Here is a 57,671-nt window from a genome sequence, read left to right as displayed (position 1 = left end):
ACTAACGATCTTCTGGTTATTGGTTGCATTAACATCATTCGCGTTTTATGGCTCATTATTAAGCCCATTACCGCTTGATTCATATGAACAAAGTATTGTTTACCTAATGTTTGGTCCGGTCATTCTTTTATTAATTGAATATTTTGCAGGGAAAAAAGTTCAACAGCTAAAACCATATTTCTTCTGGTTTGCTCAAGTAACTTTATTCCTACTAATTTTGGTGGTTATACTAGATAGTGTTTTAAGCGGAAACATAAATCCATTGGTTTTATTTGTACCATTTTCAATATATTTGTACAGTACAATTATTAGGTCGAACGAATGGCAAATTAAAGTTTTCCTATATGCAGCAATGACTCTAATTCCGATTTTGCTGGCAACGAACATAGGTTATTATAATCTATTTGTACAGATGCCTTCACCATATATATGGTTAATATCTAGTGTTCTAATGGCAATTGGTTGGCTAGTTATTAAGCAAAAAAATTGGCGTGATCGAATTGGGTGGTATATAATTCCATTTTCACTGGTGGGGTTGTTTACAGTTGTAACGGAAAGGTACATGTTTTCACCAATCGAATTGATACCTATATTTGGATATGTTTTATTTAACTTATTGTTTTTACACAAGCGGAAACTCTCCGTCTTTTCGGTTATACCCTTAGCTCTGACACTACTAGTCTGGGAGCAGCAACGTCATATGTTTGATTCAATAGTGATTTACTTCATTTGTATGGCTAGTTTTTTAATCTTGCTTATTGTCGGGCGTTACTTATATGAAAAATTGTATTATCTGGAAAAAAATAATAGCTATGTAGATTGGTATTCGATCATAGCACTCTTTTATTTATTTTATTCAATTTCATTCGTGACTGAGCAGAACACTGTCTGGATTGAAATCGCGCCGATATTACTTATAAGCATCTGGTTCTTTTCTCAGGATAACCGACTAAATAATTTAATGCCTAAACTGACTTTCAAAACGTTAGGCGCTATTAGTATTATTCCGGCTTATTTCTTAGTGTTATCTGAATTCTATTCATGGATTCCTAATCTTATCAGAGCGGAATTGACAGTTTTACCTATATTATCCGTCACCATCTTCTTGAGCTTACGAACTTGGAATAACTATAGCAAGATTATGAAGTATGTAGAGTTAATTGTTCTACTTTTAGTTACAGCCTATTTAATAGTAGATGCTATTGAAAGTAATACAGTATGGGATGCTGTTTTAATGGGAAGTTTAGCCCTTCTATCTATCATTATCGGCATGCAATATAGGATAAAAATCTACTTTTTTGTAGGTATTGGTGTTTTATTATTTAATGTAATGTACCAAACGAAACCATATTGGGGTAATATGCCATGGTGGGCTTACTTGTTAATCGCAGGTTCTACACTGATAGGAATTGCAAGCTATCATGAATGGAGAAAACAGCGTCCGGATAAAGATAAGGCAGGCAGGCTAACTGAAAAAATCAAACGTTTTTTTTCATCTTTAAAGGAATGGGAATAGTTGTTTATCCAGGATAATATTATTGTTAAACTTTATGTTTTATCATCTAACAACTGAAACAGCTTAGCAGAATTCGCTAAGCTGTTTATTTAATCGTAATTTATTATTTTTTAAAATCCGTTGGAAAAGAGTGATTTTTTTCAAAAAGCTATAAACTTAATTAAAATTTTTAAATAAGGATAAAATAAGTGAAATAATAAATCAATTGATTTACAAAAGAGTTCATTCAAGGTTATAATCAAAACTGGAATTTTAAATCCGACAAACTTACTGGGGGTTATGTACATGAAAAAAGGATTTTGGATAATAGTGTTTGGGCTTATTTTAGTTTTAGCAGCTTGTGGAACAAATGAAGGTGAAGATTCTTCGTCAAACGCTAATGGGGAAAATAATGAAGAAACAGAAGAAACTCTTTATGAGCAAATTATAAATGAAGGGGTTATTTCAGTAGGAACAGAAGGTACTTATGCCCCATTCACTTTTCATAATGAAGAAGATGAACTAACTGGTTATGATGTAGAAGTGATGAGAGAAGTCGCAGATCGGATGGGCGTGGAAGTAGATTTCCAAGAAACGCAGTGGGATTCAATGTTTGCTGGCTTAAACTCGGCCCGTTTTGATGTAATTGCTAATCAAGTGGGTATTAATGCTGATCGTCTTGAAAACTATGATTTCTCAGTACCTTATACAGTTTCATCTGCTGTTATCGTAGTACCTGAGGATGATACAGAAATTACCTCGTTTGAGGATTTAGAAGGAAAGCAATCCGCACAATCATTAACAAGTAATTTTGCTGCTATCGCGGAAGAAAATGGTGCGGAACTAGTGCAAGTAGAAGGTTTAGCTCAATCTATTGAATTAATTAAACAAGGTCGTGTGGAAGTTACGGTAAATGACAGGTTAGCAGTGTTGGATTACATCAACCAACAACCAGATTCAGGTATTAAAATTGCTGCACGTGAAGAAGACGCATCAGAAACAGCTTTCGCATTTAGAAAAGGAAATGAAGAGTTGGTTGAAGCAGTTAATGAGCAACTTGAAGCAATGAAAGAAGATGGAACATTAGCAGAAATTTCAGAGAAATGGTTTGGCGAAGATGTTTCAAAGTAATATTCTATTGACAATATCGGCTGATATGGGAGGGTGGGAGTTGTTCCAAAACTCCCTTTGGCCAATGATCCAAGGAGGAATCAAATATACGATTCCTCTTACTTTAATTTCATTTGTTTTAGGTTTATCTATAGCCTTAATTATAGCAATTATGCGCCTTTCTAACCGTAAATATTTTACGTTTCCTGCTAGGGCTTTCGTTTCAGCAATCCGTGGGACTCCTTTACTCGTTCAACTTTCAATTATATTCTATGGATTGGGGAGTATCGGATTAACGATTGACCCATTTCCTAGTGCTATCATTGCTTTCTCCCTAAATGTAGGAGCATATGCATCGGAGATTATTCGAGCTTCTATTTTGTCAATTCCAAAGGGGCAGTGGGAAGCGTCACAAACGATTGGCATGAGCTATAGCCAAGCTTTGAGACGTATCATTTTACCTCAAGCTACTAGAGTGTCCATTCCCCCGCTATCCAATACATTTATTAGCTTAGTAAAAGATACTTCGCTAGCATCTTTAATTCTGGTCACTGAGTTATTTAGGAAGGCTCAAGAAATCGCAGCAAGGACCTATGACTTTATGTTGCTATATATAGAAGCGGCAATATTATATTGGATCATCTGTTTTGTGCTTTCAATCATTCAGGATAGAGTTGAGGCACGGTTAGAACGACATATTGCTCGATAGTGAAAGGAGGGGGAATGTAAGTGTTTTTATCAGTTAAAGGACTAACAAAAGCATTTGGAGAATTGGAAGTTTTAAAAGACATCAATCTAGATATTGAAGAGGGAAATATATTAGCGATAATTGGTCCATCCGGTTCTGGAAAAACAACACTTCTTCGGTGCTTAAATGTATTAGAGGTCCCAAACAAAGGGGAATTTACCTTTGATGATGGGTTTAAAGTTAACTTTGATAAGCCAATGAGGAAAAAAGAGATCACTGAACTTCGCCGTAAATCAGGGATGGTTTTTCAGTCATATAATTTGTTCCCTCATAAAACTGCATTGGAAAATGTAACCGAAGGACCTTTAATTGTTCAGAAGAGGCCAAAAAGCGAAGTGATAGAATTAGCTGAAAACATTCTAAATAAAGTTGGTTTGGGTGACAAAATGAATCTATATCCTCATCAGCTTTCAGGTGGACAGCAACAGAGAGTTGGGATAGCCAGAGCGCTAGCAATCAAGCCCCAACTAATGTTGTTTGATGAACCAACATCGGCACTCGATCCCGAATTAGTTGGTGAAGTACTAAAAGTTATTAAGGATTTAGCAAATGAGGGTTGGACAATGGCGATTGTAACTCATGAATTGAAATTTGCAGAGCAAGTTTCAGATCAAGTTATCTTTATGGATGAAGGTCAAATTGTAGAACAGGGTCCTCCTGAGGCAGTCTTAAGGTCGCCTCAAAAAGAGAGAACACAACAGTTTTTGAAACGAATATTGAACCCAGAATAAGTGTGTCGCTAATCTCATTTGTACGGATTAGCGACTATTGTTTATTTATACGATATCTATTATAAATGCCCTTGTAATGTTACTCAATAATGTTATAATATATAAACATTTAAAAACAAAAAAGACTGACTTTTCTTAATATTAAAACTAAATGAAAATAGAAGGTGGGACACACCATGAGATATGGTTTTTCACAGCGAGTTCGTTACATGAAGTCATCAGCTGTTCGTGATATTTTAAAAGTTGTAAACCAGGGTAATGTTATTTCTTTTGCTGGGGGTTTACCAGATGAAAGCTTATTTCCAGTAGAAGCTATCCGTCAGGCCTTCGATAAGGCTATTACATCTGGAAATAAAGTACTTCAATATGGAGAAACAGAAGGGGTAAGAGAACTTCGGGAGCGGTTATCTGTTAGAATGGCTCAAAAAGGTTTATACAGAAAGTCTGAGGACATCTTGGTTACGTCGGGTTCACAGCAAGCGATTGATCTGTTTGCTAAAATTATGTTCAATCCGGGTGATATTATTCTAACCGAGAACCCAACATACTTGGCAGCACTACAAGTCTTTGACTCTTATGAAACTACAATTGTTCCAGTTGATTCTGATGAAGATGGGATGATAGAAGAGGACTTGGAGGATAAAATAAACCGACTAAAACCAAAGTGTATTTATGTTGTGCCAACTTATTCCAATCCTGGAGGTAAGGTTTGGTCTTTGGAACGAAGAAAGAAGTTATTGGAGCTTGCCCAGAAATATCATGTTGTTATTTTTGAGGATGATCCATATGGTGATATCCAATTTGATAATCAAGTATCCCCTCCATCTATCGCTTCGATGGACAATAATCAATTTGTTATGTACACAAGTACTTTTTCAAAAACGGTTGTTCCAGCAATGAGGATAGGTTGGATTGTAGGACCTCATCAAATTATTCGTTTAATGGCACAAGCGAAGCAGGCAACTGATCTGCATACCAATTCAATTAGTCAGCATGCACTAATTCATTTATTGGATGATTTTGACCTTGATGGACATATTCAGATAATAAGAAAGACCTATTTAGGTAGAATGGAAGTAATGAGAGATATACTAGACAGCGTCAAAAGTGATCAATTATCTTATCAAATACCAAAGGGTGGGATGTTCTTCTGGGTTAATATGCCATCCTATGTGAATACGACAGATCTTTTAGCTACTGCTGTAAAAGAGGGTGTGGCTTACGTACCAGGTGCACCTTTTTATGTATCTAACCCACAGGAAAATACAATGAGGCTAAATTTCACAAATGCTCCTCCAGATCAAATTAAGATTGGCATGGAACGATTAGTTACTGTCATTAATGAGAAACAATTTGAAAGTATAGGTTAGCAAAAAAAGATCAACTGCAAATTGCAGTTGATCTTTTTTTGCTTTTTTTGCAATAGCTTTATTATTGGAATTTGTGATGGATTTTGTAGCATGTTCTTTGCAACAAGAAAATTAACATAGTTTTATTTGGACTCCAAGCAGCTGAAACTGCTCATAAGTTTCTAACCATTGAGTCTCTGTAGTTAAAAAAACGCCATCGTTTTCTGAAGGACTTCTTGGGTGAGGGGTCATGCAGCAGATAAACTAAGAATGGTGCTCTCATATGTATGAAGTAAACGAACCTCTAAATTAGTAACAAAAGCTTCCATCTGGATGGTTCTAACTTTGTAAGGCCATAAAAAACCGCTTTACTTTTTTCCGAATAGCCTTTTTAATAGTGAGGTCTTTTTAGGTTTTTCTTCTTTCGTTTCATTCTTTTCTTCTACAAAAATATCCTCTTTATCAATTGCATAATTAAGAGTTAACACAATACCAAAATCTGATTTTGCTTCCTTGTTTTTAACAGATGTATAGTTAATAGAGTGTTTAGAAGCCACTTTTTTATAAGGTTTAAAAAAACGTATGTTAACATTTCCGTTCAAAAGTAGTTTAGCTTCAGGGTTTGCTTTCATTGCCTGGTCAAGCTCAGAAATTCCTTTAGATTGAATTACTTGTGCTTTGGTTAGTACAAGAATAACCCGTTCTCTATATGTGCCTAAAAAAAGTTTTCGTTCAGCAGGATTGATTTCCTTAGTTCCATAGATACCCTCTTGTAAATAGTCATCAACGTTCTTTTTCAAATTTAACACTCCCTGATTAAATCGTAATTATTTTATTATTTCCATCTAAGTAATTATAATTTATCTTCACCATGGAAAAAAGAGATAACTTTTTTAAAAACAAAAGCATAGCCTGTCTAGTCGATTCATAGTATAGAGCAGACCAATTTTTTGGTTAGTAAATCTTCATCAGACACCTGACTTAAATGAAGGTTAAGAAACTTAATCTTAGTTAGTTTATACTACAATTGGAGATTGATTGTCGGTAGAGATCACTCTACCAAAGGAGCTGGTAAAGATCGGGTTAATGAAAGAATTCCGTCAATTTGTTTTAAAAGGAAGCGCGGCTGATATGGGGATTGGCTTGGTTTTAGGTGCAGCCTTTAGTGGACTTATTGATTCCTTTGTCTCTGATGTGCTTCTTCCACCAATAGGCTTGTTATTACACAAAATGAACTTCTCTAACCTCTTTATTGTTCTTGGCGGGACGCATTATAGTTCCTTGAAAGAGGCACAAGAAGCAGGAGCTGCTACCATAAATTATGGCTTGTTTATTACATCATTTATTAGGTTTATGCTTGTTGTTTTTGTTATATTCTTAATGATAAGACAGATGAATCGCTGGAAAAGACCGGATCAGCATCCTGTTGATTCGATGACAAAAAAGGAGTGCCGGTTTTGTCGTATGTCCATTCCCTCACAAGCTATCCGATGTCCAAACTGTTCATCCGATTTAGAAGAATTTCAAGATCAGAGGCAGAAACCTAAACATAAATCCAATCTACGATTGAAAATAAAATAAATCCATATCAAGCCTAGCGTATATATAACGCTAGGCTTGATATGTAATGGATAATAAAAACCCACAAACTGCTATGATCTTCTTACTAGAGATCACAATTTTTTTGTTGATATTTTTTTGAAAACGGAACAATACAAACTCCTAGGGATGAAGTTAAATAGGTTTATTTACAATTGTTATCATGACTATTGCTATCTGAATGTTTATGAGTAGAATTTTTTATGGAAATTTATGTTAACATATTTTTTAGACTATACCTTTTTAAAAAAACAAGCAAGTTTATAAAAATGGAGGGATGATTCTGGATAAGAGAAAACAGCCGAGGAAAAATGATAAAAGTAATATCATAGAACTTTTTTATTATTGGATACCTGTGATTATTTTATTTCCGTATAGTACTTATTGTATGGATAGTAAGAGGTATTGGAAGGTTAGTAAGTGGAATTCTTAGTAGCTTTTAGGTTACTTTCATCTTGTTGGTTTTCAATATGGTCTAAAACTTCGCAGCTCATTAGTAAACCCCCTCAACAAATATGTTGAGGGGGTTAGAATTCTTAACCTTCATCTACCGGATACACACCATTTTCATCATGTACTTCATTACCTGTCAATGGTGGGTTGAATACACAAACCATACTCATTCCATTTTTAGTACGTAGTAAGTGCTCATCATGCTTATCTAATACGTAAAGGTCATCTTTTTTTATAGGCCAAACTTTATTATCGCTAAGTGTGACAACTTCACCTTCACCTTCAGTAAGGAAAACGGACTCTAAGTGATTTTGATACCAAATATGTGTTTCTGTACCTGGCTTAATAGTTGTATAATTTACGGTATATCCCATTCCGTCTTTCTTAAGAAGTAGGCGTTTAGATACCCAGTTACCACCATCTACTTCATGTTTCGTTCCTTCTACGTCTTTTAGTGATACTACTTTCATTAATTAATTCCTCCTGTTTGCTTAAATAATTACTGCTTATTTTACGATATTTCCTATGTTTTATCCTAATTTAAATAGTTACAGGCTCTTTCACGATACTTCTAATGCTATTTTCTATTACTTCAAAGCCTTGCTTCAGACCTTGTTCATCAATAGTAAGAGGTGGGAACAATTTAAACACTTCATCTTTTGGTCCAGAGGTTTCCATGATTAAGCCATTTTCAAATGCTTTAGCAGCTATCTTATTAGAAAGTCCATCAACCTCTGATGCTATACCTACCATAAATCCACGGCCTCTTACTTCACCTTTTAGTTCTGGATAGGTGTCAACAAGTTTTTGAAGGAAGCTATAAATCATTTCTGATTTAACTTTAATTTCTTTTTCGAACGTATCATCTTTCCAAAAGTCTAAAGCTGCAGTTGCTGTTACAAATGCATGGTTGTTTCCACGGAAAGTACCATTATGCTCACCAGGAGCGAATTTATCAATATCTGGACGAATTAGTGTGACAGCAAATGGTAAGCCATAGCCACTTAATGATTTAGATAGGCAAACAATATCTGGCTTGATTCCTGCAGTTTCGAAGCTGAAGAACGTACCAGTACGACCTACACCAGCTTGAACATCGTCTACAATTAACAAGATTCCCCATCGTTTACAAATACTTTCTATTTTTTTCAACCATTCAGGGCTAGCAGCGTTAATTCCACCCTCACCTTGAACGGTTTCTAATATCATGGCTGCCGGTATAGCTACGCCACTACCACTATCTTCTAAAAAGCGTTCCAGATAGTCAAGTGAGTTTTGATCATCTACATAATTGTCATATGGAAAGGTAACCACGTTTTGTAATGGAATTCCTGCACCTTTACGTTTCATCGAGTTTCCAGTTACCGAAAGAGAACCAATAGTCATACCGTGAAATCCATTTGTGAAGCTAATAATATCTGTACGTCCTGTTACTTTACGAGCCAATTTAAGTGCACTTTCCACTGTGTTTGTCCCAGTCGGTCCAGGGAACATTATTTTATAATCAAGTTCACGAGGTTTCAGAATAACGTCGTTGAACTTATTTAAAAATTCAGCTTTAGCTGTTGATGCCATATCTAAAGAGTGAGTGATACCGTCGCTCGTAATATACTCAATTAGTTTTTCTTTCATTTTTGGATGATTATGGCCATAGTTAAGAGCGCCAGCACCAGCGAAAAAGTCTAAATATTCTTTCCCGGCTTTATCCCACATTTTGTAACCTTTAGCTTTTGTGAAAATGGTGGGAAAACTACGTACATAGCTGCGTACTTCTGATTCTAACGTATTAAAAATATTCATATCTTCGTTCACTTTTATTGTCCTCCTTAAGTTGATACATACCCTGAAAATGGTATGTCAATGATACGATTTATTTTGATTTTAAAAACAAAACAATTATTTTATCTATTTATTGGACCAACCCTAAAGTTAAGCTCTGGTTCGTGTCCGTCAGTTGGGAATAATTCTTCGCCAAAAAGATCACTAACATCACACTTAGTGTCATAATCACGTGCTAGGCGACGAAATAATGATTGAGATGCACTATTTGATGGGGTAACAGTCGCTTCTATGAAACGAACGTTTTCACAAGCTCTTCTGTGAACTAGTGCATTTAGAAGTTTCGATGCAATTCCTTTTCCTCGTTGAGAGGAATCAACACCAACTTGCCAAATAAAAATCACATCTTGGCGTTCTGGAGGGATAAAGGCGGTAACAAATCCTACTAATTTATCATCTTCTTTAGCTACAACACAAGTCTCCTTAAAGTACTCAGCCATCATAATATACTTATACGCTGAATTTTGATCAAGTGTTGAGTTATTAACTAATTCCCACATTGCTGCACCATCTTCTACCTTTGGCTTTTCAAAGTAAACCGTCTCAGTAGGGGCAGTTACAGTTGCTATTTGACTGTTAATGGTAAATTCTCCCTTCAATTACTTTTTACTTTTATCTTTCGCTCATGTGTACTTATATTATAATAGTGTTGCTTTGCAGAAAGCGCAAACCAGTTTAAATAGCATTAACAAGCATTAAACCTGCTCAGCGCTGATTAAGCGTAACAAGGTGGTAATGCTTAAAGAATGCTACTGTTTTGTTAATAATTCTAACAATATTAAAAAAAATGGTTATTTTGTATTTTGATTCCAGGGAGTCAAACAGTACGCCAATATTGAGTTTAGGAGCAATCTATGGTTGGCTAATATTGGATCTGAAAAAATGTAAAATAAATGTAAAAATTAGAGCAAGTGCCTATAAAAGCACTTGCTCTCTACTTATTCTGATTTTTGTTGTGCGCGCTGATCTGCTTTTTTCATCCGTTCTACTGCTTCTAAGTCTTCTGAATCTGCCAGTTCATATGAAAATTCAACATCTTCTGCTTTTTCAATTTTTACTTGACTCTTTTTATCCTTTTTATCCATGAATAGCCACCTTTCTTTTCCCTTTACTAATTTAAGAAGGGTTAATTAATCATTAATAGTATGTAAGTAATAATCGACGGGTATGCATATATAACTTTGTAGGTCATCTAGATAAATAGTTATTACCTGTAATCCAATATCTCCAAGGGTAGTGCTTTGCTTCACCTGAATTTTCAATGCCAATACGGGGTCCTGATGAAATACTAAAGGAAGAAAGTGGACTATCACTGATCCATAACGGCTTTTGGGTTAGTAAGTGTCCATAGTCGTTCATATTGATTCCTAAGGCTTTAGTAAGTTTACCTGGGCCGTTGGTTATCTGTTTTTCATTTTTTATATTTGGTCTTCTTGTTTCCATAAGTTCTTTATTGAAATAAGGTTCTATTGCTCGTATTAATACCGCTTCGGGGTTATCCTTTTCACCACTTACTACATTAAATAAACAATGGGTATGCATTGAATAAGTGTAGGTGAACCCAGGATTACCAAACATAATTTCTGTACGATTCGTCCGGCGATTATTAAAGCTGTGTGCAGCTTGGTCTTCTGGCCCTCTGTATGCTTCAGTTTCAACAATTATCCCAGCAGCTACTCCTTCATTTGTTTGTTTTATTAATAAACATCCAAGTAAGGCTTTCGCCAATTCTAATGTAGGCTGTCCAAAAAAAGAAATATCACATGGCTTCTGTTGGTCGATCCTCATTCCTTCCATTATTCTATTCTCCTCCCTGAATTCTCTTATACCTACTTCACCATTATATATAATTATTTTTTGAGCTTTCTTTCATTATATGCACAAAGTTAATGAGCAGATTAAAGAAAGCCAATGTTTGAAAACAAAAACAAGGTCACTAAGAAGTGACCTTGTTTTTGTTAATATATTGTTATTTAGCTGTTTCGGGTACAGACAAGCCTAAACCTTCTGCGATACGAGTTCCTAGCTCAGGATCAGCTTTGTAAAAATGACTGATTTGGCGAAGCTTGATTTCATCTTTTTCAACATCTTGCATGTGGTCAACAAAATTTTGAATTAAACGAGTACGCTCGTCAGCATTCATAAGACGGAATAGGTCTCCAGGTTGTGTATAGTGATCTTCACTATCATAAGCAACGCTATCAGCGAACCCAGTTACTTCAAACGGCTTGATATTATTTTCAGGTGTTTCTTTTGGTCCATCAAAGCTGTTTGGCTCGTAATTTACAGAGCTACCACCATTGCCATCAAATCTCATTGCACCATCACGTTGATAGTTATTTACTTCTGTCTTAGCACGGTTAATTGGAAGTGCCTCATGGTTAGCGCCAACACGGTAACGATGAGCATCAGAATAAGCAAATAAACGTCCTTGAAGCATTTTGTCTGGAGAAGCCTCAATCCCAGGAACAAAATGTCCTGGTGAGAATGCAGCTTGTTCCACTTCAGCGAAATAATTTTCTGGGTTTCTATCAAGCACCATGCGACCAACCTCGATTAATGGATAGTCCTTTTGTGACCAAACTTTAGTAACATCGAATGGATCGAAACGATAAGTATTTGCATCTTCTTCAGGCATAATTTGCACAGAAAGCTTCCATTCAGGGTAGTCACCATTTTCGATTGAATTGTAAAGGTCCTCTAAGTGATAATCTGCATTTTCACCAGCTAATTTAGCTGCTAAATCTACATCAAGGTTTTTAATGCCTTGTACTGTTTTAAAGTGGTATTTAACAAATACAGATTCGCCGTTGGCATTAACCCATTTGAATGTATGGCTTCCATATCCATTCATATGGCGTAATGTTGCTGGTATCCCGCGATCAGAATGTAGAATAGTAATTTGGTGTAGTGATTCTGGGGATAATGACCAGAAATCCCATATAGCATTTACATCTTTTCTATGCGTTTTTGGATTACGCTTTTGTGTATGGATAAAATCAGGAAACTTTATAGCATCACGGATAAAGAACACAGGTGTGTTATTACCAACTAGATCATAGTTACCTTCTTCTGTGTAGAACTTAACAGCAAAACCTCTTGGATCTCGCACTGTGTCAGCCGAACCAAGTTCACCTGCAACAGTAGAGAATCGAATAAACATCGGTGTTGTTTTGCCAACTTCTGATAGAAAGTCTGCTTTTGTATATTTTGATAGGTCATTTGTTACTTTGAAGTACCCATGAGCACCTGCGCCTTTAGCGTGAACGACACGTTCTGGAATTCTCTCGCGATTGAAATGTGCAAGCTTCTCTAGTAGGTGAACATCCTGAATTAATGTAGGTCCACGGTGGCCTGCTGTGATTGAATTTTGGTTATCACCAACAGGGGCTCCCGAAGCAGTTGTTAAGTATTTCTTTTCATTACTCACTATGTGAACACCTCTCCTTAAATCATTTTAGATAGAAATAATACATGTCTTATTATAATACAAACTTAATAAAAATCAATGTTTAATTAAAATAATTTTAATTAAGCCGACCTTTATAATTTGAGATATATGACTAATTGACTAGCTTTATTCATTTTGTCTAGATTTTTTTTTTCTTTTAACTACTACAACAATTGGATAAATCCTTATATCCTGTGACGTAACACCCAAATTATAGTATATTTATCAGTTGTAAAAGCCCTGAATGATTCGAGAATAAATTAACTATTCAAATTATTAATATAGAATTTTAAGTGAGAATAGTACTATATTTATAGATGTATGATAACTTTAGGAGGTTAGTACAAAAAGCGTAAATAAAGATACAGAGTATAGTGAAATCTTATTTATTAGTGTAATTATTCAATTATGAGATAATGTTGGAGATGAGGGGGATGACAATGGTACTTCATTTAGAAAATGTTTCATTGATTAGAGAAGGTAAGTGGATCTTAAAGGATATTAATTGGAAAATAAATAAAGGTGAAAATTGGGTTCTTTTAGGATTGAATGGTGCAGGAAAAACGGCGTTATTACATATGTTATGTGCTTATTACTTTCCCTCTAAAGGAAATGTAACCGTACTAAAGAAACGGTTTGGAAAAGATCCACTTGGGGAGGACCTTCGTAAAAGAATTGGAATCGTGTCCTCAACATTACAAGATAGAATATACGGGGAAGACAGCGCTTATCAAATAGTTTTAAGTGGAGCATTTGCGTCAATAGGGCTTTATCAGACTCCAACAAATGACATGAGGGAAAGAGCAAAACAGTTGTTGAAAGAATTAGGATGCTTTGACTATGCTAACAGAAGCTACCGAACCCTTTCTCAAGGGGAAAAACAACGTGTTTTAATAGGTAGAGCTTTAATGGCTAACCCGAAATTTTTAATCCTGGATGAGCCGACGATAGGTCTTGATTTTATCGCTCGCGAACAATTATTGGAGGCAATAGATCGTATAGCGAATTACCCTAATCCACCGTCAATACTTTATGTGACCCATCATATTGAAGAAATCTTACCTTGTTTTGACAAAACGCTTCTTCTAAAAGAAGGTGGTGTCTTTGCATCTGGGCGAACTAGCGAATTATTAACGAAATCCACGCTGACTAACTTTTTTGAAGTACCTGTAGATATTGAGTGGCACAGGGATCGTCCATTACTATCCAAAACAAGATTTTCCTAACGGTAACTACGTTAATTCAAGTTACTAATACAAACGTTAGCTAATAACTTTACCAAAATTTAAAAATGTCCAGCATAAACTGGACATTTTTAAAAGTAGATAATGTATATAATTTAGTGGATCGGGACTATTGAGTAGTAGTTGGCTCTTTCTTCGTTTGACCGTTTTGTACTAACCACCGATGTTGAACGATTTCTGTCACACCTAATAGTACTGATGTTAATACTGCACCCCAGAAGGTCACGTAAGTATTAACAAAAAAGATGGATACGTAGTAAACAATAATTATGGAAGCAACAAGATCCATAAAGGTACTAAACACTACAGTTTTTTCATTTAGAAGTAAAAGTTCCATTAAATGTCCGACAAAAGCTAGTAATACTCCAAGAATAATTGGTTGGTACCAATAGCCAAAGTCTACATTAGGAAATAACATCCATGCAATTATTATAGTTATTGGACAAACAACTAATTTGATTAGTAATCCTGTCATAATATATCGCTCCTTTTTAAAATATCATCCCCAAATAAACAATTAGTATGAAAAAAGTTAATATCGATTCTTTAGTAAAAGATGCAAATTTCAGTTGATGTTTAGATTACAAAACTGGAACTTAAGTTACTTCTATTTAGAACAAAGAGATTAATTTTGTTTTAAATTGTTTTTAATATTTCTTATTAGGGAATGTTAGTATTTCATCGATGGAAAGGAGTTGTTATTTTGCTACCCTACGTTGCCTTTACTATTGCTGCTCTTGTATCAATCTTATCGGCTATAAAGTTATCTACCTATGCTGATTTGATTAGTAAACAGACCAGATTTACAGGGTTTTTAGTAGGGACTATGCTATTGGCAGTAGCAACATCCTTGCCAGAGTTAACTACGACAGTGTCTGCGGCTGCTATTGGAAATGCGGATATCGCAATAGGGAATGGTCTAGGAAGTATTCTTTTCAACCTATTTATATTGTTTGCAATGGACTTGATTTTTTATAAAAAGCGAATATTTTTAGAAGGTACCCAAAATCAAATGTTTCCAGGTTTGCTTTGTGTGGTGTTACTTTTGGTAGTATTTTTTTCTCTGTGGTTTGATTCAAATGTAGAAGTACTAGGAATTGGATTAACAAGCATTATTATTTGCGCTACGTATGTCGGAGGATTATGGTTAATCTCTCGCAAACAAAAAGGGGAAACCAGTTCAGAAGAGACGCAAGAATCAAGCGAAAAACAGGCCGGTTCTTTGCGTAAGATAGTAATCCGGTTTGGACTATTTGCAATACTAATTCTTATTTCAGGAAGTGTATTATCAATTGCTGGTGATTCAATCGCTAGGAATACTGGTATTAGCTCAACCGCTATTGGAAGCTTCTTGGTTGCAGCCGCTTCGTCATTTCCTGATGCGGTCAGTGTTTTTGTTGCTTTAAAGGTTCTAAACATAAATTTGGCAATTGGGACTTTATTGGGAAGCAATTTATTTAATATCCTCGTTTTATGTATCGGTGATATTTTCTTTAGATCTGGAAGTATTTGGGTTGCAGCAGAGGATAAGCATATGTTAACAGCTGGTATCGGAGTGCTATTAACAAGTGCTGTAATCCTTATAGTAAGGCGAAAAACCGCCAGAACTCAATTATGGTACTTGGCGCCTTCTTTTTTAGTTATTACCAGTTATGTTTTATTTGTAATAGTCATCTGGTCTTTACCTTGATAGCACGGTAACTAGTGGTTGGAGGAATAATATGATCATTGCACTTAACCAAAAAGAAGAATATATTGCGAAGTTAATTCTTGAAATCCAACTACCTGCTTATCAGTTAGAAGCGGATTTGATAAACTTCAGTGGTATTCCAGCATTAAGGGATACAGTCCAAACAATTATGGATAGTGATGAGACATTTATGGGGTTTGAGAAGGCGGGCGAGTTGCTAGGGGTTGTATCTTATATTCAACATAGTGGGTATGTGGAGATATGTAGATTGATAGTAAAACCATCAAATTTTGGTCTAGGAGTTGGTCAATCGATGGTTAGGTATGTTCTAGACAGTGTTAAACCAGGTGAAAGAGTAATTGTTTCAACTGGAACGAAAAACTACCCGGCGAAGAATTTATACAATAAACTTGGTTTTAAAGAAACTGAGGAAAAAAAAGTATCCCCAGGTTTCACAATCACATCATTTAAGAAGGAGTAATATACAGGGGGCTATCGGACTAACTGTGGTTCTCTATTTTTTTGTGAGATTAGCTAAAGGTGAGAAATAATTTCAGATTATCAACAATAAAAAATGAAATATTATCAACACAACATCTAAAACTAACGTCACTTCCCTTCAATAATGAACAAGATACTTCCGATTAAAACTTTATAAGGAAATAATATATATTTTTTTACCCCTTCTTCATTAGTTGAATAGAATAGATTATCAACATTCAATTGGGGTGGTAAATATGATTACTTGGTTTAATTTTATTTTATTGGGATTAGCTACCTTTCGCTTAACAAGATTAGCAGTTTATGATGATATCACTAGATTTCTAAGGGCTCCTTTTCATGAAATTGAGGAAGAAGAGAATGAGGATGGTTCTGTAGATGAAATTTTGTATATAAAGGGAAAAGGAGTCCAAAAATTTATAGGAGAAATGTTAAGCTGTCAATGGTGCACAGGTATCTGGAGTGCAACCATCATTTTCGTTGGTTATACGCTGTTTCCTTTTATGTTTATTCCTTTAATAATTATCTTATCGCTAGCAGCAGTCGGATCCATCATTCAATTAGTAACAAATTACTTTTCGGTGGATTAAAGAGTAAACACCCTAGATTAGAGATAACTAGGGTGTTTTTGAAAGATATTATTCAGTAGCTTTCTTTTTTCTTCGTCTGCCAGTTCCACATCTGCAACCGGCTCTTCTTCTTTTTGGCTTTTTGGTTATTGTACTTGAATTAGAATCATTTTTATCAGACATGTTATCACCTCTTATATAAATAAAAGCAATTGGAAAGCTGTTGTATATTTGCTATACGGCTATACATCTTTATATGCAATTGCTTCTTCTGTGGTCAGGGCTATTGTCAAAGCTTTAAATAAATCCGCTAGTTAATCAATAATATAAGCAGGTAAGTTTGAAATCTATTGAATCAAACTAATAGTTTAAGAGATAATATAGATAACTACTTGAAAAGAGTAATCAATTAGATTCTTTAAGAAACACTTCATAACTAATAAGGATGGAATGGATGTCAAACTATAAAGGTGTTAAAAATAAATCATCAACAATTAAGTCTCTATCTTTAACAATTGGATTACTTGTTATAACAATGACACTAGTTTCTTTTTTAGCTCACGGTCAATTAACGATACCTACAAATAAACAAGAAACCCCAGAGTTATCACAAAAAGTAAAAGATTACAGTCCAATCGTAGAAAAACATCTTAGTGAAGCTGGAAAAGAAGAATACACTAGTGTGGTATTGGCATTAATGATGCAGGAATCCGGTGGCAGAGGTAATGATCCAATGCAAGCATCGGAAAGCTACTGTGGAGAAATAGGATGCATAGATAAGCCGGCATTATCAATAAAGCAAGGAGTAGCCTATTTTATTAAAGTGTTAGAAAAAACAAATGGTGATGTGAAATTGGCTTTACAATCGTATAATTTTGGGGAAGGGTTTATTCCCTATGTGAAAGAACGTGGTGGGCAATACACAGAAGAGTTAGCAATAGACTTTTCAGCTAAAATGTATGAGGAATTAAAACATAAAAACATATATAGTTGTATTCGTGAAGAATCGGCTCAACACAACGCATGCTACGGTGATATATTATATGTTGAAGCAGTATTAGCCTATTATCCAAATGCGGTGACCTATGTTGATGGCGATTCAGTACAAGTAACATTAGATAACTAAAGATTATCGAGTCAATTTTTTTTCGAGAGTTCTTATAAAAGGAAATAGCACAATAGATTATCGCTTTAAATAATTTATTCAACTGCGTCTGCTTTTCTAAACACCACAAAATGTAATATAGTTAAAATAGTATGGAGATACCTATAATATATACAAAATCAATTAGCATAGAGGAGATCAATAATGACAAAGAATGTTTATTTTAATCATGATGCAGGTGTAGATGATCTTGTATCCTTATTTTTACTTACACAAATGAAAGACATTAAATTAACTGGTGTATCTATTATTCCGGCTGATGGGTATTTAGAGCCAGGAACAAATGCTAGCAGGAAAATTCTTGACCGTTTTAATGCTTACGAAGTAGAAGTTGCTAAATCTAATTCTCGTGGTGAGAATCCTTTTCCTAGCGATTGGAGATTGCACACGTTTACCGTTGATGCACTACCTATATTGAACGAAAGTGGGAAGATGGAGACATCTGTAAGTGTGCTACCAGCACATCTACATATGATTGAAAAAATTAATAATACCAAGGAAAAAACAACACTCCTATTCACAGGGCCATTAACAGACCTTGCCCGTGCCTTGGATGAAGCTCCAGAGATAGAAGATAAAATAGAAAAATTAGTTTGGATGGGTGGTACATTTCAGGAAGTGGGAAATGTACAAGAACCTGAACATGATGGAACAGCCGAATGGAATGCATATTGGGACCCGTATGCTGTTCAAAGAGTTTGGGCAAGTGGATTAGAGATTGATATGGTTGCATTAGAAAGCACACAACAAGTTCCGTTAACTTTAGATGTAAGAAATAAATGGGCGTCAGAAAGAAAATTCGAGGGTGTAGATTTCCTTGGTCAGTGTTATGCTGCTGTTCCGCCTCTAGTACATATGGAAACAAATTCTACTTACTATCTATGGGATGTATTAACAACTGCAGCTGTTGGCAAACCTGAATTAGTTACATCCAAGCAAGTTAAGAGTACGGTTTGGACAGAAGTACCTAGCCAAGGGAAAACAGCAATTTCGGATGACGGGCGTTCAGTAAATGTTGTTTATGATGTACTAGCGGAAGACTTCTTTAATTATATAACGGATTTAGCAAAACAAATTAAATAGGTGGTGCCCTGGAATGAAGAAAGTGATTATTGATACTGATACAGCTGGCGATGACACCATTGCTATTTTAACTGCTCTTCACTTTTTTGATGTAGAAGGGATAATGATTACCGGTGGGAATGTACAATTCGAACAACAGGTGGAAAATGCGTTGTACACTGTCGAGGTTGCTGGTAAATCGGGTAAAGTTCCTGTTTACAAGGGACATCAGGGGCCGTTTTTACAGCTTGGACAATCTCAGCATCGTACTGTTGAAGATGTCCATGGTTCTGATGGAATGGGTGGAGCAAATTTTCAAAAGACTATTCAACGTCCTGAAACCATTCACGCTGTGGATTTTTTGATCGAGGCGGTTCATGCCAACCCTGGGGAAATAACGTTACTTGCCATCGCGCCATTAACAAATATAGCCATGGCGATTAAGAAGGATCCAACTATTATTTCTAAAATAGGAGACCTTTATATCATGGGTGGGACAAATAATCACTTAGGGAATATTACACCTGCTGCTGAATATAATTTTTATGTGGATCCAGAAGCTGCCAGAATTGTACTTAATTCGGGAATTCCAATAACAATGGTTGGATGGGAGATGTGCACCAAATACTCAATTATGACTGAAGAGGACCATGAGGATATTGAAATGCTTCAAACGAAAGGTTCAGATTTTTTTGTGGCTGTTAATAAGGTTGTGAAGCATTTCAATCAAAAAGTCCATAAATTAGATGGTACCACACATCCGGATACATTATTGATGGCGGTGGCAGCCAATGAATCGATTATGACAAGATGTGGTAATTACTACGTTGATGTTGAAACTAAAGGTGAGTTCACCAGAGGTTATAGCGTGGTAGATATCAATAATCGTTTAGGGGAAAAGAAAAATGTACGAGTATGTGAAGAAGTTGACAGGGATGCATTCAAGAAAATACTCCTGGACGTATTAAAAGATATTAAATAATTTAAGGGATGGAGAATTCTGTGACTAGCCTTCTGGATAAATTAATTGAGATAACTGAAGAAGAAAGAATCATCCTACAACAAGGTCAAGAAGTCAGAAAAGACATTTATACATCCCAATCTAATTTTGTTATTGAAAGTGAAAAATTTTTAAATCAAGATAAAATGATTATGATAAGAAAGCATACACGCTTTGTCGATTTTCCTAAGCATAAGCATAACTATATAGAAATCAACTACGTATATCACGGCGAGCTTGAGCAAAAAGTAGGCACTGAGGGTATTGTTCTGAAACAAGGAGAGCTACTACTTTTAAATCAATACATTGAACATGAAATAAAGGCTTGTCAGCATGATGATATTGTTATTAACTTTATAATTCAACCACAATTCTTTGACTATATTTTTACATATTTAAGTGGTGACAATATAGAAAATAATATCGGTGATTTCTTAATTAATAGTCTATTTAATCAGACACAACGAGGACAGTTCTTATATTTTGCTGTTTCTGAGGTTAAGATCATTCAAGAATTAGTTCATAAAATTATTATGGAAATCATGGAACCTTCCTTGTTATCAGAGTCAACGGTTAAATTATATATGGGCTTGTTAATGATTGAATTGATAAAGCACTCAGACAAAATTGAAAAACAAGATCATAGCTTCATTCAACACCAATTAATAATGGAATCTTTAAAGTATATTGAGGAGCATTTCAAGGATGCTTCCTTATATGAATTAGCAGGTCAATTGAATCAACCGCATTATTGGTTAAGCAAAAATATTAAGAAGGTTACTAGCCGAACGTTTAAAGAGTTATTACAGGAAAAGCGTCTTCGAGAAGCGAAAGACTTGTTAAGAAGCACGGACATTTCAATAACCTCAATTGTTGAGCAAGTCGGTTACGATAATATTAGTTACTTTTATCGTATTTTTAAAACAAAATATGGGCTCACCCCAAAGAAATATCGAGAGCAGCTTATTAATCAGTAGAGATTAATAAGCTGCTCTTTTTTGATTAATTGCAAATAAGGACAATAAAAAGATAAATTGCGTTATGTTAAAAAGAGTAGATATCTATTAAAATAGTAACAGAAAACGCTTTCATTGAGAGGTGATAAGATGAACAAATGTAGTTTAGCAGTTGATATAGGTGCTTCTAGTGGTAGATTAATTGCTGGTTATCTGGAAGGCAATCAGCTAAAACTTGAAGAGGTTTATCGGTTTGAAAACAAGCTTATTAAACACAACAACCACTATTGTTGGGATATAAAGTCCTTGTTCCAAGAAATAAAGGATGGTATTCATCAATGTCTGGAAAAAGGACTTCAGCCTGAGAGCATTGGAATTGATACGTGGGCGGTTGACTTTGTTTTATTGGATGAATTTGATCAGCTACTTACCGATGCTATTGCTTATCGTGATTCAAGAACAGACGGAATGATGGAAGAAGTCTTTGAGATAATCAGTAAGGAAAGGTTATATCTAGAAACGGGCATTCAATTCCAAAAATTTAACACCATTTATCAGTTGTATTCTATTAAGAAAAGTAATCCTGAAATCTTGAACAAAACAAAGTCTTTTCTTATGATTCCGGATTATTTTAACTTTTTGTTAACTGGAAAAAAAGCAAACGAATACACCAATGCCACATCGACCCAATTAGTTAATGCTTTCACAAAAAAGTGGGATAAGGACTTATTGGATCAGTTAGGGATTAATAAAGAAATGTTCCAAGAGATTAAACCACCTAAGACAGAACTTGGAACATTAAGAGAAGAGCTCGTAGCTGAATTTGGATTTGATATGAAGGTATTACTACCAGCAACCCATGATACAGGTTCTGCGGTGGTTTCAGTTCCAGAGGAAGACGATACGATATACATCAGCTCAGGCACGTGGTCATTGATTGGTGTTGAAAATAGTTTTCCGATCTGTATTACAAAAGCATTGGACTATAATTTCACTAACGAAGGCGGCTTAGACTATCGTTATCGCTTTTTGAAAAACATCATGGGATTGTGGATGATTCAAGAGGTGAAAAGGAATTATGATGATCAATACAGCTTCGCTGAATTAGTCGACCTAGCAAATCAATCAACTGGATTTTGGTCCAAAGTAAATGTGGACCATGATCGTTTTCTGCTACCGGATAACATGATTGAAGAGATCCAAAAATATTGCGAGGAGACGGAGCAACAGATTCCTACTACGCCAGGTGAAGTAGCAAAATGTGTCTTTGATAGTTTGGCAGTTAGTTACCAAACAGCTATTAACCAAATTGAAGAAATCTATGAAAAAGAATTTAAAAAAATCAATGTCATTGGTGGAGGCTGTCAAAATGAAATGCTAAATCAACTGATTGCCGATACGACAAATAAAGAAGTATTAGCTGGACCTGTGGAAGCAACAGCGATTGGCAATATTGTTTCGCAATTAATGACGCTAGGTGAATTAACCGATATCAGTGAAGCCAGAAAGATGATTAAACACTCTTTTGAGATTAAACAATTTGTAAATAAGTAGAAATAGGAGGAACAATAATGTCAGTAAATGAAAATTACCAAAGAGCTAAAAAGGACTATGAAAAATGGGGTATAGATGTTGATCAAGTACTGGAAAAACTGAAAAGTGTTCCGATTTCGATTCACTGTTGGCAAGGGGATGACATTGGGGGATTTGAAACGAACCAACAAGAATTGTCAGGCGGAATTGATGTAACAGGAAACTATCCTGGAAAAGCAACAACACCTAAAGAGCTTAGAGGAGATTTAGAAAAAGCACTTTCACTTATCCCTGGCAAGCACCGTGTCAATCTACATGCGATTTATGGTGAAACAGCCGGAAAAGTAGTAGAAAGAGATCAATTAGAACCGAAACATTTCCAGAATTGGGTTAACTGGGCAAAGGAACATGGACTAGGATTAGATTTTAATCCAACTTTATTTTCACACCCGAAGGCAGATGATGGACTGACTTTATCACACCCGGATAAAGAAGTCAGAGACTTTTGGATCAGACACTGTATAGCTAGTCGTAAAATTGCAGCCTATTTTGGTGCAGAGTTAGGAACACCAGCACTTACAAATATCTGGATTCCAGACGGGTATAAAGATATTCCAAGTGATCGCTTGACTCCAAGAAAGAGATTAAAAGATTCACTAGATGAAATTTTTAAAGTGGAAATTGATGAAAAATATAATATCGATGCCGTAGAAAGTAAACTGTTTGGTATCGGGTCGGAAGCTTATGTAGTTGGGTCTCATGAGTTTTATATGGGCTACGCGCTTAAAAACAATAAACTGTGCTTACTAGATACTGGACACTACCACCCTACGGAAGTTGTATCCAATAAGATATCAGCTATGCTGCTTTATAGCGATAAACTAGCATTACACGTATCCAGACCAGTAAGATGGGATAGTGACCATGTTGTTATTCTTGATGATGAGCTACGTGAGATAGGATTAGAAATTGTTCGTAATGATGCGCTTGATAAAGTAATGATTGGTCTTGATTTTTTTGATGCAAGTATTAATCGTGTGGCGGCTTGGACAATCGGAACGCGCAATATGATTAAAGCGTTGTTATATGCGATGCTTGTACCAAATGATTATTTGAAACAGCTACAAGAAGAAGGTAACTTTACTGAGAGACTTGCTTTAATGGAAGAGTTTAAAACCTATCCATTCGGTGCTATTTGGGATTACTATTGCGAGCAAACGGGGGTGCCAGTAAGAGAAGCGTGGTTGGAAGATATACAAAGCTATGAAAAAGAAGTATTATCAAAACGATAAAGTAGGAAAGCCTAGTGATTTTATGATCACTAGGCTATTTTTTCGTCGAACAAGACATGGATAAGTCACATAAAGTACACAAATCAACATAAACAAAAATTGTTTTTTTGTTTATGTTGATTTGTTTGATGTTCAGTTGTAATATGGAGTTAGATAATTCAACACTTCACAAACTATTAAAAAATTATTTAATACCTGAGAGGGCGAAGAAAAATGAAAATCATTCAAGAGGTTCAAAATGATTTATTGGTGTTAGAGGCTCCGTTCGTCAAGGAAATGATGGATATAACATATAGCATGTGGAAGTTTGGGTGGGATGAACGTAATGGAGGAAACATAAGTTACCTGCTCAAGGAAGAGGAAGTTAGACATTACCTAGATACTGATCGGGTATTACGTACTGTTCCACTTGACTTTCCGGTAGTAGAACTTGCGAATAAATTCTTCATTGTTACAGGATCTGGGAAGTATTTTAAAAATGTAAGATCTAACCCTGCTGAATGTCTTGGTATTCTTCGTGTAAGTGGTGATGGAAATAGTGTTGAGCTGTTATGGGGACTAACTTGTGATGGAAAACCAACTAGTGAACTTTCTTCTCATTTTAGGAGTCATATCGTTCGCCTTGGTAAAGATCTGAATCACCGTGTGATTATGCATAATCACGCAACCAATATTATTGCCATGACTTTTACACATGAATTAGATGAGAAGAGTTTTTCAAAGACTTTATGGAAAATGTGTACCGAATGTATCGTGGTATTTCCTGAAGGGGTTGCTATATTACCTTGGATGGTTCCTGGTACAGATGAAATAGGAATGGAAACAGCTGATAAAATGAATGATTTTCGCTTGGTCGTTTGGCCACACCACGGTATTTTTGGTGCAGGTCAAACCATTGATGAGGCTTTTGGCTTAATTGAAACAGCTGAAAAGGCTGCACAGATTTATATGTTAATCAACGCCCATCATGGTGGGATGAAACAAGCAATAACGGATGAGCAACTTGTTGAATTAGCAAAAGCATTTGGTGTAGTACCAAATAAACATTTTATATAGGGTATAATTAAAAGAGGTAATGGTCTTCGGATCATTGCCTCTTTTTTTGTTTTCAATAATGTTACAATCAAAAAACAAACCTATAATCTTCTAAAAACAATATAAAAATAACTATTCAAAAATAAACAAAAGTATGTTATTCTTTATTTATCATGAATCGGGGAGGAAACAATATTGGTACAAAACAAATGGGGTAGTAATCAAACGGAAAATGAAACAGGTTTAGCTCAATTAGTCTATCGTTCTAACTTATTAGGATCAGATCGATCAGTTGCGAACTGGGGTGGTGGAAATACTTCCACCAAATCAATCGAAAAAGATTTTCGTGGTAATGACATCGAAGTAATGTGGGTCAAGGGTAGTGGTTCTGACCTTGCTACCATGAAAGCAAAAAACTTCACAGGATTAAAAATGGAAGACATCAGACCTTTGATGGAAAAAGACGATATGTCTGATGAAGATATGGTTAACTATTTAGCGCATTGTATGATAGATGCCAAACATCCGCGTTCTTCAATTGAAACATTGTTACATGCATTTTTACCTTTTAAGCATGTTGATCATACACATCCCGACGCGATTATTAGTATCGCTTGTGCGGACAATGGTAAACAAATTGCAGAAGAAATCTATGGGGATCGTTTTGTTTGGGTTCCATATATTCGTCCGGGATTTAAACTTTCTAAAATGATTGCAGAAGGTGTACAAAACCATCCTAACCCTGAATTAGTCATCATGGAAAAGCATGGCCTAGTGACGTGGGGAGAGACATCAGAAGAAAGCTATTATAAAACCATTTCTATTATTCAAGAAGCTGAAGATTATATAGAAGCAAAAGCAAAAGAGGCAACATTGTTTGGTGGAAATAAGTATGATTCGTTAGAGGAACAAGAAAGAAAAGAAATTCTGACTCAGGTCTTACCAGTTGTTCGTGGTCAAGTAAGTGACTCGAACAAAAAAATGCTGGTTACGTTTGACGACAGTGACGAAATCTTGTCGTTTGTAAATAGTAATGATGCAAACGAACTCGCCCAGGTCGGTGCCGCATGTCCAGATCACTTGGTACATACAAAGAGAGTACCTCTTTTAGTAGACTGGGATCCTAGTAGTAAAGATGTTGAGAGTTTAATAGAAAGTGTTAAAACGGCTATTACAACATTCAAAGAAGAGTATGTTGCTTATTTTGAGCGAAACAAGGCTGAGGGGGATAAGATGGTTGAGGCAGCTCCACGAGTGATTTTAATTCCAGGTGTGGGTATGCTTAACACAGGTAAAAACTGGACTGCTGCTAAAGTAAGTGAATCACTTTATCATCGTGCTGTTTCAGTTATGAGAGGATCGACTATTCTAGGCGACTTTGTTTCATTAAATGAAGAGGAATCGTTTGCCATTGAATACTGGCCGTTAGAGCTTTACAAGCTAAGTCTTGCTCCAGCTGAAGCTGACTTCTCTCGTCAGGTTGCTTTTGTAACTGGAGGAGCTGGTGGAATCGGTAGTGCCACGTGTATTCGTCTTGTTAGAGATGGTGCCCATGTTGTTGTAGCTGATATTAATTTAGAAGGCGCACAAGAACTAGCCGTGGAGATAAACGAAAAGTTCGGTGAAAGTCGTGCAATAGCAGTTAAGATGGATGTGACAAAGGAAGAAGAAGTAACTGCTGCTATAAATGAGACAGTTTTAACCTATGGCGGATTGGACATTATCGTAAATAATGCTGGTCTAGCTAGTTCAAGCCCTTTCGAGGAGACTACACTTGATAAATGGAATCTTAATATCAGTGTGTTAGTAACTGGTTACTTCTTGGTCGCTAGGGAAGCGTTCAAATTAATGAAAAAGCAAGAAATTGGCGGGAACATGGTATTCGTTGGATCGAAAAATTCGATTTACGCAGGAAAAAATGCTGCTGCATATAGCACAGCTAAAGCTGCAGAAGTTCATCTTGCTCGTACCGTTGCTGCTGATGGTGGTCAATATGGTATTCGCGTTAACTCGGTGCTTCCGGATGCAGTTATTCGTGGTTCGAAAATCTGGGATTCGGAGTGGAAGGAAGAAAGAGCTTCTTCTTATGGGATTGGTACCGACGACCTAGAAGAGCATTATCGTAAGCGTACAATTTTGAATGTGAATATTTTACCTCAGGACATCGCAGAATCCATTGCATTCTTAGCATCAGCCAAATCCGCAAAAACAACTGGATGTATGGTTACTGTAGATGGTGGAGTTGCAGCCGCATTCACTAGATAATTAAAGTCCAATTATGGGTAGGGAGTTGCTTAACTTCCTACCCATAATTATAATTAGTGTTAAAACGAGAGAGTTTATTTTAAGCTCTGACACAATGAAAGTAGGGGACGTAGTGCTTGTCGGTGAGAGACAACATAAAATAGTTGAAATTCTTAATGAACGCAAAAGTATTCGTGTATCAGAATTAAGTAACATATTCTCTGTAACTGAAGAAACTATTCGTAGAGATTTAGAAAAGTTAGAAAAGGACAAAAAGCTATCAAGGAGTCATGGTGGCGCTATTAGTGTGTCTCCAAGTGAATCGCTAGAACTTCCTTATTCAGAAAGAGAAATAACCAATGTGAAAGAGAAAAAGGAGATAGCTCTAGAAGCGGTAAAACAAGTAAATGAGGGTGATAAAATAATCCTGGATGCAAGTACAACTGCTTGGTATATGGCAAAAGCCTTGCCTAATATCCCGATTACTGTTTTGACTAATTCAATAAAAGTAGTGATGGAACTAAGTGCAAAAAAAGAAATTGCTGTTATATCAACTGGGGGGATTTTAGCTCCGGAATCGTTATCTTATGTAGGTCCGCTTGCAGAGTCGTCATTAGATAGTTATCACGTTAATAAAGCCTTTATCTCTTGTAAGGGGCTACATATAGAGCGTGGTATAAGTGAGTCAAACGAACAACAGGCACGTATTAAGAAGAAAATGATAGATATTACTGATTTGGTATATATAATGATTGATCATACAAAATTCGGGGTCCAAGCCTTCTCCAGATTAAGTAGCTTAGACAAAATTGATCATGTGATCACAGATAGCCAGATCAAACCTGGTATCATGCAACAGTTAGAAGAGAAGTCGCTTAATCTTATAAAAGTAAACTAATAAATTACAATACAGCCTATATACGAGTTTCAGGAAATTGTATAGTTATAAGACAACCAATTTTTATCCTTGGGAGGGTAGAAAATGAAAGTATCCATATTTATCACGTGTCTTGGGGATGTCTTTTATGTGAACGCTTGTAAAGCAACAGTTGAGTTATTAGAACGATTTGGTTGTGAGGTGGATTTTCCGGAAACACAAACTTGCTGTGGCCAACCTGCATACAACAGTGGTTATCGTGAAAAAACAAAAGCTACCGCAAAACACATGATTACTACTTTTGCTGATGCTGAGTATGTAGTCAGTCCATCTGGTTCATGCGCGTATATGTTTCATGAATACGAATCGATTTTTAAGGATGACCCTGTTTGGGAAGCTAAGGCAAAAGAGTTGAAGGAAAAAACATATGAGCTTACCCAATTTTTAACAGAAGTACTCGCAATTGAAGATACTGGTTCTGAATTTCATGCAAAAGCAACTTATCATACTTCCTGTCACATGACTCGACTGTTGGGAGTGAAAGATGCGCCTTTTAAACTATTAAGTCATGTTAAAGGATTGGAAATGGTAGATCTTCCAAATCGACATGATTGCTGTGGATTTGGAGGCACTTTTGCGGTAAAAATGGCACAGATTTCCGAGCAGATGGTTGATGAGAAAATTGAGCATATTGAAGGAACCGAAGCAGAAGTTTTAATTGGAGCAGATGGTGGTTGCTTAATGAATATTGGTGGGCGAATTTCTCGTCAGAATAAGCCAGTAAAAGTTATGCATATTGCCGAAATTTTGAACAGTCGGGGTGAAGTCTAATGCCGATGCACATCGGAGAAAAGGAATTTACAAACCGAATAGACAAAGGTCTTGGTGATGACTTTATGAGAGGTGCTGTTCGTTCAGCGCAAGGAAGATTGCAAACTAATCGTGCCAAAGCAGCAGAAGAACTGGGTGACTGGGAAGAGTGGCGGACGCTCGGGCAAGAAATAAGACAGCATACACTGGAAAATTTAGACTTTTATTTGCAACAGCTAAGTGAGCAGGTAGCAAACCGAGGTGGGCATGTTTATTTTGCTGAAACAGCTGATGATGCAAATCAGTATGTTAGTGAAGTAATTGCGAAGAAAAATGCTAAGAAAGTAGCAAAAGCAAAGTCCATGGTCACTGAAGAGATTGGTTTAAATGAAGTCTTGGAAGCTAATGGATGTGAAGTAGTTGAAACCGATTTAGGTGAATACATTCTTCAAATTGATGACCATGACCCTCCATCCCATATTGTTGCTCCAGCCTTACACAAGAATAAGGAGCAGATACGAGATGTATTTAAGGAGAAGCTAGGTTATACCAATTCTGAAAAACCCGAAGAACTAACGTTATTTGCCCGTGAACAATTAAGAAAAGAATTCTTATCTGCAGATGTTGGTATTACGGGCTGTAATTTTGCTATAGCAGAATCTGGATCTTTTGCGTTAGTTACAAATGAAGGAAATGCACGAATGGTTTCCACATTGCCTAAGACTCAGATAACTGTAATGGGCATGGAGCGAATTGTACCAACATGGGAAGAACTCGATGTTTTAGTCAGTCTTTTGACAAGAGCGGCGGTTGGTCAGAAGCTAACTAGTTATGTAACTGCTTTAACTGGTCCAAAGGATGAAGGTGATGTCGATGGCCCAGAAGAGTTTCATTTAGTAATTGTTGATAATGGGCGATCAAAAATGATAGGTACAGAGTTTCAAGAAGCGCTTCATTGTATTCGTTGTGCAGCGTGTATAAATGTTTGCCCAGTCTATCGCCATGTCGGAGGTCACGCCTATGGCTCTATTTATCCTGGACCAATTGGGGCGGTTATCACTCCTGTGCTTGGTGGATACGAGGATTATAAGGAGCTCCCCTACGCGTCATCTTTGTGTGGAGCTTGTACAGAAGTGTGTCCAGTTAAAATTCCTTTACATGAGCAACTAATTCTACATCGACAGAAGATTGTTGAAGAAGAGAAGAAATCGGACTTGGTAGAAAGACTAGCCATGCAAGGATTTAGTATGATAACTAGCTCCTCAAAACTATTCAATGTTTCTACTAGAATGGCCCCATTTCTTGTTACTCCATTTGTTAAAGATGGAGTGATAGTAAAAGGTCCGGGTCAAATAAAGTCATGGACGAATATCCGAGATTTACCTGTTCCACAAAAAGAGAGATTCAGAGATTGGTTTAAAAACAGGGAGAAGGGAGGAAGCAGACATGGCCAAAGGGGAAATTAAAAATAGAGAATCCTTTCTAGATACGATTGCAAACAATCTAGCTCGTCCACGGAAAACGTCTGGCGTCGAACGACCAAAGTGGAGTAATCAAGTACAATGGAATGTACTTGCCAATTATACACAAGATGAGTTACTTGATGTATTGGAAAAACAATGTGATTCAATTCATACAGACTTAGTTCGTACATCAGAAAACGATTTGTCTCAAGCTTTGCGCAATGTGATTGAAGGATTTGGTGGGAAATCTGTCATGACATGGGATGATTCTCGTTTTAATTCTTTTGGCCTTGCAGATTCCTTTCGAGCATGGAAGCAGGATGGTATTGACGTTCATAAGTGGGATGCTTCTAACGGTGATCAAAGTATTCAATTGGCCGAGCAAGCCGACGTAGGAATTACATTTAGTGACATCACTTTGGCAGAATCGGGCACTGTAGTTCTTTTCAGTGATCAAGGTAAAGGACGCTCGGTTAGCTTACTTCCGGCGACATATATTGCAATTATACCAAAGAGTACGATTGTCCCTAGAATGACGCAGGCAACAAGAGAAATTCACCAGCGGGTGGAAAATGGGGAGCGTATAGCCTCCTGTGTAAATTTCATTTCAGGGCCCAGTAATAGTGCCGATATTGAAATGAATCTCGTTGTTGGAGTCCACGGTCCGATAAAAGCAACGTATATTGTTGTCGAGGACTGCTAATTAACAATTGAAGAAATTAACAACGTAAATAACCAATCGACAACTGCTTAGTTGAGTGATTGGTTATTTATTATTTTACAAGTGGCTTTAGTTTTATGGAAAAAGAGATGGTTAATTCCAGTTCTGTGTTAGAGGATTATCTCATCACAGATCCACCAGAAATTTTTACGGATTCGCCTATGATATTAGAAGCGGCATCTGTTAGTAAAAATGCAATGGTATTGGCTACTTCTTCTGGTGAAGTAATTCGACCCGATGGAAGTTCTTTACTAGCAATTTCATACTGCTCTTTGTAACTGAGGTTCTCACGATCTGCTTTGTTCTGAATTGCTTCACGACCCATGTCAGTCTCAACATAGCCTGGGCAAACAGCATTTACTCTAACACCATGTTTAATAGCTTCTAGGGCAAAGGATTGTGTAAAACCAATAAGTGCGAACTTTGAACCGCAATATGCTGTACCTCCGTATGTCCCGCGTAGTCCTGATAAAGAAGAGACATTAACGATATTTCCTCTTTTTCGCTCCTTCATGTCTTCATACACCTGCTGTGATAATAGGACAGGCACCGTGTAATTTAAATCCATGACATCTTCTAATTGTTCTTTTGTAAGTTCCTCTACTGTATCACCACCAAATATTCCCGCTGAATTAATTAGGAGGGAAATAAATCCGTTTTCATTTGAGGAGGCTTGAATAAGCTGATTTCGTTCCTCACTGGATTTTAGGTCTGCGCGATACACAAATACTTTAGATTGTTCGTTTTTGTCTAGAATTGCTTCTTTTAACTCATCTAATTGTTTCTGTCGTCTCCCGGTAATTGTGACTTTAGCACCCATTTCAGATAATAACAAAGCAGTTTGATAACCTATTCCTCCGGTTGCCCCGGTTATTAAAGCATGCTGCCCTTTTAAAGATTGATTAGAAAAAATAGTCATTGAATAATCCCGCCTTCCAAAAATATCTCATCATAGATAATTTCCATAAATATTAAAAAAATCCTCCCTATCAAATCAATAGGGAGGAAATAAATGGAATTTAGATTATTCGGTTAGACTCCTTTAAATGCATTTCTATACACCTCTGCAAGTTCTGTTACTAATGGCAGCTTAGGGTTAGCTGTAGTGCATTGATCTTCAAATGCCCGGTCAGCCAAATAGTCAACTTTATTTTCAAACTCTTGTTTATCAACACCGTTTGCCTCAATGCTCATTGGTATATTTAGTTCCTTAGCAAGCTTAACAATTTCTTTTATTAGGCTTTCTACTCCTTCCGCAGTAGTTCTTGCAGGTAATTCTAGGGCTTTAGCAATCTCTGCATAGCGTTGGTCAGCGATAAAGTGTTCATATTTAGGAAATGCAGCAAATTTCTTCGGCTTAATAGCATTGTAGCGAATAACATGTGGTAACAGAATAGCATTTGAACGGCCGTGAGCAATATGGAACTCTGCTCCCAATTTGTGTGCAAGGCTATGGTTAATACCTAAGAACGCATTGGCAAAGGCCATTCCCGCAATGGTAGATGCGTTATGCATTTTTTCACGAGCCTTTTCATTTGATCCATCTCTATAAGCTGTTGGTAAATACTCGAATACTAGCTGAATTGCTTTTATTGCTAATCCGTCTGTGTAATCATTTGCCATAATAGATACATAAGCCTCAATCGCATGTGTTAAAACGTCCATACCAGTATCCGCAGTAACTGCTGGTGGGACAGTCATAACGAATTGCGGATCAATAATTGCCACATCAGGTGTTAATTCATAGTCTGCTAGAGGATACTTGATATTGTTCTGTTTGTCAGTAATAACTGAGAAAGAAGTTACTTCTGATCCTGTTCCAGATGTAGTAGGAATCGCGACGAATTGAGCTCGTTTGCCTAGTTCTGGATATTTATAGATACGTTTTCGAATATCTAAGAATTTTTGTTTCAAACCATTAAAGTCTGTTTCTGGATGCTCGTGGAATAACCACATACCTTTTGCGGCATCCATAGCTGAACCACCGCCAAGCGCGATAATAACGTCAGGTTGGAAAGCATCCATAGCAGCAGCTCCGCGCATAACAGTTTCTTTGGATGGATCTGGCTCCACATCAGAAAAAATTTCACAGTGAACATAATCTGGTCTTTTACGTAAGTTGTATAACACTTTATCTACATAGCCTAGTTTAACCATCATAGGATCCGTGACAATAAATGCTTTAGAAATTTTAGGCATCTTAGCTAAATATTGTACTGAATTTTTCTCGAAATATATTTTCGGTGGAATCTTGAACCATTGCATATTAACATTCCTTTTAGCCAACTTTTTAACGTTAATCAAATGAATAGCACCCACATTCGTTGAAACTGAGTTACCACCATAAGAACCACAGCCAAGTGTTAAAGAAGGCATATAGGCATTATAAATATCACCAATTGCACCTTGAGAGGATGGGGCATTAACAATTAAACGTCCAGCTTTCATTCTTCTTCCAAATTGATCGATCACTGATTGGTCTTCGGAGTGAATGACAGCAGAGTGCCCTAGTCCACCGAACTCTAGCATTTCTTCAGCGCGCTGTAAGCCTTGGTCTGTGCTGTTTACTTTATAGCAAGCAAGTACTGGGCTTAGCTTTTCACGAGAAAGTGGATGGTCAGGACCGACTCCGGTTAATTCTGCAACTAGAATTTTTGTTTCTTCAGGTACTTTTACGCCTGCCATTTCAGCAATTTTAACCGGCTTCATACCTACGATAGAAGGATTAACAGCACATGTATTTTCATTTATTACTAGCTTTTCGACTTTTGCCTTTTCTTCAGTATTTAGGAAATAACAACTGTTATCTATCATTTCTTGTTTAATAGCTTCATAGATTTCCTTGTCAATAATTACTGCTTGCTCAGAAGCGCAAATCATACCATTATCAAATGTTTTTGATAAAATCAGATCATTAACGGAACGCTTAATATTTGCTGATTTTTCAATGTAGCATGGTACGTTTCCTGGTCCTACACCTAATGCAGGCTTTCCTGAACTATATGCTGCTTTAACCATTCCTGCTCCACCAGTAGCTAGTATCAGTGAAACTCGGTCGTGATTCATTAATGCTTGTGTAGCTTCTAGTGATGGCTTTTCAATCCATTGGATACAATGTTCTGGTGCACCAGCTTTTACTGCTGCTTCATATAACACACGAGCCGATGTAGAGCTACATTTTTGTGCAGAGGGGTGAAACGCAAAAATTATCGGATTACCAGTCTTAATTGAAATAATTATTTTAAACATTGTTGTTGAGGTTGGGTTTGTTACTGGAGTTACACCTGCAATAACTCCAATAGGTTCAGCAATTTCGATGATACCATCATGCGGATTCTCATTAATAACACCGATTGTTTTATCATATTTTACATTGTGGTAGACGTATTCAGTTGCAAAAATATTCTTAATAATTTTATCTTCATAGACACCGCGACCTGTTTCTTCAACAGCTAATTTCGCTAATTGCATATGTTGGTCTAATCCCGCTAGAGCCATTTCCTTAACAATGGAATTGATTTGTTCTTGATCTAATTTTTTCATTTCTGATAAAGCAATTTTTGCATTATCGACTAACTTGTCAATGCTTCGTAATACAGTTTGCTCTTGTTCTGGTTTTCTCTCAACTTTTGTCGCCATTTAAAACCCTCCTAATATTTAATTGTGAATTAATGAGCATAAACCTATAATAGTCATTTAAACTACTGATGGGTTACGGGGGATCTTTACAAAGGATACATCCTTATACATTCTAGCTGTTGGCTTAATTATAATGACATAATTCCTAGTCCAGATATATTGTGGTATTTCCTTCGCGTCATCAATCATCATTGCTTCAAATACATCATTGATTTCTTCCTCAAAAGATTCCTTTGTATAAACGTCCGTATCTGTACCAAAATTTTTCCACTCGTATAAGATCATAATTCTCACCCCTTCGCTCTTTTTCTAATTTCATCATAACAGTTGACAGCGTTTACAAAACCTCCTATATGTGGCGTATTTGTGAAATGTTTCACAAAGTGTACAGGGTAGGAACTTAACGCCTACTATGAGATTGTAGTATCATGTAATTATCTAATAAAAAAGGGGGATCATCAGTGATTGATTTAAGAAGTGATACGATCACAAAGCCAACAAGAGCAATGCGCCAAGCTGCTTATGAAGCTGAGGTAGGAGATGATGTTTATGGTGAGGATCCTACGGTAAATAAGCTAGAAGAAATGGCAGCTAATACTTTAGGTAAAGAAGCGGCCTTATTTGTAACAAGTGGGACCCAGGGGAACCAAATAGCTGCACTAACTCATTGTCGACCAGGGGATGAGGTAATTTTAGAGGCGAATGCACATATTTATCTCTATGAAGCTGCGGGTTTTTCCGCACTAGCCGGAGTCCAATCCCGACCATTGCAAGGAGAACGAGGGGCAATGGACCCTGAAGATGTAGCTGCCGCGATACGGGCAGACGATATTCATTTTCCTAAGACTAGTCTGATATGTTTAGAAAACACCCATAATAAGGCAGGTGGAGCAATTCTTCCCTTGGAAAATATGGAAGCAATTTATCAAGTAGCTAATAAGAATAACATTCCTGTTCATTTAGATGGTGCCAGAATTTTTAACGCTTCTGCTGCTTCAGGTATATCTATAAAGGAATACGCTAAGTTCACTGACACGGTTCAATTTTGTTTATCTAAAGGGCTTGGAGCACCAGTGGGTTCGATTATTGCTGGTTCGAATAATTTTATTGAACAAGCCAGAAAGTGGCGGAAACGTTTAGGTGGAGGATTAAGACAAGCGGGTGTTATTGCAGCACCAGGCATTGTGGCATTGCGTGATAATGTAGATCGGTTAGTTGACGATCACGAGAATGCTGTACGATTGGCTAGTGGGTTAGCAAGCATAAAAGGGCTAAAAGTAGAAAATATAGTGGAAACAAACATTATCTTAGTAAATGTAAAGGATGCTGGTTTCACCTCCTCAGATGAATTCTTAGAAAAATTAACCTCTAAAGGAATTCTAGCAGGTTCCTACGGTCCTTTGACGGTAAGGTTTGTAACAAATTACCACGTATCTAAAGAAGATGTGGACAAAGTTCTGACGTCGGTTTCTTCAATAATATAAGCTAAAAACTCTCTAAGCTTTGTTAGAGAGTTTTTTCATAAAGAAAGTAAATTAAAAAAAGTTTAATAAAATGCAAATAAACACACCGGCATAAGCAAAGGTGTGTTTATTAGAATGTCAGTTAAAAAGACGCTATAGTTCAAGTAGTTGAGCTTCATTACTATTCGTGTTCATTAAACGTATTTCTTCAGGATTAATTTTTAAAACAGTATAGCTAGGGTCATCTACTCCATCGAACCATGGTTTCAGGTCATCATTCCATAACTTATGTTTTAGCTCAGTGGAGTCAGTAACTTCAGCCTTGCCTTCTATTTCAAGATATGAATCTGTTAAGCCCTCTAGATTATATCCAATAAGGATATGAACGTTATTGTTGGTTTTTAGATCTTCTACCTTATGTGTTCTTTTATCGGTTGCAGAGTAAAGTGTAAAGTTTTCATTAAAAAATGTCATGTAGCGTGAATAAGGTTTATCTTTCCTTACTGTTGAAAGTGTGCCTATTTTATTTTTGCTTAAGATTTGTTCAGCAACCTTTTTAATTTCTGACTGTTGCAATAACGATCACTCCTATATAGTTTATTTTATAATCAGACCTACCCCTTATTATGATGAAGAGCAACTAAGTTATTCATTGCAATTTATCGTTTTTTCTTGAAGGATTATTATCGACAGGGTATTCTTAAAGTAATAGTAAAACTTCTAACTAAGATTAAGGAGCTTGAATATGCTTGTTGTTATCATTATATGTGCTCTAGTTATCCTATTTGTTTTAGGCTTATCGTTAATGACAATAAATAAAGGATATAATTATAAACATACAGTTGATCCGATACCTGAAAAAGGAACAGACGACGAAAACTCTCAAGATAAAGAAAAACAAGAAGATTGATAAATGACTAAAGAGTTAGCAACAAAAAGCAGAAGCGATTAATAGCTTCTGCTTTTTTATATCCTAATGATGAATTCAGGAAGCTTGTTAGCGTATCTAATCACACGAAAAACCATATAATTGAATATACTGTAAAAATTAAGTCCTCTATACCTCTAGTACGGCTCTATTTTTTTATTGATTTGAATGTTATTACTTAAGTGTTTTTGAGCTTTGGCTGTTTTCAAAAAGATTTTTGTTTATGACACAATATTTATAAACTACGAAGTAGTATCTTCTATCTCTGACACTAATTAAAATTGAATGCTTATATGCCGTTCCGGCAGAATACTTCGCTTTCCATGGGCACGGCCTCAGCCTCCTCAGAATCAAAAAGCGATTCTTCCGGGGTCTTCGGACACGCGTTGTTCCCATAGGAGTCTACGTATTCCGCCTCACTGGTAGTGGTGTTCTAATTATCGAGGGCAAAGTCTGTGATTGTATGTTGAGAGAATTTCCCACTCTTGAAATCTCAGCTACTTAAAATTTTTGAACTAAACTACGCTAGTTTTGATCTTATCTATCTCCCTTTTATTATTGCTGCAGATATGATGATGATTGGAGCGGAGGGCAGTCGACTCCTGCCGGAACAGCACGCGTCTGAAGACCCCGCAGTGGCGGTTTTTCCGCGAGGAGGCTGAAGCCGTGCCGGCGGAAAGCGACTGCCCGAAGCGCAAATCAACTAGTAGCTACTTTACGACGCAATTTACATCAACTGTGAGTAAAAAAACAACAAAACTTACGATAAAAACCTAACCTTTAAAAATTTGTTTGTAATTGAAAGGAGAATCGTGATAGTGAGAGATGAAGACATTCCTTTTATGCAAAATTTAAAGTTCAAGAACATATCTGAAAAAAATATGTCTTTTAGCCAAGTTTTTGACCATATTGAAGATTTCATGAATAAAGATCCTAAAGCAAACTATCGATTGATGGTAGGAACGGATTCACAAGTTCACAAACTACACACTATTTTTATAACAGGTATTGTTATTCAATGTAAAGGTAAGGGAGCTTGGGGGTGTATTTTACCCGTGAAGTTTAATCGAAGATATTTGAATTTACATGAAAAAATTTCAATGGAGACTACTTTAACAGAGCAAGTGGCTTATCTATTTAATGAGGAAAGAAAAAACAGGTTAATTGATATTGTATTACCACATATTTATAGAGGAAGTTCTTTTACGATGGAAGGACATATAGATGTTGGGTTAGAAAAAAGGTCGTTAACCCGTTTTTTAGCTAGTGAAATGATGGCTAGAATTGAATCGATAGGACTTGAGCCTGTTGTAAAGCCTGACTCAATTGTTTCCTCTGCATACGCAAATAGATATACAAAATATTGATCATTATACATACACCTGATAAATCAAGCGTATGTATAATGGTTAATGTTTACAATGAAGAGCGAAAAATGGCTGCAGCATCATCTTTATTTAGTTTTTTGAAATTACCAAATTCGGGTCTTGCGGTGACAGTTTTTTCTGCCATAACCTCGATACTATCTTCTTTAATATTGTAATCAGACAGGCGAGAGGGTGCACCAATGCTATTCCAGAATTCCTTGAATTTATGAATTCCTTCTAGTGCAACATCACGATCTGTTTTGTTAGTTGGATCAATATCAAATACACGTGTTGCAAGCTGTTTAAAACGACTAACATTTTCATCTAAGGCATATTCCATCCAATTTGGAAGGATAATGGCAAGACCTCCACCATGAGGAATATCATGCACGGCTGAAACGGCATGCTCAAGGTTGTGAGATGCCCAGTCACCCTGGTAGCCCATGCTCACCATTCCGTTTAGTGCCATAGTTCCGTTATATAAAATAGTTGCGCGATGCTCATAGCTTTCTAAATCTTCTAGTAGTTTTGGCGCGGTCTCTATAACTGTGCGTAAAATACCTTCGACCATTCGATCTTGGAGTAATGTATTCGTCTCGTGATGGAAATAATGTTCAAGCGCATGTGACATCATATCTACCATTCCATAAACGGTTTGATCACGAGGGACAGAGAAAGTATTTACTGGATCTAAAATAGAGAACTTAGGGTAAACTAGAGGACTACCCCAACCATGCTTTTCATTTGTTTCCCAATTTGTAATTACTGATCCAGCATTCATTTCTGAACCTGTAGCAGCTAGTGTTAGTATTGTACCAAATGGTAAGGCGTCATCAACACTTGCTTTTTTCGTAACAATATCCCATATATCGTTGTCTGATCTGGCTCCAGCAGCAATTGCCTTGGTACAGTCTATTGTACTTCCCCCTCCAACAGCTAAAAGGAAATCAATGGATTCTGTTTTACAGATTTCAATGCCTTTTCTGGCAGTAGTTACCCGAGGGTTTGGCTCCACTCCTGCTAATTCAAAAACTTCAGCACCAATCTCAGCTAATGTTTCCTTGACCTGGTCGAAAAGTCCATTACGTTTAATGCTTCCCCCACCATAAACCATTAAAATCCTTTTGCCATATTTAGGTACTTCTTCTTTTAATTGTTCCACTTGCCCTTTACCAAATATTAACTTGGTCGGGTTAAGATATGTAAAGTTTTGCATCTTATATCAGCCTCCGTATTTTATATAATGCCGAATGAAAAATATATTGTAAAGAAATAGACATCGTTAGATTTGGTCAAACGGTTTCATCTTATTCCAATGATATAATCTTTTTAGACCCAGGGATACCATTGAAATCACCTGATATATTATTCAGGTGATTTCATTGGTATTTCTCTATTAGACGTCGAGCATGTAACAATTTAATCGCTAGGAACTTACCATTTTCCCCCCCGTTGACATGAATAACCTGCCCAGAAACATAGGAGGAATCACTAGAAGCCAAAATAGACATAGGCAGGTGCGATTTCGTATGGTTGGCCCGGCCGTTTAAAAGGTACATCTTGACTAAACTTATATGGTGCATTTTTAGTGTATTTAGTTAAAAAGTTCAGGTTAGATTAGTTGACTTATACCCCGCTTTATCTATATAATTTCTCGTGTTCTAAAAACTGATAAGTATAGAAATGACCCGATGGTCAATCGGAGTTAGAAGAAAGTATAGAGGTGACCTGAATGAAGGATAAACAATTTGAGATTATGAAATCAGCAATTAAATTATTTTCTAAAAAAGGATATTTTTCTACTTCAATGCAGGAAATAGCTGAAGATTGCGGAATTTCAAAAGGGTCTTTATATAAGTACTTTGAGTCAAAGGAAGAATTGCTCGTTAAAGTATTTGAATATAATCATGACAAGATGATACAAAGAGCTAAATTTATTAGTTCGAATCAATCTCTTACCCCAAAGGAAACTTTAAGGCAGTTGATTGTAATTGAAATTGAAGGAATAGTAGAGAACAAAGATTACTTTAATTTAATCTCAAAGTCCCTGCCTATCGACAAGAATAAGCAATTTAAACCATTAATGCAGCGAATTAGGGCAGAGATGTTAACTTGGCATAAAGATACCTTAATACAAGTTTACGGATCAAAAATTGAAGCAATTGTATGGGATTTAGTAATTGCGCTCCAAGGAATAGTAAAAGAGTTTATCTATTTAAGGATATTAGATCAAAAAAAAGTAGAGTCCGAATTGGTTGCTGATTTTGTAGTGTTTAGTATGGATGCCATTGTAGGACAGGAGCAAGCTAAAATTGCTCCTGTCCTAACAGATGTGATGATGGAAGATTATCAATTAATGACAGATAAAATCCATTTAACTACTGAGGATCAAATACTCGAATTGCTCAATCAAATCGAGGAAAAGATAAAACCCATAAGAGCTGAGGGTGAAGATAAGGAAGGTCTTTATTCATCTGTCTTGTTACTAAAAGAAGAAGTGTTAAAAAAAGAGCCGAGGCTTTTTTTAATTGATTCTTTGCTAGCTTACTTAGATAAACGGTTAGAAGTGGAGTCACAAATTTTAACGATTAAAAAATTATTAGATCTACATGACTGATAGAAAGAGATGTGAAAATAGATGGGTAACGAACAAGCTCAGATGGTTCAAGGCCTCGATAGAAAAATGATTGTAGCTGTATTAATCTCCGGTGGTTTTATATCGATTTTAAATCAGACATTGATGGCTACTGCGATACCTCATGTTATGGATGACTTTGGTATCACTGAGAACACTGCACAATGGCTAACAACAATTTTCATGCTGACAAATGGTGTGATGATTCCAATAACGGCTTTTTTAATTGAAACATTTACGACTAGAAAATTATTCATGACAGCAATGTCTATTTTTGCTGTTGGTACAATAATATGTGCAATCGCACCAACCTTTATTATTCTTATTTTGGGAAGGATTGTCCAGGCTAGTGGAGCGGGTATCATGTTACCACTTATGATGACTGTGTTTTTAACTATTTTCCCAATTGAAAAACGAGGAGCAGCTATGGGGATGGTTGGTTTAGTGATATCATTTGCTCCTGCTATTGGTCCAACGCTTTCGGGATTCATTGTTCAAAATTATTCATGGAGAATTTTATTTTACGTTATTTTTCCAATCGCAATCGTTATTATAATATTTGCTTATCTAGCGATGAAAAATGTAACAAAACAAACATTTCCTAAAGTTGATTTCTTTTCAATTATTCTTTCCTCGTTAGGATTCGGTGGCTTGTTATTTGGTTTCAGTAGTGCTGGAGATAATGGTTGGGGAAGCGCATCTGTCATTGCCTCGATCATAATTGGTGCTATTACACTTACTTTATTTATATTACGTCAATTCAAATTAGCGCAGCCTATCCTAGAGTTTCGTGTGTTTAAATACAAAACTTTTACGATTACAACAATTATCGGCATGATCGTTTTTATAGGTCTAATTGGATCAGAAACGATGCTACCAATTTATATGCAAAGAATGGCTGGATTTACGGCGTTGGAGTCTGGGATTATGATTATGCCTGGAGCAATACTAATGGGACTGATGTCACCGATAACGGGTAGGATATTCGATAAAATAGGTGCACGCCGATTAGCGATTACCGGCATGTCATTAATGACAGTTACGACCTTACTATTTACCAATCTATCTACAACAACGTCTTTGACATATTTAACTATCGTATTTGGTATTCGGATGTTTGGTATGTCAATGGTAATGATGCCTGTGACGACTGCTGGCTTAAACCAGTTACCACTAAGGTTAATTCCACATGGAACAGCCATGAATAATACAATGAGACAGGTAGCAGCATCGATAGGAACAGCTATTCTTGTAACTGTAATGACAAGTGCTGCACTAAATACAGGGGAGAACGCATTACCTAGCGATGAAATACATGGTGTAAATGTTGCTTTTTGGGTAGCTACATTTATAACTTTAGTGGGTCTAATCCTGTCATTCTTTATTAAAGGAACGACTCCAGCTGATGAAAGAGCAGCAAGACAAAAAGAAGAAAGTGCAGAGCAAGGATAATTAATACTGTTTAATGACATAAAGTAAAAGGCGCTAGGACAAATCCTAACGCCTTTTTTGTGCAAACGAAAAATAAAAATGATCAGAACATATAAAGTGGCATTAAGAGAGAATTCCCAGATTTTTGGCTAATGAGAATAGAATTAAAACATTGGTGAAAGGAATTCTAAATAGAAGTTAGCTATTAGGAGTGGAAATATGAAAAAGTACATTATTATACTAATTTCAACTATGATTATAAGCATGTACACAATATCGACTAAAGCAGAACCTATAGATTATACCGAGGATTCAAGAGAGCTACAGTATCAGGATATACTCATGTTATTTCTAACTCCACCAATTGAAAAGGCTGTCGATAGGTATTATTCAAGGTCTTTAAACGTGACTCCAGTTGTATATCCTTATCAGATCAATGTAATTGACTTGAAAAGGAAAGATTCTTTTAGAACATTTCATTTTGAAGTTAAACTAGAGGTGACACCAGTTGTAGGACCACATATTTCTGTTGGAAAAGACCAGATAATATTTGAAATAGCACCAACACTCCCCAGTAATGTAAAACTTATTAATTATAAGCATTTAGAAACACATGAGCTCCCCCAACATTGGCAACATATTAAAAAAAATCATGATATCTCTTTTATAAATAAAGATAACGATAAAGGATTCGTTAGTATAGTGAAAAATTTTGCCTATTATTTTCAGTTTGAGGAGTTAGTAAAACCAGAATAATAGTACACCTTTTTTCTCAGACTAATGTAATGGGAATGAAAGGGGTGCTCCTGATGGGCGAAAAAAGTTCAAATCCTAAAACAAAAAACTTAACTTGGTGGAAGCTTTCATTAGTGGGTATCGGTGCTATTATTGGAACGGGGTTCTTCTTAGGTTCCAGTATTGCAATAAAACAAGCAGGTCCCTCTGCACTAATTGCATTCCTACTCGCTGCAGTTGGTACGTATATTGTATTCGATTCACTTGCAAAAATGACTGCAGAGCACCCAGAGAAAGGGTCGTTTAGATCATACGCTAAAAAAGCTTTTGGAAAGTGGGCTGGTTTCAGTAATGGCTGGGTCTATTGGTCATCTGAGCTACTTATCATGGGAAGTCAGTTAACGGCTTTGGGGATTTTTTCTAGGTATTGGTTTCCTAACACCCCGTTATGGCTATTTGCAGCAATATATGGAGTGCTCGGAATTATCGTAATATTAACAGGCATTAGTGGATTTGAACGATTTGAGAACATATTTGCAGTAGTAAAAGTAGCGGCTATTTTAATGTTCATTATAATAGCTGGAGCGGCTATCTTTGGATGGCTAGATGGAAATCGACCTGACCGCTCTTTTACTGTAAGCTATGAGGGTCTTTTTCCTAATGGGTATATGGGTTTTTGGACAGCAATGATTTATGCTTTTTATGCATTTGGTGGTATTGAGGTAATGGGAATAATGGCAAATGATCTTAAAGATCCTAAACAAGCACCAAAGTCTGGTAGTATAATGATTATGACCTTAGCAGTAATTTATGTCACATCGCTACTAATGGCCATTTACCTTGTGCCCTGGGATCAATTTACGGCGAATGAGAGTCCATTTATTATTGCCTTAGAAAACTATCACTTGGCTTTTGTTCCACATGTTTTTAATGGGGCTTTAATTATTGCGGGATTTTCGACTATGGTTGCTTCCTTATACGCTATTACCACCATATTGTACTCATTAGCTTGTGATGGGGACGCTCCTAAATTCTTCAATAAGACAGGTAAACGAAATATTCCATTTCGAGCTCTGGGTCTAACAATTATTGCTCTAATTATTTCTATTGTAATTTCATTGCTTTTACCAGAAAAAATTTATGAGTATTTTACAACAGCTGCAGGATTGATGCTATTGTACACATGGTTATTTATTTTGTTTTCCTACAAGAAGCTTGTTCGATTGAAATTAATGGGAAATAGTAAACAAATAGTGGGATTAATTCTTGTTTTATTAGCTATCTCTGGAACTATGTTTGATAAGGCAAGTCGGCCTGGTTTTTTTGTGAGTATGGGGTTTATTGCAATCATTGCAATTGTTACTCTTTTCATGAGGAATAAGTGGAAACATCAACCACCGGAAAAACCTGCTCCGAATACTTTATTTAAAAAATAAGGAGTGGATCTTCTCACTCCTTATTTTTTATGGAAGGGGCATTGGGATAATGTAGTTTGATCATCTCTCAGAAAATATTGTTTGGATTCAGAGTTATCTTGGTTACCGTACTTTTTAAGATCTGGATGTGGAGAAATGGAATCGTACTGTATTAATCTTTCTCTTATTTTACTCTTGATATGCTTGGCTGAATGTAGAAGTTCAAATTGTTCGAAAACTAAGCGAGGTGTAATGGCAAGCATCAAATACGGGAATTGTCTACTTAACCTTTTCTCGTGTGAAGGAGTTGCGCAGTAAATGAAAAACCTTTCTCCATGGAAGCAGTATTCCCATAAAGGGTGAGCTGGTGACTTCGGAATATCACTTGGCCATTCAATTTCATCGAATTCACTAACCTCATTTAATATTTTCCAGAATATTTTTTCATAATCAAGAGTAGTATTTGGATTCGGTTCATCATTTAGTTTGTCAAAAAAAATTATTAATGAGGAGTAATTCCCTGACTGGGGATAACAAAGAGCATATTCCTTTAATATATTTGCAACTTCTGACGGTGTATTTTTATTCATCGGATTACCTGTAAATCCATATTTAAATTGACCTAATGCGAACCCCTGAGTAGCAGGAATACAAGGAAACTTAAGTTGTTTATTGGTGATCTTCTCTACGAAACATTGATAAGCGTCATATTTCCACTCACTTAAATGTTTATCTTCAATAATGTCATTTGTCTCTAATAGGTACACCTATATCATCCTTTCATAAACACCTTATTAATTAAAAGGAAGATAGGTGACTGTTCTAAACAAATTGTTATTCTAAATGGAACAAAATTTTAAACGCCTGGAGACCAAAGTAGAGCCCGAAACCTACTAATGATAAACCTGACAAGAATGATATGAGTATAAGTACCTTATCTGTCAAAAACTTTCTAAAGCTGCTTGCCACAATTGCCATCGTAAAATCCCAAATAAGTAAACCAATAATAATAGCGCAACTATATATTGCAAGATGAGATACATCATATTCAGAGGCGGTCTTTGCTAAGACGGAGCCATAAATGCCTAACCAAAACAATATTGTTAATGGGTTTGATAGCGATAAAAAGAAACCAGTGAAAAATGTTTTAGTATAGGAGTCTGTTTTACTTCGTGACTGGATAGGAGAAATATCATTAGCGCGAATTAAGCTCTCTACTCCAGTATAAAGCAAAACAAAACACCCAAATGACCATAAGAATGTTTTCATGAAAGGAATTTCTAAAAAGTGAACAACTCCGAAATAAACGGCTAGCATGTACACAATATCTGCAGTCATAGATCCTAAACCTATTAACCATGAATGAAAAAAGCCGCTTTTGATACCCTTGTCCAACTGTGCTGCATTAATTGGTCCTATTGGTGCAGCTAATGATAGCCCTAAAAATACATAACTTATAAAAATGCTCATTACTTTCTCTCCCTTATGAACAACTTGTACAATTCTATTCAAAAGGGAAAGTATTTAATACAAAAATCATTAAAGGATTTAAAAAACGCACTACCTGTCCTCCTAGATAATGCGCATTTGGTGCGTGACCTATTGTGTTCGGTTAGATTGCTGTGTTTCTTGAAGTAATCGAAGTAAATCTGAGGCGTGTTGTAATTCTCGTTTGTCTTGGATGTTGCCATATTCAACCTGGGCGTTACTTAATAGTTCTTCTGCAAAATTAAGATGGTTTTGAGCTTCTGTATAGCCATTAGCATTTGACTGAGCCTCTTCCACCCATTTTTGTGCGTCTTTAACAGCTGAAATCGCATCATGTACCGAATGTCTCTCCAATTAAGATTCCTCCTCTAATGCTTTTTCATAAGCGTTAAATAGCTCTTCAACTTGTTCCTCTGGTACATCTGTTAGTAACTGTTCTTCATTTTCATAAACAATTTCTTTTATTGAAAGAATATCACCTGCTGAATACAGAACGTAATTTTTTCCGTTCATTTCAATAACAGCATCAACGGTGTGGGTGGTTTCATTTCCTTCTTGATCCTCAATCACGATGGAATCATCTGCTTCTATAATTTGATTGTTTTCCATTTATATCACCTCATAATTATGATTTGTCTTTTTTAGTTATTTATTCAATTTGGAGGGAATAGTGGTGTGGATAGAAAAGTTGAAACTGTACCAATAAAAGATAGTCCGGTTATTATAACAGAGTAATACAGTTGTTTTTTTGATAAGGGATACTAAAGACAATGCCGGTTTTCACATCCACTAAATTTCTTATTTTATATGGATTCATCGCCTGTTCAGTAAGTTAATAATTGATTGTAAGGATAGTAAATTTACAATTATTAAATTATGAACATTTTAAGAACAATTAATATAACAGTTTGGATTTGTGACAAAAGTCACATCTGATTTTCGTGCGGTTGATATATAATCAAGTTAAGAAATTCAAAAGTTCAGAATTGAACAAGCGGCTAACCTTATGAGGAGGTAATTTAAAATGAAAGTATTAGAAGAAATGAAGGAAATGAGCTCATGGACTGGTTTTAAAGAAGGAAGATGGCAAAAAGAAATTGATGTTCGTGATTTCATTTTGCGAAACTTTACACTATATGAAGGCAATGATGAGTTTCTATCATTACCAACCGAGAGTACATTAGCTTTATGGAACCAAGTAATGGAACTAACTAAAAAAGAACGTGAAAATGGTGGAGTGCTAGATTTAGATACTAAAATTGTTTCAACTATAACTTCTCATGGACCTGGGTATTTAAATAAAGAAAAAGAAAAAGTAGTAGGAGTTCAAACTGACGCTCCTTTTAAACGGTCATTACAGCCTTATGGTGGTATGAGAATGGCAGTTGCGGCAGCGGAATCTTATGGCTTCAAGATTGATGAAGAGGTTGAGAAGGTATTTACAGAATACCGTAAAACCCATAACCAAGGTGTATTTGATGCTTATACTCCTGAAATGAAAATGGCTCGTAAGGCTGGTATCGTTACTGGGCTACCAGATGCTTATGGTCGTGGAAGAATAATTGGTGACTATCGTCGAGTTGCCCTTTATGGTGTTAATAAATTAATTGAAGAAAAGAAAAAAGACCTTGATCTAATTGGAAACGGCGCAATGTCCGAAGAAATTATTCGTGACCGGGAGGAAACATCTGAACAAATTCGAGCATTACAAGAACTAAAGCAGTTAGGCACAGCTTATGGTTTTGATATTTCTAAGCCTGCTACCAATACTCAAGAAGCCTTTCAATGGTTATATTTTGGTTATTTGTCAGCAATTAAGGAACAAAATGGTGCAGCGATGAGTCTTGGAAGAGTTTCTACTTTCTTAGATATTTATATCGAAAGAGACTTAGCAAATGGTGTTATAACAGAAGAGGAAGTACAGGAAATCGTGGATCACTTTGTAATGAAGCTTCGCTTAGTGAAGTTTGCGAGAACTCCAGAATATAACGAACTGTTTAGTGGTGATCCAACATGGGTTACAGAATCACTTGGTGGTATCGCGCAAGACGGGCGTCCATTGGTTACAAAAAATTCATTCCGTTTCCTACACACACTTGATAATTTAGGCCCTGCACCTGAGCCAAACTTAACTGTTCTATGGTCAGTAAAACTTCCGGATAATTATAAGAAATATTGTGCTAGAATGTCTATAAAATCGAGCTCTATCCAATATGAAAATGATGATTTGATGCGTGACATTTATGGTGATGATTATGGTATTGCTTGCTGTGTATCTGCAATGGCCATTGGTAAACAAATGCAATTTTTTGGAGCGCGCGCGAACCTTGCAAAAGCATTGTTATATGCAATCAACGGCGGTGTCGATGAAAAACTAAAAATTCAAGTAGCTCCTAATTATGCACCTATCACTTCTGAGTATCTAGATTATGATGAAGTAATGGCAAAATACGATACAATGTTAGATTGGTTATCTAGTCTTTATGTAAATGCTCTAAATATAATTCACTATATGCATGACAAATATAGTTATGAGCGTATTGAGATGGCGCTACATGATCGAGAAGTTCTACGGACAATGGCTTGTGGTATTGCTGGTTTATCAGTTGTTGCTGACTCACTTAGTGCGATTAAACATGCTAAAGTAAGAGTAATTCGTGACGAAAATGGTCTTGCAGTCGATTATGAAATTGAAGGCGATTATCCGAAGTATGGAAACAATGACGACCGTGTTGACTTAATCGCAGCTGATTTAGTGAAAAGCTTTATGAAGAAAATTCAAAAAATCAAAACATACCGTAACTCTACACCGACCCAGTCAATTTTAACGATAACCTCAAATGTAGTTTACGGAAAGAAAACTGGAAACACCCCAGATGGACGTAAAGCAGGAGAACCATTTGCACCTGGTGCTAACCCGCTTCATGGACGTGACACCAACGGTTCGCTAGCTTCATTAAGTTCTGTAGCTAAGATGCCATATGAATACTCTTTAGACGGTATCTCTAACACATTTTCAATTGTTCCTAAAGCATTAGGAAAAGAACAAGCAACTAGAGAAGCAAATCTTGCTGGTATGCTAGACGGATACGCAATTAAAAAAGGACATCACTTAAATGTTAACGTATTTGATCGTGAAACATTGCTTGATGCAATGAATCATCCAGAAGAGTATCCACAGTTAACTATCCGAGTGTCTGGTTACGCAGTAAACTTTATTAAACTAACTAGAGAGCAACAAATAGATGTTATAAATCGAACATTCCATGATAGTATGTAAAGTTTTTAAGAGTTTACTATCCGGGGGAATTTTAATAATCCCCCGGTTTCAATAAATGTTAGGAGGGCGAAACATCATGAAAGGTCGTATTCACTCAGTTGAAACTTGCGGAACAGTTGATGGTCCAGGACTACGTTATGTTATATTTACTCAAGGATGTTTACTCCGGTGTCAGTTTTGTCATAATCCGGATACATGGAAGATTAATCAAGGAAAAGAAAAGTCAGTTGATGAGATTGTAAATGACATAAAAGATTTTCTTCCGTTCTTCCAATCATCAAATGGTGGCGTAACAGTAAGCGGAGGGGAACCCCTATTGCAGCTTGAGTTTCTAATTGAGTTGTTTAAAGAACTGAAGAAACTAGGAATCCATACGACTATCGATACCTCAGGAGGATGTTTTAGTCGCTCTCCTCGCTTTATGAAAAATCTAGATGAATTGTTAGAGTTAACAGATTTAGTACTATTAGATTTAAAGCATATCGATCCCTTAAAGCACAAAGAGTTAACTGGTATGTCCAACGAACATATAATAGATTTAGCTAATTATCTATCTGAAAAGCAGATTCCTGTATGGGTGCGTCATGTATTAGTACCGGGTATTAGTGATTTTGATGAATATTTATATCCACTCTCTGACTTTATCCAAAAATTAAATAACGTAGAAAAAATTGAAGTTCTCCCTTACCATAAACTGGGGATATATAAATGGGAAAGTTTAGGGTTAGAGTATAAACTGCAAGGCGTAGAACCACCATCCGAGGAACGAGTAGAAAACGCAGTAGCTATCTTAAATAGAACAAAAGTTTTACAATAAAAAACTTGGTGAGGTAACTTCTATAAAAACAGCAAATCCATATGGATTTGCTGTTTTTACATTTTGTCTAAAGTTTTTTGGCTATTTTTGTTTAACATATGGTAAGAAAAGGAATAGATAGAATAGACTTGATAACAATAAGACTCTTAGAGGGTCAAATTTAATAAAAGGAGAGATTATATTGAGTAATGTAATTTTTACATCACATGCAACAGCAAAAGGTGGCCGAGATGGTCACGTAAAATCAGATGATGGGTTAATAGATTTAAAACTAGTTAACCCTGCCGGAGATTCAAATGAGAAGGGATCAAATCCTGAGCAGTTGTTTGCTGCTGGATATGCAGCATGCTATGATGGTGCACTTAATCATAAGGCTAAGACAAAGAAGAAAGATATTGAGTCTTCAATTACAGCTGATGTTAGTTTTATGAAAGACGAAGCAGATAATGGTTTTAAAATAGGTGTAACCCTGAACGTTGAAATTAAAGGTGTTAGCCAAGAAGAAGCTGAAGAGTTAGCTAAAGAAGCACATGACTTTTGCCCATACTCAAAAGCAACTAGAGGCAACATTGATGTAGTATTAAAAACAACTGCAGTATAACAAAAAATATCCCTTTCCTAAGGGATATTTTTTTGTATCTAATTATGAGTTTAGCGCCTTGTTGGCCAGGTTAACATCATTTTTTAAACAATTTATTAAAGTCATAGGTGTTTTATTCATAAATTGAGAAACTATATCATGATTGGTTATTGGTATCAAGTAGATTCCTTAATGCTGGCGTTGCATTTTCCGGCCTAACCGTTTAGCTGAGGTGGCGAAAATTTTATTTGTTATTTTTTTGTAAAAGCTGTTTAATTTCTTGTAACTCTGTTTGTAATTCAATCAATTTTAAATCGGTTGGAGAAGGTGTTTCTTCCCTATTAGCTTTTTCAACGTCGGTAACGATAACACCAATAAGAAGGTTAAATATGACAAAAGTTCCAATTAAAATGAAACTCACAAAATACCACCACGAAGAACCGTCTTCAGCTAGAATTGGCCTCATTACTCCACTTGCCCATGATTCAAGTGTTACAACTTGAAAGAGAGTCAGTAGTGAGGCATGCAACGTTCCGAAAAATTCAGGAGCAATTGATTGGAACATCATCGTTCCAATAACACCGTAAATATAAAAGAAAATACCAAGTAATAATAGGATAGTCCCCATTGATGGAATGGTAATTATAAGCGCATTAACTATTTTCCTAAGAGAGGGAATGACAGAAATAGCTCTTAATACACGTAGCACCCTCAGAATTCGTAAGACTGTGAAATAGTGTCCACCTACTAAAACATGACCACCAAAAACTATAATAAAATCGAAAACACTCCATGGGTCCTTGAAAAAGGCTCCAATTGATTTACTTCCAACTAATCTGATGAGTATCTCAATTGTAAAGATCCAGAGTAATATCCTGTCTGCTATGTGCAACCAAGAGGAGTACCGTTCTACGATAGCGGAATATGTTTCTAATCCAACAAGGATTGAATTCATTAATATTAACACAATTACTATATTGGTGAAGACCGAGTGCTGCGAAATCTTGGAGCACAATGTTTTTATGGTTTGCATTAACTGACGGTTCCCCTTTCATGTATTCAGTAAAAATAATTGTAATAGATGAATCAAAAGTTAATTATATCTTTAAAATAAAGGTTGGCACAAGGATATTTTTACTAATGATAATAATGTCAATTTCCAATGACTCCATTTTGGGACCTTTATAGTAAGATTGTCAGTACTATTATCCGGATAGTTTTGTTTTAGTTATTCAAGCGATTAAAATATACATAAGTCTAATTGTACATTTACGATACTTATAAATGATACAATTAACTCTTAATGCATAGATAACCTGTAATTTTGGAGGATTAATTATGAGTTCAACTATAAAACGAATATTATTTATTGGTGCTGGTCGAATGGCTCAGGCTATTATTAGTGGTCTTAAAAATCAATCAGATTTTCAGATTTCAGTTACTAACAATGGAAATGATCAACGATTAAACTATGTTAGAGATACATTTGATGTTGAAGTAATTGAAAGCTGGAGAGAAGAAATTGAAACAACAGATGTGGTTGTTTTAGCAATGCCGCCGGAAGTACATGATTCTTTACTAAATGAATTAGCTAAATTTATCGATAAACATCTTATTGTTACTGTTGCTGCAGGGATTGGCCCCACATATTTGGAAGAGTCTTTGCCGGATGGAACTCCGGTTGCTTGGATGATGCCAAATACCGCAGCTCAAGTGGGGCAATCCATGACGTTATATACATGCGGAAAGCATACCGATTCTTCCCATGAAGAGTTGCTTCAAAAGATGCTAAGTGGTATAGGTTCCTACGAGAAGGTAACAGAAGAGCAAATTCATGAACTTACACCAATTACAGGAAGTGCTCCCGCATTTATTTATAAGATGGCTGAGGCGCTTGTAAATAATGCAGTGGATTCTGGGATTTCAGAACAGCAAGCAAGAAAGCTAGTCTCGGAAATGATCGGTGGAGCCGCATCAATGTTGAAAAATGGGGAATCACCAAAAGAATTAGCCGAACAAGTTGCTTCTCCGGGGGGAGTAACTGCTGCTGGCTTAAAGGTGTTTGATGAAAATAATTTTGAAAGCTTAATTAATAATGCTATTAAGGCTTGCCATCAAAGAGCTGAGAAATAACTTAATAAAAAAGAATGAGAAGGGAATTTTGATAATCCCTTCTCATTCTTTAATTTAATCGATATCTGCAGTGTTGTCACTTTTTGTATTAGTTGAATTAGCTAAACTTTCCTTTATTTTGGTTTCATTGTTAGTTGCAACATTGTCTAACATGCCTTTTAAATCTACACCTGATACGTCTTTTAATGTCTCAGGTAACTGGCTCATTAATTTTGTCACATATTTACTCATCCGTGTTGCTCCGTCACCATCACCATTGCCGTTGTCCACTACGGTAACTTTATCAATAGAACTGATTGGTTCTGCAATCTTTCCAGCAAATTCAGGAAGCATATTGATAATCATTTCAAGAATAGCGGCTTCGCCATATTTAGCCATTGCCTCAGCCAACTTTTCTTTAGCTTCTGCCTCAGCAAACCCTCTAAGTCGGATAGCTTCTGCTTGCGCCACCCCGTCTAGGCGGATTTTTTCAGCCTCAGCTTCAGCACTTTTGACACGTGTTACTTTATCCGCTTCTGCCCTTTGTTCAGTAGCGTAACGTTCAGCTTCTGCTTTCTTAGAAATCTCTGCTTCATATTGACGTTGTTTACGGATAACTTCCTTTTCGTCAATTTCGATTTGTTTATTTTTTTCAACTAGCTGAACCTGCATTTCTTCTTCTTTTACTTGCTGTTCTGACTTCGCCCCCTGTAATTTATAAGCCATGTCAGCTTCAGCTTTTGCAGTATCTTGTTCACGTTTATAAGCAGCAATCTTTAATTCTTTATCTTTTGTTGATTCTGCAATTTGTGTTTGACTAAGTAGCTCGGCACTTTGACTTTCTCGCTCTGCACGTGCTTTTTGAATACGAGCATCGCGCATCGCATTTGCTTCGGCAATCTGAGCATCACGTTTAACTTCCGATATTCTAGGTTTTCCTAAAGCCTCTAAATAACCATTTTCATCGCGCACATCTTTAATAGTAAAAGAAACAATTTGCAATCCCATTTTTTTCAAATCAACGGCCGCTTGTGTTTGCACTTCTTGTGCGAAACGTTCACGGTTTTTGTATATCTCTTCTACGGTCATAGTACCTAAAATTGCACGCAAATGCCCTTCAAGAACCTCTTGTGCTTCTTTTCGAAGTTCAGAGTTATCTTTTCCGAGAAATTGCTCGGCAGCAGTAGCGATGCCTTCTGTGGTGCTTTGTACCTTGATAATAGCCGTTCCATCAGCCATTACTGGTACACCGTTCTCTGTGTAAACATTCGGTGTCGAAATATCCAAGCTATGAGAACGTAGGCTTATTTTTTCCGCCTGTTGAAAGATTGGAATGATGAAAGCCCCGCCACCGCGCACAATTTTAATACCACTACTATCGTCCACTTTATAAACGTTTCTATTTCCTAGAAAACTACCAGTTACAATCATTGCATCATCTGCGCCGACAGTTTTATATCTGACTGCAAAAAGGATTGCAAATGAAATGATAACTGCAATAATAACACCAATAACAATAATAAAATCCATAGAAACTCTCCTTTTTTAAAATTCTTCTAGTTCTGAAACATACAAAACATTATCAATGACTTGAATAACTAATATTTCTGTTCCTTGTTTAATTTCTACTCCATCAAAACTCATTGCAGTTTCATTTCGACTACCGTTAGTAGATTCGATGAAAATTTCTCCCATCCCATTAGCTGGAATGGTTGTAATAACTTCACCAACTTTACCTTCTAAATCAAATATTGAGATCGAAGTAGATGCCTCAGCATTAGACATTGGTGTAACTAAAAAGTAATAAATAAGAAAATAAGATCCAGCTCCAATAAACAGGCTAAGTATCAAGACATACAGATTGTTCATATCAGTGTATTTTGTTAATAATACCCCTGATCCACCTATAACCGATAATGTGCTAAATAATAGTAATGGATTCAAAAATTCCCCTACACTATCAAACAGACTATCTAGTAAACCTTCAAGAACATCACCTAAAAATAGGGAAATGATGGCTATTCCAAGACTTCCAAACAACAACCACCAATAAATTTCTAATGCTCCAATAAGATCACGTCCTTTCTTTTTGGTCTTCCATTAATATATACGACTTATTAGTAAAAAAGTTCCATTTTTTGGATAAATATCACATGATAAAAGGATAGAAAATAGATTGTTATACAGTGATTCTGATAGTTCGAAAGATTATAAGGAAGTTCCGTTCGATTTTTACTAGTAGAATTACTTTTTATAAAAGTCACCCAAGTATATTATTGTAGGTTTGACATTAACAAAATAGTTCCTTATAATTTAATTAAATCAAAAAAAATTGATTAAGAGAGGGATTCGATGAGCGCTACTCAAATCGTATTAAACCAAGAACAATTGTTTAAGACATATGAGAAAAAGTTTAAAGCTTTATCAGATGAAATCCGATTAAAGGTTCTATATGAATTGAATCAAAGAGGGCAGGTATGTGTTTGTGACCTTACAGATATTATTGGATTGCCACAATCTAAGCTTTCCTACCACCTAAAGATTCTTCTGGATGTTGAATTAGTGAAAAGAGAAAAGATAGGCACTTGGAATTACTACTGTTTAAACGAAGAAGAAGTGAAGTCACTACTTTCGGAGGAACTATGTTGCTTGTTTTACCCGAGTAATAAGGTTGGCCAGAGTTAATAAACAGAATAAGCAGTAACTTGAGATGCAATCTTAGTTTAGAAACATAAAAAATCTTAAAAAGATAATAAAATTAATAGAAATAAACTTAAGAGGTACAATTTTAAACTAGAATTGTACCTCTATTCTAATTGTTTTTTTTTACTTTTCCCTTAAGCATCCAGGTGCTTAATTTTTAAACGAACCATTCATTTCCAGACGAAAAGATGCTTTTAAGAAACATTTTTTGGTATAAAATCTAAATTAAAGAGTTAGAATTGTAGTAGCTTATAAATGGTGGGAAGAGTGATGTGTCTTGAGATTTATTAAATGGTTAATTATGATAACAATTGTTGTTGCAATAGGCTATCAAGTGTACCACATTGGGACGAATGTCGTTGCTGATAAAGTGATGGAACTTGTTGTTGACGAGTTTGAGAATATGGGAGAATTGGAATTATTAAAACAGTCTATCAATAGTGACCCAGAAATTCAGCGATTTGTTCTAGAAGGAGCAAATATAGCTGAAGGATCACTTCCCTTCACTACAAAAGAAGAAGCTATAAAGGTTATAGTGAAAAAGCTTGATATAAATGAAGTTAAGGAAATTAAATCTACGATTGAGAATGGAGTAACACCGCAGGAGCAACAAGAACTACTTAGAAGAGCAGAGAGTAAGTTAACTGTAGATGAATTAAATGCATTAAAGGTAGTTTTTTACAAAGAAATATATAATAACTAACTCCTTAATAGCTGAGTTAATGAAGATTCATAATAAACCTAAGAGGAATAGATCCTAATGTGTAAGTAAGGTGAAACTCGACCTACCAAAGCACATTATAATGTTGATTCATTCCTCTATTAAATTATTAAATTAGTTTTCTAATACATATTTGTCCCTACTAGCTCCGAGCCCAAATAAAAGCATGAACGAGGAAACAATTAGAATTGTGATGATTGGGATAAACCATGAATGACTTAAGTCAAACAGAAGTCCAACAAAGATGGGACCAATTGATGCCAACAAATAACCAAATGATTGGGCCATACCTGATAGTTCACCTGCCTGTCTAGCATTTGCTGTACGCATACCTAACATAGCTAGAGCTAAACTAATGCTTCCTCCAAGGGCAAAACCAATTAAGGTAATGGATAACATCATAATTGGTAGAGGTCCATTAATTAATAACCCTCCGTAGCCGAAAAGTGCACATAAACCAATAATAATTATTATCCCCTGTTGATTTTTGAATTTATTAGCCAATATCGGGGCTAAAAATGTAGCGGGAAGGCTGATGAACATCATGAACGATAGTAACCACCCAGCTGCTCCCATCTCATATCCAAAGCTATGCAATATTTCTGGTAACCAAGACACTGTTGTGTAAAATAGAAAGGACTGTAATCCCATAAAAACCGTAACTTGCCATGCGAGTGGAGACCGTAACATCCTGAATCCGGAGGCTTCAAATAATTGTATTTCACTTGTTGATTTTTGAGTTCTGATCAAGTAAATCCAAATCATTATGCCTATTAAAGCCAATATAGCCCAGCTGAGCAATGACTTTTGCCAGCCTAGCCCTAAATCTTTTGTAAGAGGAATGCTAATGCCTGAGGCTGTTGCTGCTAGTAAGGACATACAAGTAGTGTAAATACTAGTCATCAGGCCCAACTTTGTAGGAAACTTATCTTTGATAAACCCTGGTAGTAATACGTTGCACACAGCTACTCCGAGACCGACAAATATCGTTCCGACGTATAGAGTAGAGGTGAAGGCAATGGATCGAACACTAATACCTAAAAATAGTAAAATGAGTCCGAATAGCATGGTTTGCTCATTGCCAAACCTATTTCCGAGCTTCGGAGCGATTGGTGACATTGCTGCAAAAGCTAATAAAGGCAGACTTGTAATTAATCCAGCGCTCCAATTTGCTAATCCAATGTCATCCCTGATAATTCCAATTACTGGACCGACAGATGTTATTGCTGGTCTAAGATTAAATGCGATGACAATAATGCCGATGGTCAATAAAATTTGTTTTGATGAAAATTTATTAATTGCTTTGAAAATATTCATGTAAGAGTCTCCCGTATCTAATGTTTAGAAAATACTACTTTTTATCTGTCGTAATAAAGTATAAAGTAAGATAGAATAGTCATCAAACTTCAATATTCTTTTA

At 36.1% G+C, this 57,671-nt stretch carries 56 protein-coding genes and 1 pseudogene (1 of these 57 cut by a window edge); 35 read left to right on the top strand and 22 right to left on the bottom strand.

The annotated features are described in order from the left end of the window. The 5 genes from GH741_RS14000 to GH741_RS13980 form a co-directional block, all read left to right on the top strand. Nucleotides 1–1,516, top strand: partial view of a hypothetical protein gene (locus tag GH741_RS14000; RefSeq protein WP_153737396.1) — the end only. Its footprint begins 1,934 nt before the window's first position; only the last 1,516 of its 3,450 coding nucleotides appear in the window; its start codon lies off the left edge, out of view; its stop codon occupies nucleotides 1,514–1,516. A 285-nt stretch (nucleotides 1,517–1,801) separates the two neighbouring features. Continuing rightward, the gene (locus GH741_RS13995) at nucleotides 1,802–2,626 is read left to right on the top strand and encodes an amino acid ABC transporter substrate-binding protein (RefSeq protein WP_153737395.1); all 825 of its coding nucleotides are present in this window, start codon (nucleotides 1,802–1,804) and stop codon (nucleotides 2,624–2,626) included. Next, complete coding sequence (locus GH741_RS13990) at nucleotides 2,613–3,314, top strand: amino acid ABC transporter permease (protein ID WP_153737394.1); 702 nt, start codon at nucleotides 2,613–2,615, stop codon at nucleotides 3,312–3,314. The genes GH741_RS13995 and GH741_RS13990 overlap by 14 nt, the downstream gene beginning before the upstream one ends. Before the next feature lie 20 nt (nucleotides 3,315–3,334). Next, nucleotides 3,335–4,084 carry an amino acid ABC transporter ATP-binding protein gene (locus GH741_RS13985; RefSeq protein WP_338079452.1) on the top strand — a complete coding sequence of 250 codons (750 nt, stop codon included), beginning with the start codon at nucleotides 3,335–3,337 and terminating at the stop codon, nucleotides 4,082–4,084. Between the two features lie 176 nt (nucleotides 4,085–4,260). Next, complete coding sequence (locus tag GH741_RS13980; RefSeq protein WP_153737393.1) at nucleotides 4,261–5,454, top strand: aminotransferase-like domain-containing protein; 1,194 nt, start codon at nucleotides 4,261–4,263, stop codon at nucleotides 5,452–5,454. A 347-nt stretch (nucleotides 5,455–5,801) separates the two neighbouring features. Here the strand turns inward: GH741_RS13980 and GH741_RS13975 are convergent, their stop codons facing one another. Next, nucleotides 5,802–6,233: a YueI family protein gene (locus GH741_RS13975; RefSeq protein WP_153737392.1), complete on the bottom strand. Its 432-nt coding sequence runs from the start codon at nucleotides 6,231–6,233 to the stop codon at nucleotides 5,802–5,804. A 286-nt stretch (nucleotides 6,234–6,519) separates the two neighbouring features. Here GH741_RS13975 and mscL point away from each other — a divergent pair, with 286 nt between their 5' ends. After that, a complete protein-coding gene (gene mscL / locus GH741_RS13970) occupies nucleotides 6,520–7,014 on the top strand; it encodes a large conductance mechanosensitive channel protein MscL (RefSeq protein ID WP_153737391.1) in 495 nt (164 codons plus the stop codon). Nucleotides 7,015–7,568: 554 nt separating this feature from the next. Here the strand turns inward: mscL and GH741_RS13965 are convergent. The 6 genes from GH741_RS13965 to katA form a co-directional block, all read right to left on the bottom strand. Continuing rightward, a complete protein-coding gene (locus GH741_RS13965) occupies nucleotides 7,569–7,955 on the bottom strand; it encodes an ectoine synthase (RefSeq protein ID WP_153737390.1) in 387 nt (128 codons plus the stop codon). A gap of 70 nt (nucleotides 7,956–8,025) precedes the next feature. Next, nucleotides 8,026–9,297 carry a diaminobutyrate--2-oxoglutarate transaminase gene (ectB, locus tag GH741_RS13960; RefSeq protein ID WP_338079450.1) on the bottom strand — a complete coding sequence of 424 codons (1,272 nt, stop codon included), beginning with the start codon at nucleotides 9,295–9,297 and terminating at the stop codon, nucleotides 8,026–8,028. Between the two features lie 89 nt (nucleotides 9,298–9,386). Next, nucleotides 9,387–9,923 carry a diaminobutyrate acetyltransferase gene (gene ectA, locus GH741_RS13955; RefSeq protein ID WP_153737389.1) on the bottom strand — a complete coding sequence of 179 codons (537 nt, stop codon included), beginning with the start codon at nucleotides 9,921–9,923 and terminating at the stop codon, nucleotides 9,387–9,389. 339 nt (nucleotides 9,924–10,262) lie between these two features. After that, nucleotides 10,263–10,409 (bottom strand): YfhD family protein, encoded by a 147-nt coding sequence (locus tag GH741_RS13950; RefSeq protein WP_153737388.1) that lies wholly within the window; start codon nucleotides 10,407–10,409, stop codon nucleotides 10,263–10,265. Between the two features lie 103 nt (nucleotides 10,410–10,512). Beyond that, complete coding sequence (locus GH741_RS13945) at nucleotides 10,513–11,112, bottom strand: DNA-3-methyladenine glycosylase (RefSeq protein ID WP_153737450.1); 600 nt, start codon at nucleotides 11,110–11,112, stop codon at nucleotides 10,513–10,515. A gap of 181 nt (nucleotides 11,113–11,293) precedes the next feature. Beyond that, a complete protein-coding gene (gene katA / locus GH741_RS13940) occupies nucleotides 11,294–12,754 on the bottom strand; it encodes a catalase KatA (protein ID WP_338079449.1) in 1,461 nt (486 codons plus the stop codon). Between the two features lie 461 nt (nucleotides 12,755–13,215). On the opposite strand from katA, the gene GH741_RS13935 reads away from it, so the two are divergent. After that, nucleotides 13,216–14,001, top strand: a complete 786-nt coding sequence (locus GH741_RS13935) for an ABC transporter ATP-binding protein (protein ID WP_153737387.1) — start codon at nucleotides 13,216–13,218, stop codon at nucleotides 13,999–14,001. A gap of 127 nt (nucleotides 14,002–14,128) precedes the next feature. On the opposite strand, the gene GH741_RS13930 is transcribed toward GH741_RS13935, so the two are convergent. Further along, nucleotides 14,129–14,494 carry a DUF2512 family protein gene (locus tag GH741_RS13930; protein ID WP_153737386.1) on the bottom strand — a complete coding sequence of 122 codons (366 nt, stop codon included), beginning with the start codon at nucleotides 14,492–14,494 and terminating at the stop codon, nucleotides 14,129–14,131. 228 nt (nucleotides 14,495–14,722) lie between these two features. Here GH741_RS13930 and GH741_RS13925 point away from each other — a divergent pair, with 228 nt between their 5' ends. From GH741_RS13925 to GH741_RS13855, 15 genes are all read left to right on the top strand, one after another. Next, nucleotides 14,723–15,709: a sodium:calcium antiporter gene (locus GH741_RS13925; RefSeq protein WP_170287634.1), complete on the top strand. Its 987-nt coding sequence runs from the start codon at nucleotides 14,723–14,725 to the stop codon at nucleotides 15,707–15,709. Between the two features lie 31 nt (nucleotides 15,710–15,740). After that, nucleotides 15,741–16,190, top strand: coding sequence for a GNAT family N-acetyltransferase (locus GH741_RS13920; protein WP_153737384.1), 450 nt, complete (start codon nucleotides 15,741–15,743; stop codon nucleotides 16,188–16,190). Nucleotides 16,191–16,446: 256 nt separating this feature from the next. Further along, nucleotides 16,447–16,800: a DUF1360 domain-containing protein gene (locus tag GH741_RS13915; protein ID WP_153737383.1), complete on the top strand. Its 354-nt coding sequence runs from the start codon at nucleotides 16,447–16,449 to the stop codon at nucleotides 16,798–16,800. A 433-nt stretch (nucleotides 16,801–17,233) separates the two neighbouring features. Continuing rightward, nucleotides 17,234–17,905 (top strand): lysozyme family protein, encoded by a 672-nt coding sequence (locus GH741_RS13910; RefSeq protein WP_240795503.1) that lies wholly within the window; start codon nucleotides 17,234–17,236, stop codon nucleotides 17,903–17,905. Between the two features lie 183 nt (nucleotides 17,906–18,088). Continuing rightward, on the top strand, nucleotides 18,089–19,027 hold the full coding sequence (locus tag GH741_RS13905) for a nucleoside hydrolase (RefSeq protein WP_153737382.1): 939 nt from the start codon (nucleotides 18,089–18,091) through the stop codon (nucleotides 19,025–19,027). Nucleotides 19,028–19,040: 13 nt separating this feature from the next. Continuing rightward, the gene (locus tag GH741_RS13900) at nucleotides 19,041–19,988 is read left to right on the top strand and encodes a nucleoside hydrolase (RefSeq protein WP_153737381.1); all 948 of its coding nucleotides are present in this window, start codon (nucleotides 19,041–19,043) and stop codon (nucleotides 19,986–19,988) included. A gap of 20 nt (nucleotides 19,989–20,008) precedes the next feature. Continuing rightward, nucleotides 20,009–20,983: an AraC family transcriptional regulator gene (locus GH741_RS13895; RefSeq protein WP_338079448.1), complete on the top strand. Its 975-nt coding sequence runs from the start codon at nucleotides 20,009–20,011 to the stop codon at nucleotides 20,981–20,983. A 129-nt stretch (nucleotides 20,984–21,112) separates the two neighbouring features. After that, the gene (gene rhaB / locus GH741_RS13890; protein WP_153737379.1) at nucleotides 21,113–22,516 is read left to right on the top strand and encodes a rhamnulokinase; all 1,404 of its coding nucleotides are present in this window, start codon (nucleotides 21,113–21,115) and stop codon (nucleotides 22,514–22,516) included. A 17-nt stretch (nucleotides 22,517–22,533) separates the two neighbouring features. Then, a complete protein-coding gene (rhaA, locus tag GH741_RS13885; protein ID WP_153737378.1) occupies nucleotides 22,534–23,787 on the top strand; it encodes an L-rhamnose isomerase in 1,254 nt (417 codons plus the stop codon). 213 nt (nucleotides 23,788–24,000) lie between these two features. Further along, nucleotides 24,001–24,843: a rhamnulose-1-phosphate aldolase gene (rhaD, locus tag GH741_RS13880; protein ID WP_153737377.1), complete on the top strand. Its 843-nt coding sequence runs from the start codon at nucleotides 24,001–24,003 to the stop codon at nucleotides 24,841–24,843. A 174-nt stretch (nucleotides 24,844–25,017) separates the two neighbouring features. Further along, nucleotides 25,018–27,087 carry a bifunctional aldolase/short-chain dehydrogenase gene (locus GH741_RS13875; protein WP_153737376.1) on the top strand — a complete coding sequence of 690 codons (2,070 nt, stop codon included), beginning with the start codon at nucleotides 25,018–25,020 and terminating at the stop codon, nucleotides 27,085–27,087. Between the two features lie 112 nt (nucleotides 27,088–27,199). Continuing rightward, nucleotides 27,200–27,964, top strand: coding sequence for a DeoR/GlpR family DNA-binding transcription regulator (locus tag GH741_RS13870; protein ID WP_338079455.1), 765 nt, complete (start codon nucleotides 27,200–27,202; stop codon nucleotides 27,962–27,964). An 84-nt stretch (nucleotides 27,965–28,048) separates the two neighbouring features. Then, nucleotides 28,049–28,774, top strand: coding sequence for a (Fe-S)-binding protein (locus GH741_RS13865; protein ID WP_153737374.1), 726 nt, complete (start codon nucleotides 28,049–28,051; stop codon nucleotides 28,772–28,774). Continuing rightward, on the top strand, nucleotides 28,774–30,219 hold the full coding sequence (locus tag GH741_RS13860; RefSeq protein WP_153737373.1) for a LutB/LldF family L-lactate oxidation iron-sulfur protein: 1,446 nt from the start codon (nucleotides 28,774–28,776) through the stop codon (nucleotides 30,217–30,219). The genes GH741_RS13865 and GH741_RS13860 overlap by 1 nt, the downstream gene beginning before the upstream one ends. Continuing rightward, on the top strand, nucleotides 30,200–30,919 hold the full coding sequence (locus GH741_RS13855) for a LutC/YkgG family protein (RefSeq protein ID WP_153737372.1): 720 nt from the start codon (nucleotides 30,200–30,202) through the stop codon (nucleotides 30,917–30,919). Before GH741_RS13860 ends, GH741_RS13855 begins: the two co-directional genes overlap by 20 nt. Before the next feature lie 136 nt (nucleotides 30,920–31,055). Here the strand turns inward: GH741_RS13855 and GH741_RS13850 are convergent, their stop codons facing one another. The 3 genes from GH741_RS13850 to GH741_RS13840 all read right to left on the bottom strand — a co-directional run bounded on the left by GH741_RS13850 (nucleotide 31,056) and on the right by GH741_RS13840 (nucleotide 34,861). Then, nucleotides 31,056–31,856: an SDR family NAD(P)-dependent oxidoreductase gene (locus GH741_RS13850; RefSeq protein ID WP_153737371.1), complete on the bottom strand. Its 801-nt coding sequence runs from the start codon at nucleotides 31,854–31,856 to the stop codon at nucleotides 31,056–31,058. Nucleotides 31,857–31,969: 113 nt separating this feature from the next. After that, nucleotides 31,970–34,576 carry a bifunctional acetaldehyde-CoA/alcohol dehydrogenase gene (adhE, locus tag GH741_RS13845; RefSeq protein ID WP_153737370.1) on the bottom strand — a complete coding sequence of 869 codons (2,607 nt, stop codon included), beginning with the start codon at nucleotides 34,574–34,576 and terminating at the stop codon, nucleotides 31,970–31,972. 57 nt (nucleotides 34,577–34,633) lie between these two features. Then, complete coding sequence (locus tag GH741_RS13840) at nucleotides 34,634–34,861, bottom strand: hypothetical protein (protein ID WP_153737369.1); 228 nt, start codon at nucleotides 34,859–34,861, stop codon at nucleotides 34,634–34,636. Between the two features lie 176 nt (nucleotides 34,862–35,037). Between GH741_RS13840 and ltaE the strand changes: the two genes are divergently transcribed. Beyond that, a complete protein-coding gene (gene ltaE, locus GH741_RS13835) occupies nucleotides 35,038–36,060 on the top strand; it encodes a low-specificity L-threonine aldolase (protein WP_338079445.1) in 1,023 nt (340 codons plus the stop codon). Between the two features lie 132 nt (nucleotides 36,061–36,192). Here the strand turns inward: ltaE and GH741_RS13830 are convergent, their stop codons facing one another. After that, a complete protein-coding gene (locus GH741_RS13830) occupies nucleotides 36,193–36,615 on the bottom strand; it encodes a pyridoxamine 5'-phosphate oxidase family protein (RefSeq protein ID WP_153737368.1) in 423 nt (140 codons plus the stop codon). A 169-nt stretch (nucleotides 36,616–36,784) separates the two neighbouring features. Between GH741_RS13830 and ytzI the strand changes: the two genes are divergently transcribed. After that, a complete protein-coding gene (gene ytzI / locus GH741_RS13825) occupies nucleotides 36,785–36,949 on the top strand; it encodes a YtzI protein (RefSeq protein WP_153737367.1) in 165 nt (54 codons plus the stop codon). An 836-nt stretch (nucleotides 36,950–37,785) separates the two neighbouring features. Then, a complete protein-coding gene (locus tag GH741_RS13820; protein ID WP_338079444.1) occupies nucleotides 37,786–38,334 on the top strand; it encodes a ribonuclease H-like YkuK family protein in 549 nt (182 codons plus the stop codon). Between the two features lie 49 nt (nucleotides 38,335–38,383). Here the strand turns inward: GH741_RS13820 and GH741_RS13815 are convergent, their stop codons facing one another. Beyond that, a complete protein-coding gene (locus GH741_RS13815; protein ID WP_153737366.1) occupies nucleotides 38,384–39,550 on the bottom strand; it encodes an iron-containing alcohol dehydrogenase in 1,167 nt (388 codons plus the stop codon). A 163-nt stretch (nucleotides 39,551–39,713) separates the two neighbouring features. Next, a pseudogene (locus tag GH741_RS13810) lies at nucleotides 39,714–39,891 on the bottom strand (SDR family oxidoreductase); the annotation flags it as partial. A gap of 175 nt (nucleotides 39,892–40,066) precedes the next feature. Here GH741_RS13810 and GH741_RS13805 point away from each other — a divergent pair. The 4 genes from GH741_RS13805 (at nucleotide 40,067) to GH741_RS13790 (ending at nucleotide 44,571) form a co-directional block, all read left to right on the top strand. Beyond that, nucleotides 40,067–40,951, top strand: coding sequence for a TetR/AcrR family transcriptional regulator (locus GH741_RS13805; RefSeq protein ID WP_153737365.1), 885 nt, complete (start codon nucleotides 40,067–40,069; stop codon nucleotides 40,949–40,951). 21 nt (nucleotides 40,952–40,972) lie between these two features. Next, complete coding sequence (locus GH741_RS13800) at nucleotides 40,973–42,421, top strand: MDR family MFS transporter (RefSeq protein WP_153737364.1); 1,449 nt, start codon at nucleotides 40,973–40,975, stop codon at nucleotides 42,419–42,421. A 198-nt stretch (nucleotides 42,422–42,619) separates the two neighbouring features. After that, nucleotides 42,620–43,156: a DUF3888 domain-containing protein gene (locus tag GH741_RS13795; protein WP_153737363.1), complete on the top strand. Its 537-nt coding sequence runs from the start codon at nucleotides 42,620–42,622 to the stop codon at nucleotides 43,154–43,156. A 53-nt stretch (nucleotides 43,157–43,209) separates the two neighbouring features. Continuing rightward, nucleotides 43,210–44,571, top strand: coding sequence for an amino acid permease (locus GH741_RS13790; RefSeq protein WP_153737362.1), 1,362 nt, complete (start codon nucleotides 43,210–43,212; stop codon nucleotides 44,569–44,571). A 20-nt stretch (nucleotides 44,572–44,591) separates the two neighbouring features. On the opposite strand, the gene GH741_RS13785 is transcribed toward GH741_RS13790, so the two are convergent. The 4 genes from GH741_RS13785 to GH741_RS13770 all read right to left on the bottom strand — a co-directional run bounded on the left by GH741_RS13785 (nucleotide 44,592) and on the right by GH741_RS13770 (nucleotide 46,647). Beyond that, nucleotides 44,592–45,317, bottom strand: a complete 726-nt coding sequence (locus GH741_RS13785) for a YqcI/YcgG family protein (protein WP_338079443.1) — start codon at nucleotides 45,315–45,317, stop codon at nucleotides 44,592–44,594. Nucleotides 45,318–45,384: 67 nt separating this feature from the next. Next, nucleotides 45,385–46,020 carry a LysE family transporter gene (locus GH741_RS13780; RefSeq protein ID WP_153737361.1) on the bottom strand — a complete coding sequence of 212 codons (636 nt, stop codon included), beginning with the start codon at nucleotides 46,018–46,020 and terminating at the stop codon, nucleotides 45,385–45,387. Nucleotides 46,021–46,149: 129 nt separating this feature from the next. Then, nucleotides 46,150–46,392 carry a hypothetical protein gene (locus GH741_RS13775; RefSeq protein ID WP_153737360.1) on the bottom strand — a complete coding sequence of 81 codons (243 nt, stop codon included), beginning with the start codon at nucleotides 46,390–46,392 and terminating at the stop codon, nucleotides 46,150–46,152. Continuing rightward, nucleotides 46,393–46,647: a hypothetical protein gene (locus tag GH741_RS13770; RefSeq protein ID WP_153737359.1), complete on the bottom strand. Its 255-nt coding sequence runs from the start codon at nucleotides 46,645–46,647 to the stop codon at nucleotides 46,393–46,395. It lies immediately after the preceding gene. A 415-nt stretch (nucleotides 46,648–47,062) separates the two neighbouring features. Here GH741_RS13770 and pflB point away from each other — a divergent pair, with 415 nt between their 5' ends. From pflB to GH741_RS13755, 3 genes are all read left to right on the top strand, one after another. Next, nucleotides 47,063–49,318, top strand: coding sequence for a formate C-acetyltransferase (pflB, locus tag GH741_RS13765; protein ID WP_153737358.1), 2,256 nt, complete (start codon nucleotides 47,063–47,065; stop codon nucleotides 49,316–49,318). 76 nt (nucleotides 49,319–49,394) lie between these two features. Then, complete coding sequence (gene pflA / locus GH741_RS13760) at nucleotides 49,395–50,135, top strand: pyruvate formate-lyase-activating protein (RefSeq protein WP_153737357.1); 741 nt, start codon at nucleotides 49,395–49,397, stop codon at nucleotides 50,133–50,135. Between the two features lie 181 nt (nucleotides 50,136–50,316). Continuing rightward, nucleotides 50,317–50,736: an organic hydroperoxide resistance protein gene (locus tag GH741_RS13755; RefSeq protein WP_153737356.1), complete on the top strand. Its 420-nt coding sequence runs from the start codon at nucleotides 50,317–50,319 to the stop codon at nucleotides 50,734–50,736. A gap of 223 nt (nucleotides 50,737–50,959) precedes the next feature. Here the strand turns inward: GH741_RS13755 and GH741_RS13750 are convergent, their stop codons facing one another. Then, entirely contained in the window at nucleotides 50,960–51,748 is a 789-nt protein-coding gene (locus GH741_RS13750) for an ion transporter (RefSeq protein WP_153737355.1), read from the bottom strand. Between the two features lie 305 nt (nucleotides 51,749–52,053). Between GH741_RS13750 and proC the strand changes: the two genes are divergently transcribed. Beyond that, nucleotides 52,054–52,848 carry a pyrroline-5-carboxylate reductase gene (proC, locus tag GH741_RS13745; RefSeq protein ID WP_153737354.1) on the top strand — a complete coding sequence of 265 codons (795 nt, stop codon included), beginning with the start codon at nucleotides 52,054–52,056 and terminating at the stop codon, nucleotides 52,846–52,848. 54 nt (nucleotides 52,849–52,902) lie between these two features. Here proC and GH741_RS13740 read toward each other — a convergent pair whose 3' ends face one another. Together GH741_RS13740 and GH741_RS13735 are read right to left on the bottom strand one after the other, a co-directional pair. Further along, nucleotides 52,903–54,357 (bottom strand): flotillin family protein, encoded by a 1,455-nt coding sequence (locus tag GH741_RS13740; RefSeq protein WP_153737353.1) that lies wholly within the window; start codon nucleotides 54,355–54,357, stop codon nucleotides 52,903–52,905. 15 nt (nucleotides 54,358–54,372) lie between these two features. Next, nucleotides 54,373–54,882, bottom strand: coding sequence for an NfeD family membrane protein (locus GH741_RS13735; RefSeq protein WP_476693048.1), 510 nt, complete (start codon nucleotides 54,880–54,882; stop codon nucleotides 54,373–54,375). Between the two features lie 297 nt (nucleotides 54,883–55,179). On the opposite strand from GH741_RS13735, the gene GH741_RS13730 reads away from it, so the two are divergent. Next, a complete protein-coding gene (locus GH741_RS13730) occupies nucleotides 55,180–55,512 on the top strand; it encodes an ArsR/SmtB family transcription factor (protein ID WP_153737351.1) in 333 nt (110 codons plus the stop codon). Nucleotides 55,513–55,807: 295 nt separating this feature from the next. Next, entirely contained in the window at nucleotides 55,808–56,233 is a 426-nt protein-coding gene (locus GH741_RS13725) for a hypothetical protein (RefSeq protein WP_153737350.1), read from the top strand. Nucleotides 56,234–56,365: 132 nt separating this feature from the next. Here GH741_RS13725 and GH741_RS13720 read toward each other — a convergent pair whose 3' ends face one another. Then, nucleotides 56,366–57,568, bottom strand: a complete 1,203-nt coding sequence (locus GH741_RS13720; RefSeq protein ID WP_153737349.1) for a CynX/NimT family MFS transporter — start codon at nucleotides 57,566–57,568, stop codon at nucleotides 56,366–56,368. Nucleotides 57,569–57,671 lie beyond the last annotated feature (103 nt).

The sequence above is a fragment of the Aquibacillus halophilus genome, from assembly GCF_009649745.1.
Classification (GTDB): Bacteria; Bacillota; Bacilli; order Bacillales; family Amphibacillaceae; genus Aquibacillus; species Aquibacillus halophilus.
Note: the sequence above shows the minus strand (reverse complement) of the source record. Positions and strands in the feature narration are given on the sequence as shown.

Bases quoted from the DNA above. Each gene is read 5' to 3' on its own strand.
- GH741_RS13915 (WP_153737383.1), top strand. From the start codon at position 16,447: ATGATTACTTGGTTTAATTTTATTTTATTGGGATTAGCTACCTTTCGC.
- mscL (WP_153737391.1), top strand. From the start codon at position 6,520: ATGAAAGAATTCCGTCAATTTGTTTTAAAAGGAAGCGCGGCTGATATG.
- GH741_RS13815 (WP_153737366.1), bottom strand. From the start codon at position 39,550: ATGCAAAACTTTACATATCTTAACCCGACCAAGTTAATATTTGGTAAA.
- GH741_RS13720 (WP_153737349.1), bottom strand. From the start codon at position 57,568: ATGAATATTTTCAAAGCAATTAATAAATTTTCATCAAAACAAATTTTA.
- GH741_RS13900 (WP_153737381.1), top strand. From the start codon at position 19,041: ATGAAGAAAGTGATTATTGATACTGATACAGCTGGCGATGACACCATT.
- GH741_RS13730 (WP_153737351.1), top strand. From the start codon at position 55,180: ATGAGCGCTACTCAAATCGTATTAAACCAAGAACAATTGTTTAAGACA.
- proC (WP_153737354.1), top strand. From the start codon at position 52,054: ATGAGTTCAACTATAAAACGAATATTATTTATTGGTGCTGGTCGAATG.
- rhaA (WP_153737378.1), top strand. From the start codon at position 22,534: ATGTCAGTAAATGAAAATTACCAAAGAGCTAAAAAGGACTATGAAAAA.
- GH741_RS13980 (WP_153737393.1), top strand. From the start codon at position 4,261: ATGAGATATGGTTTTTCACAGCGAGTTCGTTACATGAAGTCATCAGCT.
- GH741_RS13770 (WP_153737359.1), bottom strand. From the start codon at position 46,647: ATGGAAAACAATCAAATTATAGAAGCAGATGATTCCATCGTGATTGAG.
- GH741_RS13860 (WP_153737373.1), top strand. From the start codon at position 28,774: ATGCCGATGCACATCGGAGAAAAGGAATTTACAAACCGAATAGACAAA.
- GH741_RS13850 (WP_153737371.1), bottom strand. From the start codon at position 31,856: ATGACTATTTTTTCTAATCAATCTTTAAAAGGGCAGCATGCTTTAATA.
- GH741_RS13865 (WP_153737374.1), top strand. From the start codon at position 28,049: ATGAAAGTATCCATATTTATCACGTGTCTTGGGGATGTCTTTTATGTG.
- GH741_RS13905 (WP_153737382.1), top strand. From the start codon at position 18,089: ATGACAAAGAATGTTTATTTTAATCATGATGCAGGTGTAGATGATCTT.
- pflB (WP_153737358.1), top strand. From the start codon at position 47,063: ATGAAAGTATTAGAAGAAATGAAGGAAATGAGCTCATGGACTGGTTTT.
- ytzI (WP_153737367.1), top strand. From the start codon at position 36,785: ATGCTTGTTGTTATCATTATATGTGCTCTAGTTATCCTATTTGTTTTA.
- GH741_RS13740 (WP_153737353.1), bottom strand. From the start codon at position 54,357: ATGGATTTTATTATTGTTATTGGTGTTATTATTGCAGTTATCATTTCA.
- rhaD (WP_153737377.1), top strand. From the start codon at position 24,001: ATGAAAATCATTCAAGAGGTTCAAAATGATTTATTGGTGTTAGAGGCT.
- GH741_RS13995 (WP_153737395.1), top strand. From the start codon at position 1,802: ATGAAAAAAGGATTTTGGATAATAGTGTTTGGGCTTATTTTAGTTTTA.
- rhaB (WP_153737379.1), top strand. From the start codon at position 21,113: ATGAACAAATGTAGTTTAGCAGTTGATATAGGTGCTTCTAGTGGTAGA.
- pflA (WP_153737357.1), top strand. From the start codon at position 49,395: ATGAAAGGTCGTATTCACTCAGTTGAAACTTGCGGAACAGTTGATGGT.
- GH741_RS13795 (WP_153737363.1), top strand. From the start codon at position 42,620: ATGAAAAAGTACATTATTATACTAATTTCAACTATGATTATAAGCATG.
- GH741_RS13965 (WP_153737390.1), bottom strand. From the start codon at position 7,955: ATGAAAGTAGTATCACTAAAAGACGTAGAAGGAACGAAACATGAAGTA.
- GH741_RS13750 (WP_153737355.1), bottom strand. From the start codon at position 51,748: ATGCAAACCATAAAAACATTGTGCTCCAAGATTTCGCAGCACTCGGTC.
- adhE (WP_153737370.1), bottom strand. From the start codon at position 34,576: ATGGCGACAAAAGTTGAGAGAAAACCAGAACAAGAGCAAACTGTATTA.
- GH741_RS13790 (WP_153737362.1), top strand. From the start codon at position 43,210: ATGGGCGAAAAAAGTTCAAATCCTAAAACAAAAAACTTAACTTGGTGG.
- GH741_RS13855 (WP_153737372.1), top strand. From the start codon at position 30,200: ATGGCCAAAGGGGAAATTAAAAATAGAGAATCCTTTCTAGATACGATT.
- GH741_RS13910 (WP_240795503.1), top strand. From the start codon at position 17,234: ATGTCAAACTATAAAGGTGTTAAAAATAAATCATCAACAATTAAGTCT.
- GH741_RS13920 (WP_153737384.1), top strand. From the start codon at position 15,741: ATGATCATTGCACTTAACCAAAAAGAAGAATATATTGCGAAGTTAATT.
- GH741_RS13950 (WP_153737388.1), bottom strand. From the start codon at position 10,409: ATGGATAAAAAGGATAAAAAGAGTCAAGTAAAAATTGAAAAAGCAGAA.
- GH741_RS13990 (WP_153737394.1), top strand. From the start codon at position 2,613: ATGTTTCAAAGTAATATTCTATTGACAATATCGGCTGATATGGGAGGG.
- GH741_RS13930 (WP_153737386.1), bottom strand. From the start codon at position 14,494: ATGACAGGATTACTAATCAAATTAGTTGTTTGTCCAATAACTATAATA.
- GH741_RS13780 (WP_153737361.1), bottom strand. From the start codon at position 46,020: ATGAGCATTTTTATAAGTTATGTATTTTTAGGGCTATCATTAGCTGCA.
- GH741_RS13935 (WP_153737387.1), top strand. From the start codon at position 13,216: ATGGTACTTCATTTAGAAAATGTTTCATTGATTAGAGAAGGTAAGTGG.
- GH741_RS13945 (WP_153737450.1), bottom strand. From the start codon at position 11,112: ATGAGGATCGACCAACAGAAGCCATGTGATATTTCTTTTTTTGGACAG.
- GH741_RS13840 (WP_153737369.1), bottom strand. From the start codon at position 34,861: ATGATCTTATACGAGTGGAAAAATTTTGGTACAGATACGGACGTTTAT.
- GH741_RS13805 (WP_153737365.1), top strand. From the start codon at position 40,067: ATGAAGGATAAACAATTTGAGATTATGAAATCAGCAATTAAATTATTT.
- GH741_RS13800 (WP_153737364.1), top strand. From the start codon at position 40,973: ATGGGTAACGAACAAGCTCAGATGGTTCAAGGCCTCGATAGAAAAATG.